This window comes from Methylobacterium guangdongense (genome assembly GCF_038442355.1).
Lineage (GTDB): Bacteria > Pseudomonadota > Alphaproteobacteria > Rhizobiales > Beijerinckiaceae > Methylobacterium > Methylobacterium guangdongense.
Genome location: NZ_JBBXMX010000006.1, coordinates 1 through 55,666, shown reverse-complemented (window position 1 = coordinate 55,666; position 55,666 = coordinate 1). Strand labels below are relative to the sequence as shown.

The 55,666-nt window shown below is 70.5% G+C and carries 50 protein-coding genes, 1 tRNA gene and 1 rRNA gene (1 of these 52 cut by a window edge); 24 read left to right on the top strand and 28 right to left on the bottom strand.

Going from position 1 to position 55,666, the window contains the following annotated elements; genetic code table 11:
• The 3 genes from AAHG09_RS13710 to AAHG09_RS13700 all read right to left on the bottom strand — a co-directional run.
• Window position 1, bottom strand: partial view of a hypothetical protein gene (locus AAHG09_RS13710; RefSeq protein ID WP_342107858.1) — a 1-nt sliver only. The gene continues 380 nt to the left of window position 1, outside the view; only 1 of the gene's 381 nt is visible here; the start codon is cut by the window's left edge — 1 of its three bases falls inside, at window position 1; its stop codon lies beyond the left edge, outside the window.
• Between the two features lie 278 nt (window positions 2–279).
• The gene (locus AAHG09_RS13705; RefSeq protein WP_342107856.1) at window positions 280–1,299 is read right to left on the bottom strand and encodes an SMP-30/gluconolactonase/LRE family protein; all 1,020 of its coding nucleotides are present in this window, start codon (window positions 1,297–1,299) and stop codon (window positions 280–282) included.
• A 127-nt stretch (window positions 1,300–1,426) separates the two neighbouring features.
• Window positions 1,427–1,558, bottom strand: a complete 132-nt coding sequence (locus AAHG09_RS13700) for a hypothetical protein (protein ID WP_342107855.1) — start codon at window positions 1,556–1,558, stop codon at window positions 1,427–1,429.
• Between AAHG09_RS13700 and AAHG09_RS13695 the strand changes: the two genes are divergently transcribed.
• Window positions 1,557–1,907 (top strand): hypothetical protein, encoded by a 351-nt coding sequence (locus AAHG09_RS13695; protein ID WP_342107853.1) that lies wholly within the window; start codon window positions 1,557–1,559, stop codon window positions 1,905–1,907. The two genes, AAHG09_RS13700 and AAHG09_RS13695, sit on opposite strands and share 2 nt — an antisense overlap.
• A 140-nt stretch (window positions 1,908–2,047) precedes the next feature.
• Here the strand turns inward: AAHG09_RS13695 and AAHG09_RS13690 are convergent, their stop codons facing one another.
• The 8 genes from AAHG09_RS13690 to AAHG09_RS13655 all read right to left on the bottom strand — a co-directional run bounded on the left by AAHG09_RS13690 (window position 2,048) and on the right by AAHG09_RS13655 (window position 8,824).
• On the bottom strand, window positions 2,048–2,329 hold the full coding sequence (locus AAHG09_RS13690) for a hypothetical protein (protein ID WP_342107850.1): 282 nt from the start codon (window positions 2,327–2,329) through the stop codon (window positions 2,048–2,050).
• Window positions 2,330–2,534: 205 nt separating this feature from the next.
• Window positions 2,535–3,344 carry a GntR family transcriptional regulator gene (locus tag AAHG09_RS13685; protein ID WP_342107848.1) on the bottom strand — a complete coding sequence of 270 codons (810 nt, stop codon included), beginning with the start codon at window positions 3,342–3,344 and terminating at the stop codon, window positions 2,535–2,537.
• Window positions 3,341–4,348, bottom strand: a complete 1,008-nt coding sequence (locus AAHG09_RS13680) for a Gfo/Idh/MocA family protein (protein WP_342107847.1) — start codon at window positions 4,346–4,348, stop codon at window positions 3,341–3,343. The genes AAHG09_RS13685 and AAHG09_RS13680 overlap by 4 nt, the downstream gene beginning before the upstream one ends.
• Entirely contained in the window at window positions 4,345–5,508 is a 1,164-nt protein-coding gene (locus AAHG09_RS13675) for an ABC transporter ATP-binding protein (RefSeq protein ID WP_342107846.1), read from the bottom strand. The genes AAHG09_RS13680 and AAHG09_RS13675 overlap by 4 nt, the downstream gene beginning before the upstream one ends.
• 9 nt (window positions 5,509–5,517) lie before the next feature.
• Complete coding sequence (locus AAHG09_RS13670; RefSeq protein ID WP_342107844.1) at window positions 5,518–6,378, bottom strand: carbohydrate ABC transporter permease; 861 nt, start codon at window positions 6,376–6,378, stop codon at window positions 5,518–5,520.
• A gap of 1 nt (window position 6,379) precedes the next feature.
• Window positions 6,380–7,336 carry a carbohydrate ABC transporter permease gene (locus AAHG09_RS13665; RefSeq protein ID WP_342107843.1) on the bottom strand — a complete coding sequence of 319 codons (957 nt, stop codon included), beginning with the start codon at window positions 7,334–7,336 and terminating at the stop codon, window positions 6,380–6,382.
• A 4-nt stretch (window positions 7,337–7,340) separates the two neighbouring features.
• Window positions 7,341–8,627, bottom strand: a complete 1,287-nt coding sequence (locus tag AAHG09_RS13660) for an ABC transporter substrate-binding protein (RefSeq protein ID WP_342107842.1) — start codon at window positions 8,625–8,627, stop codon at window positions 7,341–7,343.
• A 17-nt stretch (window positions 8,628–8,644) separates the two neighbouring features.
• Window positions 8,645–8,824, bottom strand: a complete 180-nt coding sequence (locus tag AAHG09_RS13655; protein WP_342107841.1) for a hypothetical protein — start codon at window positions 8,822–8,824, stop codon at window positions 8,645–8,647.
• Between the two features lie 303 nt (window positions 8,825–9,127).
• Between AAHG09_RS13655 and AAHG09_RS13650 the strand changes: the two genes are divergently transcribed.
• Complete coding sequence (locus AAHG09_RS13650; RefSeq protein ID WP_342107840.1) at window positions 9,128–9,877, top strand: DMT family transporter; 750 nt, start codon at window positions 9,128–9,130, stop codon at window positions 9,875–9,877.
• A gap of 109 nt (window positions 9,878–9,986) precedes the next feature.
• A complete protein-coding gene (locus tag AAHG09_RS13645) occupies window positions 9,987–10,442 on the top strand; it encodes a CBS domain-containing protein (RefSeq protein ID WP_342107838.1) in 456 nt (151 codons plus the stop codon).
• Here AAHG09_RS13645 and AAHG09_RS13640 read toward each other — a convergent pair whose 3' ends face one another.
• Window positions 10,443–10,814, bottom strand: a complete 372-nt coding sequence (locus AAHG09_RS13640) for a hypothetical protein (protein ID WP_342107837.1) — start codon at window positions 10,812–10,814, stop codon at window positions 10,443–10,445.
• 218 nt (window positions 10,815–11,032) lie between these two features.
• On the opposite strand from AAHG09_RS13640, the gene AAHG09_RS13635 reads away from it, so the two are divergent.
• On the top strand, window positions 11,033–12,796 hold the full coding sequence (locus AAHG09_RS13635; RefSeq protein WP_342107836.1) for an SLC13 family permease: 1,764 nt from the start codon (window positions 11,033–11,035) through the stop codon (window positions 12,794–12,796).
• 188 nt (window positions 12,797–12,984) lie between these two features.
• Here the strand turns inward: AAHG09_RS13635 and AAHG09_RS13630 are convergent, their stop codons facing one another.
• The 5 genes from AAHG09_RS13630 to kdgD all read right to left on the bottom strand — a co-directional run bounded on the left by AAHG09_RS13630 (window position 12,985) and on the right by kdgD (window position 20,252).
• Window positions 12,985–14,382: an L-serine ammonia-lyase gene (locus AAHG09_RS13630; protein ID WP_342107835.1), complete on the bottom strand. Its 1,398-nt coding sequence runs from the start codon at window positions 14,380–14,382 to the stop codon at window positions 12,985–12,987.
• 430 nt (window positions 14,383–14,812) lie between these two features.
• Window positions 14,813–16,378 (bottom strand): aldehyde dehydrogenase (NADP(+)), encoded by a 1,566-nt coding sequence (locus AAHG09_RS13625; RefSeq protein ID WP_342107834.1) that lies wholly within the window; start codon window positions 16,376–16,378, stop codon window positions 14,813–14,815.
• 37 nt (window positions 16,379–16,415) lie between these two features.
• A complete protein-coding gene (gene gudD / locus AAHG09_RS13620; protein ID WP_342107833.1) occupies window positions 16,416–17,765 on the bottom strand; it encodes a glucarate dehydratase in 1,350 nt (449 codons plus the stop codon).
• 107 nt (window positions 17,766–17,872) lie between these two features.
• Window positions 17,873–19,240, bottom strand: a complete 1,368-nt coding sequence (locus AAHG09_RS13615; protein WP_342107832.1) for an MFS transporter — start codon at window positions 19,238–19,240, stop codon at window positions 17,873–17,875.
• Window positions 19,241–19,337: 97 nt separating this feature from the next.
• On the bottom strand, window positions 19,338–20,252 hold the full coding sequence (kdgD, locus tag AAHG09_RS13610; RefSeq protein ID WP_342107831.1) for a 5-dehydro-4-deoxyglucarate dehydratase: 915 nt from the start codon (window positions 20,250–20,252) through the stop codon (window positions 19,338–19,340).
• 108 nt (window positions 20,253–20,360) lie between these two features.
• Between kdgD and AAHG09_RS13605 the strand changes: the two genes are divergently transcribed.
• Complete coding sequence (locus AAHG09_RS13605; RefSeq protein WP_342107830.1) at window positions 20,361–21,275, top strand: LysR family transcriptional regulator; 915 nt, start codon at window positions 20,361–20,363, stop codon at window positions 21,273–21,275.
• Between the two features lie 35 nt (window positions 21,276–21,310).
• Here AAHG09_RS13605 and AAHG09_RS13600 read toward each other — a convergent pair whose 3' ends face one another.
• Window positions 21,311–21,544: a hypothetical protein gene (locus AAHG09_RS13600; RefSeq protein WP_342107829.1), complete on the bottom strand. Its 234-nt coding sequence runs from the start codon at window positions 21,542–21,544 to the stop codon at window positions 21,311–21,313.
• Between the two features lie 108 nt (window positions 21,545–21,652).
• Between AAHG09_RS13600 and AAHG09_RS13595 the strand changes: the two genes are divergently transcribed.
• From AAHG09_RS13595 to AAHG09_RS13565, 7 genes are all read left to right on the top strand, one after another.
• Window positions 21,653–23,239, top strand: coding sequence for an ABC transporter substrate-binding protein (locus AAHG09_RS13595; RefSeq protein WP_342107828.1), 1,587 nt, complete (start codon window positions 21,653–21,655; stop codon window positions 23,237–23,239).
• A 207-nt stretch (window positions 23,240–23,446) separates the two neighbouring features.
• Window positions 23,447–24,946 carry a M81 family metallopeptidase gene (locus AAHG09_RS13590; protein WP_342107827.1) on the top strand — a complete coding sequence of 500 codons (1,500 nt, stop codon included), beginning with the start codon at window positions 23,447–23,449 and terminating at the stop codon, window positions 24,944–24,946.
• 85 nt (window positions 24,947–25,031) lie between these two features.
• Complete coding sequence (locus AAHG09_RS13585) at window positions 25,032–26,603, top strand: ABC transporter substrate-binding protein (protein ID WP_342107825.1); 1,572 nt, start codon at window positions 25,032–25,034, stop codon at window positions 26,601–26,603.
• 480 nt (window positions 26,604–27,083) lie between these two features.
• The gene (locus AAHG09_RS13580; RefSeq protein WP_342107824.1) at window positions 27,084–27,632 is read left to right on the top strand and encodes a twin-arginine translocation signal domain-containing protein; all 549 of its coding nucleotides are present in this window, start codon (window positions 27,084–27,086) and stop codon (window positions 27,630–27,632) included.
• A 10-nt stretch (window positions 27,633–27,642) separates the two neighbouring features.
• A complete protein-coding gene (locus tag AAHG09_RS13575) occupies window positions 27,643–29,211 on the top strand; it encodes a GMC family oxidoreductase (RefSeq protein WP_342107823.1) in 1,569 nt (522 codons plus the stop codon).
• A 3-nt stretch (window positions 29,212–29,214) separates the two neighbouring features.
• On the top strand, window positions 29,215–29,496 hold the full coding sequence (locus AAHG09_RS13570) for a hypothetical protein (protein WP_342107822.1): 282 nt from the start codon (window positions 29,215–29,217) through the stop codon (window positions 29,494–29,496).
• A 12-nt stretch (window positions 29,497–29,508) separates the two neighbouring features.
• A complete protein-coding gene (locus AAHG09_RS13565; RefSeq protein WP_342107820.1) occupies window positions 29,509–29,961 on the top strand; it encodes a hypothetical protein in 453 nt (150 codons plus the stop codon).
• Window positions 29,962–30,229: 268 nt separating this feature from the next.
• Here AAHG09_RS13565 and ruvB read toward each other — a convergent pair whose 3' ends face one another.
• Window positions 30,230–31,264: a Holliday junction branch migration DNA helicase RuvB gene (gene ruvB, locus AAHG09_RS13560; RefSeq protein ID WP_412760036.1), complete on the bottom strand. Its 1,035-nt coding sequence runs from the start codon at window positions 31,262–31,264 to the stop codon at window positions 30,230–30,232.
• Between the two features lie 13 nt (window positions 31,265–31,277).
• Window positions 31,278–31,523, bottom strand: a complete 246-nt coding sequence (locus AAHG09_RS13555) for a DUF6894 family protein (RefSeq protein WP_342107819.1) — start codon at window positions 31,521–31,523, stop codon at window positions 31,278–31,280.
• Between the two features lie 167 nt (window positions 31,524–31,690).
• Between AAHG09_RS13555 and AAHG09_RS13550 the strand changes: the two genes are divergently transcribed.
• From AAHG09_RS13550 to recD2, 6 genes are all read left to right on the top strand, one after another.
• Entirely contained in the window at window positions 31,691–32,794 is a 1,104-nt protein-coding gene (locus AAHG09_RS13550; RefSeq protein ID WP_412760035.1) for an SMP-30/gluconolactonase/LRE family protein, read from the top strand.
• 12 nt (window positions 32,795–32,806) lie between these two features.
• Window positions 32,807–33,160 carry a hypothetical protein gene (locus tag AAHG09_RS13545; protein WP_342107818.1) on the top strand — a complete coding sequence of 118 codons (354 nt, stop codon included), beginning with the start codon at window positions 32,807–32,809 and terminating at the stop codon, window positions 33,158–33,160.
• A 192-nt stretch (window positions 33,161–33,352) separates the two neighbouring features.
• Window positions 33,353–35,887 carry a PAS domain S-box protein gene (locus AAHG09_RS13540; RefSeq protein ID WP_342108146.1) on the top strand — a complete coding sequence of 845 codons (2,535 nt, stop codon included), beginning with the start codon at window positions 33,353–33,355 and terminating at the stop codon, window positions 35,885–35,887.
• Window positions 35,888–36,434: 547 nt separating this feature from the next.
• Window positions 36,435–36,995 carry a PAS domain-containing protein gene (locus AAHG09_RS13535; protein WP_342107817.1) on the top strand — a complete coding sequence of 187 codons (561 nt, stop codon included), beginning with the start codon at window positions 36,435–36,437 and terminating at the stop codon, window positions 36,993–36,995.
• Window positions 36,976–40,452 carry a CheR family methyltransferase gene (locus AAHG09_RS13530; RefSeq protein ID WP_342107816.1) on the top strand — a complete coding sequence of 1,159 codons (3,477 nt, stop codon included), beginning with the start codon at window positions 36,976–36,978 and terminating at the stop codon, window positions 40,450–40,452. Before AAHG09_RS13535 ends, AAHG09_RS13530 begins: the two co-directional genes overlap by 20 nt.
• Before the next feature lie 167 nt (window positions 40,453–40,619).
• Window positions 40,620–42,824: an SF1B family DNA helicase RecD2 gene (gene recD2, locus AAHG09_RS13525; RefSeq protein ID WP_342107815.1), complete on the top strand. Its 2,205-nt coding sequence runs from the start codon at window positions 40,620–40,622 to the stop codon at window positions 42,822–42,824.
• Window positions 42,825–42,941: 117 nt separating this feature from the next.
• Here the strand turns inward: recD2 and AAHG09_RS13520 are convergent, their stop codons facing one another.
• Window positions 42,942–43,502 (bottom strand): DNA-3-methyladenine glycosylase, encoded by a 561-nt coding sequence (locus tag AAHG09_RS13520; protein ID WP_342107814.1) that lies wholly within the window; start codon window positions 43,500–43,502, stop codon window positions 42,942–42,944.
• A 191-nt stretch (window positions 43,503–43,693) separates the two neighbouring features.
• On the opposite strand from AAHG09_RS13520, the gene AAHG09_RS13515 reads away from it, so the two are divergent.
• Window positions 43,694–45,421, top strand: coding sequence for an adenylate/guanylate cyclase domain-containing protein (locus tag AAHG09_RS13515; RefSeq protein ID WP_342107813.1), 1,728 nt, complete (start codon window positions 43,694–43,696; stop codon window positions 45,419–45,421).
• A gap of 14 nt (window positions 45,422–45,435) precedes the next feature.
• On the opposite strand, the gene AAHG09_RS13510 is transcribed toward AAHG09_RS13515, so the two are convergent.
• Complete coding sequence (locus AAHG09_RS13510; protein ID WP_342107812.1) at window positions 45,436–46,671, bottom strand: MFS transporter; 1,236 nt, start codon at window positions 46,669–46,671, stop codon at window positions 45,436–45,438.
• 92 nt (window positions 46,672–46,763) lie between these two features.
• On the opposite strand from AAHG09_RS13510, the gene gcvA reads away from it, so the two are divergent.
• Both gcvA and AAHG09_RS13500 read left to right on the top strand, forming a co-directional pair.
• On the top strand, window positions 46,764–47,651 hold the full coding sequence (gene gcvA, locus AAHG09_RS13505; RefSeq protein ID WP_342107811.1) for a transcriptional regulator GcvA: 888 nt from the start codon (window positions 46,764–46,766) through the stop codon (window positions 47,649–47,651).
• Window positions 47,652–48,017: 366 nt separating this feature from the next.
• Window positions 48,018–50,162 (top strand): helicase-related protein, encoded by a 2,145-nt coding sequence (locus AAHG09_RS13500; protein ID WP_342107810.1) that lies wholly within the window; start codon window positions 48,018–48,020, stop codon window positions 50,160–50,162.
• 95 nt (window positions 50,163–50,257) lie between these two features.
• Here the strand turns inward: AAHG09_RS13500 and AAHG09_RS13495 are convergent, their stop codons facing one another.
• The 3 genes from AAHG09_RS13495 to AAHG09_RS13485 all read right to left on the bottom strand — a co-directional run bounded on the left by AAHG09_RS13495 (window position 50,258) and on the right by AAHG09_RS13485 (window position 52,644).
• The gene (locus tag AAHG09_RS13495; RefSeq protein WP_342107809.1) at window positions 50,258–51,382 is read right to left on the bottom strand and encodes an acyltransferase family protein; all 1,125 of its coding nucleotides are present in this window, start codon (window positions 51,380–51,382) and stop codon (window positions 50,258–50,260) included.
• 381 nt (window positions 51,383–51,763) lie between these two features.
• Entirely contained in the window at window positions 51,764–52,213 is a 450-nt protein-coding gene (locus AAHG09_RS13490; RefSeq protein WP_342107808.1) for a response regulator, read from the bottom strand.
• On the bottom strand, window positions 52,210–52,644 hold the full coding sequence (locus AAHG09_RS13485; RefSeq protein WP_342107807.1) for a hypothetical protein: 435 nt from the start codon (window positions 52,642–52,644) through the stop codon (window positions 52,210–52,212). The genes AAHG09_RS13490 and AAHG09_RS13485 overlap by 4 nt, the downstream gene beginning before the upstream one ends.
• A gap of 621 nt (window positions 52,645–53,265) precedes the next feature.
• Between AAHG09_RS13485 and AAHG09_RS13480 the strand changes: the two genes are divergently transcribed.
• The 3 genes from AAHG09_RS13480 to AAHG09_RS13470 all read left to right on the top strand — a co-directional run bounded on the left by AAHG09_RS13480 (window position 53,266) and on the right by AAHG09_RS13470 (window position 55,026).
• Window positions 53,266–53,628: a hypothetical protein gene (locus AAHG09_RS13480; protein WP_342107806.1), complete on the top strand. Its 363-nt coding sequence runs from the start codon at window positions 53,266–53,268 to the stop codon at window positions 53,626–53,628.
• A 94-nt stretch (window positions 53,629–53,722) separates the two neighbouring features.
• Window positions 53,723–54,517: an exosortase/archaeosortase family protein gene (locus tag AAHG09_RS13475; protein WP_342107805.1), complete on the top strand. Its 795-nt coding sequence runs from the start codon at window positions 53,723–53,725 to the stop codon at window positions 54,515–54,517.
• Window positions 54,493–55,026, top strand: coding sequence for a hypothetical protein (locus AAHG09_RS13470; protein ID WP_342107804.1), 534 nt, complete (start codon window positions 54,493–54,495; stop codon window positions 55,024–55,026). Before AAHG09_RS13475 ends, AAHG09_RS13470 begins: the two co-directional genes overlap by 25 nt.
• A gap of 155 nt (window positions 55,027–55,181) precedes the next feature.
• Here AAHG09_RS13470 and AAHG09_RS13465 read toward each other — a convergent pair.
• The 3 genes from AAHG09_RS13465 to AAHG09_RS13455 all read right to left on the bottom strand — a co-directional run.
• Window positions 55,182–55,258, bottom strand: a tRNA-Met gene (locus AAHG09_RS13465).
• Window positions 55,259–55,366: 108 nt separating this feature from the next.
• Window positions 55,367–55,482: ribosomal RNA gene (gene rrf, locus AAHG09_RS13460) — 5S ribosomal RNA — on the bottom strand.
• The coding region (locus tag AAHG09_RS13455) for a hypothetical protein (RefSeq protein WP_342105432.1) at window positions 55,470–55,666 on the bottom strand (197 nt) is incomplete at its 5' end. The genes rrf and AAHG09_RS13455, both read right to left, overlap by 13 nt.

Sequence of the window (55,666 nt, the reverse complement as noted above, 5' to 3'; positions counted from 1 at the left end):
TCGCGCCCCTTATGCGCGATTCCGACGCCCGGCCACAAGCCGCCGGGGCCGGATCCCCGTCTTTCAGGCAGGCGCCGACGCCTTCGCGGTGCTGAACGTCACCCCCAGCCCCGATTCAACGCATCGGACAAGGCCGTTTCGACGACGGCCAGCGTCGTCACGACCATCACGACGACGGGCGGCCATGCGGCCGTGCCGGCCTCATCCGCTGATGGCGTCCGCCCCGCACAATGGGGCGGAGTTCGCACATGGCGAGCGCCCTGGGATGGCCGCGACCCGCTAGGGTACCATCGCCCCCTGCGTCTCGACATAGACCGCGTAGATCGAGGTGCTCGCCGCCATGAACAGCCGGTTCCGCTTCGGCCCGCCGAAACAGAGATTGGCACAGGTCTCGGGCAGGTGGATCTTGCCGATCAGGTCGCCCGATGGCGCGTAGCAGCGCACGCCGTCCTCGCTCGGGTCAGCCCATCCCATGGAGCACCAGACATTGCCGTCGACGTCGGTGCGGACCCCGTCGGTGAAGCCCGGGGCAAAGCCCTCCGCGAAGATGCGATCGCCGGTGAGCCGGTCGCCCGCGACCGTGAAGGCGCGGATATTGGATCGCCCGTCATGGGTGATGCCGGAATCGACGACGTAGAGCGTCTTCTCGTCGGGCGAGAAGGCGAGGCCGTTCGGCCGGTCGATGCCCTCCGCCGCCACCTGGGCCCGTCCGGTCGCGGGGTCGAGGCGGTAGACCCGGGTCGGCAGTTCCGCCTTGGCCTTGTGACCTTCGTAGTTCCCGTCGATGCCGTAGCCCGGATCGGTGAACCAGATCGCGTTGTCGGAGGCCACCACCACGTCGTTGGGCGCGTTGAGCGGCTTGCCGTCGAACGTGTCGATCAGGACCGTGATCGTCCCGTCCGGCTCGGTGCGGGTCACCCGGCGGGTGTCGTGCTCGCACGTGATCAGCCGGCCCTGGCGGTCGCGGGTGTTGCCGTTCGCGTAGTTCGCGTTTGCCCGGTAGACGCTGACGTGGCCGTTCTCGAGCCAGCGCATGATCCGGTTGTTCGGGATGTCGCTCCACAACAGGTAACCGCCGTCCCGGAAGTAGACGGGGCCTTCCGCCCACCGGAAGCCGGTGGCGATGCGCTCGATGGCGGCGTTGCCGACCTTGTAGCGGAAACGCTTGTCGATCGCCTCAACCCGCGGATCGGGATAGCGCGTGCCCGGCAGGTCTCCCAGGGGCAACCGGTCGGCCTGCGCCACGACCGTGGTCGCGATCAGGGCAGCGGTATCCGCCAGGATGTCACGTCGATTCATCGCTCGTCTCCCCCGTCCGGTCTTCGCGCCGGACGGGGGATTGTACGGAAGCCGGGCGCTGTGTCGCGCGGATTTCTGATCGCTGCGCGGATCGTTCCGCTCTGCGCCTGTCAGCTCTCCGACGTCCCTACGGCGTTGCGCAGAAACCGGTCTTCGACGGGGTCGGCATGCGCGCGACGCGTTCCATCGGCGCTACGGCCGTGCCTGCACCGGCCTTCGACGCTAGTTCATCGTCGAAGACATGAACGGCCAGGATCATGGCGGCTTCCTTCACCGCAGACAGCCTGCCGGCGGCCCTCGGCCTCGGATTGCAGCCGTGGATCGCCGCCATCGACACGGCGACAGCCGGCATGGGCCAGCACGCGTCGGCGGTGGCGGCGAACGCATCCACCGGGATCCGTCGACGGATCATGCCGACGCCCCTGCTTGATCACGCACTCGCGCAAGCGCGGCTGGCCACCGACGCCTTCGCGGTCGCAGTCGACGAACAGAGAGCGGATGCCGCTCGGCTACGTGCCGATGCCATCGCGGCGATCGGCGAGTTGATCATGTGGCTGCAGGATGCAAAGGCCAACGCGGTCACGGACGAGCTGGGGCTGGGGTGGTGAAACCCGCGCTTCACGGGCAGAAGACCGCCAATCGACGGTCGGCCATCGGCTTATCGATCGTGCCGCCCTGATCTCAGGCGCGTGAGAAAAGGGCGACAGATGTATCCGCGTGCTGTAGTTCGGCCGCGCCGTTGCTCAAATCAGTAGTCGTAGCCGCGCCGCTGGTTTCCAGGAGGCGGACCATAGCCAGTCCCGCGCGGCTGAACGCGCGCGCCATAATCAATCTCGCGCCGCGCCTGCCGATTGGCCAGAGCCCGCCCCGCCAAGCATCCGGCAACGGCGCCGACGACGCCGCGCTCGGCAAGATAGTGGCCAGCGATGCCCCCGATGATCGCACCCTTGATGCAACCCTTCGCTTCCGCGGCACCGACGCTCATGAGCGTTACGAGGGCGATGGCCGATGCATACCCTGCACGTCGCATGTTGTTGCTCCTGGCTGATGGCCAGAAGAACGGACTTTGCCGCGACAACGTTCCGGCTGATGCGCGCGGAGGCTTTGCCTCTGTCCCCGGCGACGCGACCATCAGGGCGAAGGCCCCTCCCTCATGGGGGAGCCTCACGCACGTGGCCCCGTGTCGTGTCGTGGGTGATCTCGCCGGTCGGGCCTTGATTGGCCGTCTATCCCCCTCATTCGTAGCAAGACGAGAACGGTTCCGAGTCGGTCATCACGGTCTCGGTCAGCGCCGATGGCTTTCGTCGCATGAGCGCACGCGACGAAGCCTTGCGTGACGAGCCCGTCGATGTCCGCGCGCCGCCACGCTCGTCCGTGGCGATGCGCGCGAGATAGTCGGCCTTGCTGGCCTGCATGTGATCGACGCAGAGTTGCGCGAGCGCCCAGTGATCGCGCCCGCGCAAGAGGTCGATCATGATCCGATGATGATCGATCGAGACCCGGAGGCCATCGGCGTCCGCCAAGTTCTTGGCGCGCATCGGCAAGGTCAGGCCCATGTAGTCGGTGAGCGTGCGCACGAGGTACGGGTTCCCGCAGGCCTCGAACAGGGCGATGTGGAAGGCATCGTTCGCCTCATGGATGCCGCGCAGGTCGCGCTTCTCCACCGTGTCGCGGTAGGCCGCCTGCAATGCCTCGAGCCGGGCGATCAGCTCGGGCTCGACCGGCAGCGCGATCATCAGCATCGCCTGGCGCGTCAGCATCTCGCGGACTTCGTAGATCTGAAGCACTTCCTCGGCAGAGTAGGACCGGACCGTCGCCCCGACGTTCCGCTCCCGCCGCACGACGCCCCGACGCTCCATCTCGACGAGGGCTTGGCGAATGAAGTGGCGGGAGGTGCTGAAGCGCGCCATCAGGGCGTCCTCGGTCAGGCGCGCCCCGGGGGCGAGCCGTCCGAAGATGATGTCCTCCTCCAGGCGCGCCACGATGGCGCCGATGCCCGCGGGCCGGAAGAGCGGGACGAGATCCGGGGCTCCGTCCCCGGTCATCGCGCCTCCGCCCGGCCCGCCAGCCGGTAGCAATCCTCCACGAGCCGCAGGGTCTCGAGATTATCGGCCGGCGCCGTCTCGAACGGGGCGCCGTCGTCCAGACGGTCGATGAAGTGGGCGATCGCGGCCGTGTAGGACTCTCCGTAGGTGGCGGCGAGGTCGAAGGTCCGGGTCCGCGTCTCCCGTCCCGTCATCGCCAGTTCGGCCCCCTGGAGCCGGATCGCGCCCTCGGGGCCGAGGATCTCCAGGCGATCGGGGGAAGCGGGTGGGGCACCGTGGGCCGCGAAGGTCGCGAACACCTGCACGGCGACCCCGCCCGGGCCGGAAAGCTGGATCAGCGCCGTATCCTCCCCCGCGAGGTCCGGGCAGGTCCGGCCGGTCGCGCAGGCGGTGACCCGCAGCGGCCCGAGCAGCATGCGCAGCGTGTCGAGGTGGTGGATCAGGACCTCGGCGACGAGCATCCGGGCCTCGTCGCGCATGAACGGCTGGCGTTCCAGGGCCGGAAACAGGCCCGCCTCATCCGGGAGCGTGCCGCTCGTCACGAGTTCCAGCCGCGCCGCGAAGGGCCGCCCGATGGCCCCCGCGCGGAGCCACGCCGCGGCCTCCCGGTAGTAGGCGCGGAACCGCCAGTTCTCGTGCACCATCAGGCGCGCCCGGCCCTCCACGGCGGCGACCAGCGCCTGCGCCTCCGCGAGGGTCGGGGCCAGGGGCTTCTGGCAGAGGATCGGCAGCTCGCGCTCGGCCGCCAGGCGGACGAGGGCGGCATGCGCCGCCCGGGGCGCCGCGATGTCGATCGCGTCGAGGCCGCCCGCATCCAGCATCGCGCCCGCGTCTGCGTAGGTGTGCGGGATCTGGAATGCCTGGGCGCGGGCCGCGCGCCGCTCGGCCGACGGGTCGGCGATCGCGACGATCTCGGCGCGGCCCCTCAGGGCGGCCCAGCCCGCCAGATGGTGCTGCGCGACCCATCCGGCCCCGATCAGGCCGATCCGCCGGACGGCGCTCACGGGATCGCTCCGGCCCGCCCCGGGGCGCCGGCCGGTCCGGTGCCGGCGGATCTGACCTGCGCGGGGATGGCCGCCGTGGTCCGCGCGTCGAACAGGAAGGCGGCGTCGGGCCGGAAGAACAGGTCGACGACCGCGCCGACCTCGGCCCGCGTGTCCCGCGGCAGGCGCGCCGTGCATTCGGCTCCGCCCTCCGTCTCGACGGCGAGGAGCGTCTCGGCGCCGAGCGGCTCGACGGCGAAGACCCGCCCGCGGATCCGGCCCGCCTCCGCGCTTCCGGTGGAGGCCGCCGCGAGGTGCAGGTCCTCCGCCCGGACGCCGAGCACCACCTCCTGGCCGGTGAGCGGGGCCAGCGCGGCGGGCGCCCAGCGCGTGAGCGCGGTGTCGATCGCGGGCGTGCGGATCCGGTCCCCGGCGGCAAGGGGCACGGTGAACAGGTTCATGGGCGGCGATCCGAGGAAGCGGGCCACGAAGGTGTCGGCCGGGTTCCAGTAGACGTCGAGCGGCCTGCCGACCTGGGCGACGCGCCCGCCGTTCATCACGCAGATCCGCGTCCCCATGGTCATCGCCTCGACCTGGTCGTGGGTCACGTAGATCATCGTGGAGGCGAGCCGGTGATGCTGCTTGATCAGCTCGTTGCGCGTGTTGACGCGCAGGGCCGCGTCGAGATTCGACAGCGGCTCGTCGAACAGGAACACCATCGGCTCGCGCACCATCGCGCGCCCCAGGGCGACGCGCTGGCGCTGCCCGCCCGACAGGGCCTGGGGCTTGCGGTCGAGGCAGGGCACGAGGCCCAGCATCGCCGCCGTCTCGCCGACACGCCGCTTGACCTCGGCGGGCGGGGTCCGGCGGCGCTTGAGGCCGAAGGCGAGGTTCTCGCCTACCGTCATGTGCGGGTAGAGCGCGTAGGACTGGAACACCATCGCGATGTCGCGGTCCTTGGCGGGCACGTCGTTCATCGTCCGCCCGTTGATCGAGAGCGTGCCGGACGAGATGGTCTCGAGGCCCGCGATCATGCGCAGGGTCGTGGACTTGCCGCACCCGGACGGGCCGAGCAGCACCATGAACTCGCCGTCCCCGATCGTGACGTCGACGTTGTCGACCACGACCGGCCCGCCGGAGCCGTAGCGCTTGCAGATCTTGGAGAGCTGAACGACGGCCATCGCGGCCCCTTACTTGACGGCGCCCGCGGTCATGCCGCGGATCAGCTTCTCGGAGAAGAAGACGTAGGCGACGATCACGGGCACGACCGAGATCATGACCCCGGCCGCGATCATGCCGATGTCCTGGAAGTGGTCGCCCATGAAGGCCCGGATGCCGATCGGCAGGGTGCGCTTGTCCGGATCGGTGATCAGCACCACCGCGAACAGGAACTCGTTCCAGAGCTGGATGAAGTTCAGGATCAGGGTGGTGGCGATCGCCGGCATGCCGATCGGCAGGACGATGCGGCGGAAGATCTCGATGTCGCCGTAGCCGTCCATCTTGGCGGCGTCGAAGAGATCCTGCGGGATCCGGGCGAAGAATCCCTCCAGCAGGTAGACCGTCAGCGGCAGCTGGAGCGAGACGTAGACCAGCGTCAGCCCGAGGAGGCTGTTGTAGAGGCCGTAATCGACCAGGATCTGATAGAGCGAGATCAGCGTGATCTGCGGCGGGAAGATGATCGACGAGAACAGGATGCCGTAGAGGATCCGGTTGCCGCGGAAGCGGTAACGGGCCAGGGCGTGGGCGGCGGCCGCGCCGACCAGCGTCACCACCGCGACCGCGGCGACGACCACCACGGTCGAGTTCCAGAAATAGGTGGCGAAGTCGGAATCGACCCAGGCGATCCGGAACTGCTCCCAGTGGAACGGGCGGGGCCACGCGTAGTGATCGGCCGAGATCTCGCCCGTGGTCCGCACCGACATGGTGGCCAGCCACAGGAACGGCCCCAGCGTGTAGGCGGTGTAGGCGGCGATGACGACCGCGAGGGCGGTCCGGCTCGCCAGGAAGCCGCCCCGCCCGGCGGCCGGAGGCAGGGTCGCGTCGACGCTCACGTCAATACTCCAGCCGATCGCGGGTCTTGAAGATCCGGTTGAGAACGATGACGGCGGCGCAGACCACGCCGAACCAGACCGTCGCGATCGCCGACGGGTAGCCGAGATCGAAGGTGTTCCAGTTGAAGGCGCGTTTGTAGACGTAGGTCGAGACCGTCTCGGTCGCCCAGAGCGGCCCCCCGCCGGTCATGATCCAGACGAGGTCGAAGACCTTCATCTTGCCAATGAAGGCGAGGACGTAGAGGTTGAGCAGCGTGGGCCGCAGCATCGGCACGATGACGTGGCGCAGCTTCGCGGCCCAGCCGCAATTGTCGAGTTCGGCCGCCTCCAGCACCTCGGACGGCAGGGCGTGGATCGCCGCCAGGCAGACCACCATGTTGAAACCCGCCCACTTCCAGGCATGCGTGACGATCAGGGCCGCCAGGGCCGTGTTCGGATCGCCGAGCCAGGAGCGGGCCAGGGTGCCGAGCCCGGCGGCCCGGAGCCCCTCGTTCACCACCCCCCAGTCGTAGTTGTAGATCCACATCCAGAGGATCGCGACCACGACGTAGGAGAGCAGGACCGGCGTGAACCACGCGACCCGGAGGAACCGGGCGAACGGGACCCCGGCATAGAGGGCGAGCGCCAGGAGGAGGCCCGTCGCCACGTCCAGAATCGGGGCGACGAAGGCCCACACGAAGGTGTTGCGGACGGCGATCCAGAACGTCTCGTCACCGAGGAGGTCGCGGTAGTTGGCGAGCCCGACATAGCTGCGCTCCGCCCCCTCGATCGTGAACAGGCTGTCGTAGATCGTCCGGACGGCCGGATAGGCCGTCAGGCCGAGATAGACGACGAGCGCGGGGGCGAGGAAGACCAGCAGGACGGGCCAGGACGCCCGCCGCGGGTCCGACACGCGACCGGAGGCCGGGACGCGCTCCGCCGGCTCCGTCTTCGCCGCGAGGGCCGACGTGCCCGCCACCGCCTCAGCTCCCCTTGCGGCAGGCTGAATCCATCTTGTCGGCGGCCTCGTTCACGCCGATCAGGCCGGCCGGGAAGGCGTTGTTCATGACCTGCGTGTAGGTCTCGGCGCACTTCGACCGGTAGTACATGAGCGGCGTGCCGAAGAAGTACGTGGCGCCCTTGTTGCGGGCGTTGAGCTCGGCAAAGTACGCGGCATGGCTCGAATTGATCTTCGCCGGATCGGATTTGAGGCCGGTCTGCAGGGAGACCTGCTCGACCCACTTGTCGCCGTTCCCGATCGTGGCCATCGAGTCGAGCAGCGCGCCCGCGCAGGCCTTGTTCTTCCCGCGCGCGTACATCACGAAGCTGCCGGCCACCGCCAGGGTCTTGCAGCTGGGGCACTGGCCCTGATCCATGGCGGGGAACTGCATGATCCCGAGAGGGAAATCCGCCGGCATGCCCCCGCTCTCGGGCGACGCGAAGGCGCGTCCCGTGAACCAGCTCGGATCCGGGAAGGTCAGCGCCCCCGGCTTCTGGTAGAAGTAGTAGTGGGACTCGCCGAGCTTCAGCGTGGCGAAGCTCTTCGGATAGGCGCCGGCCTCCACCAGCCCCTTGAACCAAGTCATCACCTCCAGGACGCGCGGGTCCTTGAAGGACAGCGTCCCGTTCAGGAGCTTCCCGTAATCCTCCGTGCCGAGCTTGCGCAGGAGAGACTCGAAGAGCAGCAGCCCACCGGGGAACGGCCGGTCGCCGACGCCCTGCGACACGGGCGTGATGCCGGCGGCGGCGCCCTTCCTGACCAGATCCGCGAAGCCGGATTGCGTGAGCTGGAACGAGGGCGGCACCTCGACCCCGACCTTCTTCACCAGATCCTTGTTGTAGTACAGCTCGACCGTGTAGGCCTCCACGGGCAGGCCGTAGACCTTGCCTTTCGAAGTCCAGGCCGGCTTGGCCCAGTCCTCGAGCTTGGCCAAGTCGACATGGCCGTCGAGCGGTTCGAGGAAGCCGCCCGCCAGGAACTCGGGCTGGTCGGGCTCCAGGTAGAAGACGTCGGGCGCCTGCCCGGTGCGGACGGCGGATTTGGCCTGCGTGTAGATGTCGGCCTTCGGGATGAAGCTCAGCTTGACCGCGCACTGCCTGTTCGCGGCCTCGAAGTCGCGGACGCGGGCGGCCACCCACTCCTTCTTGGCCGGCTCGTCGGGCCAGTTCGACCACATCGTGATCTGAACGGGCTCCGCCGCCGCGGCGGCCCCGGCCGCGATCAGGCTCCGGCCGAACAGGGCCGCGATCCCGGTGCCCGCTCTGCGCATTGCACCTTCCTCCCGTGTCATTGTTGGGCCGGATGGTCCGCGACCGATCGAACATTGTCAATAAAAATGCGGATGCCTGGGTCGCCAACACCGATGTCGCCCGCAATCCCGGACGTTTTATCGATAATCGAAGCCGGCGCCGCAGATCCGCGAACGCCGGTCGCGCGCCCGGCAGAGGTCCCGGCTGGATCGGTCATGCGGCTCCGCGGATCTGAACGACCGGGTGCGCGGGACAGCGGCAGGGCCGCTTCGAGGATGAAACCTCGCCCTGCGGATGCAGGCGACTCGGGGATGAGCCGGGGCTGCGAAGGCCACGGAAATCGGCGGGTCCGAGACTCGACAAGGGCACGGTATCGGCTACGCCGGCCGTCCATGTCATCCGCACAAACGAACCGCGCGTTGGGCGTTGCTGCGCTACTCGTCACCGCGCTCGGTTGGGGGTTCGGCTGGCTGGCGATGAGGTCGTCCTGCACAGCTGGCCCCCGCTGTTCGGGCGGGGCATGGCGGGACTGGTGGCGGCGATGTTGCTCGCCGCTCTGGCGCTCATGCGCGGCGAACGTCTCACCGTGCCCCGGGGGGCCCGCGTTCGACTGGCGGTGGCAGCTTTCACCAACGTCTTTGCGTGGATGGGTTTTTCGGGCCTGAGCCTGCGCTGGATCGACGTCGGCGAGGCAGCCCTGTTGGTCTATTCGATGCCGGTCTGGGCGACGGTGTTCGCCTGGGCGTTGCGCGGCCATCGCCCGACGCCGCGGGGCTTCTTGGCGCTCGCGCTCGGCCTCACCGGGATCGGTGTCCTGCTCGGGGCCGATGGAGGCGCCCTCGGCACGGACAAGCTCCCCGGCGTCGGCTTCGCGCTCGCCGCAGCGATCCTGTTCGCGCTCGGGGCGGTCCTCAACAGTCGCGCCCTGCCGGTATCCCCCTTTGCCTTGACCGCCTGGCAAGTCGGACTGGGCTGTCTGCCGATGGTGGTCCTGGGCGTCACGCTCGAAAGGCCGGACGTCACGTCCCTCAGCGGCGCGAGCGCATGGGCGTTCGCCTACATCGCACTGATCCCGATGGCGGCCTGCTTTCTCACGTGGTTCGAGGCGCTTCGGCGGTTGCCGCCCGTGGCGGCGTCCACCAGTATGCTGCTGGTCCCGCTCATCGGCATCCTGTCCGCGGCCCTGCTCCTCGGGGAGCCCTTGGGCCCGCGACAAATGCTGGCCTTGGCGTTGACGCTGGGCGGTGTCGTCCTGGCGTTGAGGACGTGATCATCGGGGGAGGTGATCATCGGGAGGTGATCATCGGCCGCCATCACCGACCCATCGTCGAGGCGATGACGGCTTCTATCGCACCGGTCCCAACCTTGCAGAGGGCGCAATGCCGAACCTGTCCGCCGAGCAGCTTCGCGTCGCCGACGTGATGGCACGCGACGTCGAGTTCATAGAGCCGCAAGCGAGCGCGCAGGATGCGGCCATCCTGATGGGCGAAATCGAAGTCGGGGCGCTGCCGGTCGGCTCGGCCGATCACCTCGTCGGCATCGTCACGGATCGGGATCTGCTCTATCGGGTCGTCGCCCGTGGGCGCGATCCCACCGCCGTCGCGGTGCAGGAGGTCGCCTCACGCCCGGTCCTGTCCTGCGCTCCCGGCGATTCCCTCCGCGTGGCCCTGGACATCATGGGGACGAACTACGTTCGGCGCCTTCCGGTCGTCGACGGGAATCGCAAGGTGGTGGGCTGGCTGACCCTCGCCGACATCTCGCGCCACCTGCTCGTGCATGACGATGCCCTGCAGGTTTCCCTGCAGGCGCTCACGGAAGGGTCGACGGACGTCTGATCAGACCCGATACCGACGCTCGGCAGCGCGCACGGCCGTGGTGGGCAGGCCGCGATGCAAGGCGACGTAATCCGCAAAGGCCCAGCCCGGCGGCCCGGTTTCGCGGGCGGCGATCAGGCAGAGTATGAAGCCGATCAGGCCGGTTTCAGGCCCCATCAGGTCCGCCAAGGCCCGGTCGAGCGGCGGCGGCGTCCGGAGGGTGGCCTCGAAGGTCGCCAGAATCCCGGCGTCGGCCCCCGCGGCGGCGAGCCAAGCCCGGATCGGATCGTGCACCACCGTCGGACCGCTTGACCGGGCCACCACCGCCGCGAAGCGCGCGAGGGCGGTGCCGTCCGCGCCGGTAAGCCGCGCCAGATTGACACTCAGGGGCATCAGGGTCTGGTGGCGGTTCTGCAAAAAGCCGTGAATGACCTTTTGCCCGACCACCTCAAGGATCTGCCGTCGGCCGGGGGGGATATTGCGGTGCCGGCGGTCGACCGCGTCCGCGCCACCGTCCCCGGCGGGGTGATCCTGTCGTTCCCCGGCTTGCTCCAACGCCTAACCCTCTCAGCCTGCGCCGTCGCGGCGGCGTACCGAACAGGTGTCTCTGGATGACCGTCGATCAAGTGCTTGCTTTCGGCCTGATCGGTGTGACGGTGGCCGCCTTCGTGTGGGATCGCCTGCCCTACGATCTCGTGGCCCTGACCGCCCTCGCCATCGGCATCGCGGTGGGCCTCGTGCCCGCCGACAAGGCGTTCTCGGGGTTCTCCGATGACATCGTGATCATCGTCGGATCCGCCCTCGTTCTCTCGGTCGCCATCGCGCGCTCCGGCGCGGTCGAGACCCTGATGCGTCCGCTCATGCCGCACATGACCAGCCCGGTCCGCCAAGTGCCGATCCTCGTGGCCGGGGTCCTCCTCCTGTCGATGGTGACGAAGAACGTCGGGGCGCTCGCCATCTTCATGCCGATCGCGCTGCAGGTCGCGCGCCGCAGCGGGACGGCACCATCGGCTCTGCTCATGCCGATGGCCTCGGCCTCGCTCATCGGCGGCATCGTCACGTTGGTGGGCACATCGCCGAACGTGATCGTCTCGAAAGTCCGCGCCGACCTGACCGGCAAGCCCTTCGGCATGTTCGACTATGCCCCCGTGGGTCTATGCGTGGCCGCGGCGGGCTTCGTCTTCCTGTGCCTCGGATGGCGCCTGCTGCCCCGGCGGGATGGGGGCACGCGCTCGCTGGAGGCGGCGTTCACGCTGGAGCGCTACACGACGGAGGCGCGCCTCCTGCCGGAGCATCCGGCGGTCGATCGCACGGTCGCCTTCCTGGAGGCTCAGGGCGACGGCGACGTCAGCGTCGCCACCATCCTGCGCGAGCGCTTTCGGCGCTACCCGGCCAGCCCGGACTTCCGGCTCAAGGCCGACGATGTGCTGCTGCTCAACGGCGAGCCGGACGCCCTCGAGCGCTTCGTGGCCCGCACCGGATTGGCCCTGGCCGGCGCCGCGCCGGCGGCGGAGGCCGTGGTGATGGAGGGCGTGGTGACGGCGGAGTCCGAACTCGTCGGGCGTACCGCGGCGCAGCTCGATCTGGAGCACAGCTCGGGTCTGGGCATCCTCGCCGTCAGCCGGCGCGGCCGCCGCATCGAGCAGAGCCTGTCCGCCGTCCGTTTCCGGGCCGGGGACGTGGTGGTGGTCCGCGGGCACGCCGCCGCGCTGGCTTCGGCCCTCGGGGCCTTCAAGGTGCTCCCGCTCGCCGCCCGGGAGATCGCCCTCGGCCGGAACGACCGGAGTTGGCTGCCCGCCGCGATCCTGTTCCTCGCGATGGGCCTCGTCGCCCTCCACGTCGTGCCCGTCGCCGTGGCCTTCTTCGGTGCGGTGGTCGCCGTGCTGCTTCTGCGGAGCCTGACGCCGCACGAGGCTTACCAGGCGGTCGAATGGCCGGTGCTCGTCCTCCTGGGGGCCCTGATCCCCATTTCCGAGACCGTCAGCAGCACGGGCGGCGCCGACCTCATCGCCGGCCACCTCACGGCCTTGGTGCAGGGTCTTTCGCCGATCACGGCCCTCGGCGCGGTCCTGATCCTGGCGATGGCGGTCACGCCGTTCCTCAACAACGCCGCCACCGTTCTGGTGATGGGCCCGATCGCGGCGAAACTCGCGACCAAGCTGGGGCTGAGCCTGGATCCGTTCCTGATGGCCGTAGCGCTCGGTGCCGCCTGCGACTTCCTCACGCCGATCGGCCACCAGTGCAATACCCTCGTGATGGGCCCGGGCGGCTACCGTTTCGGGGACTACGCGCGGCTCGGGCTGCCGCTCTCGCTGATCGTGATCGTGGTCGGTATTCCCCTCATCGCGTTTGTCTGGCCCCTTCACCCGGCGTGATCGGTCTCGAGTATCCTGGCGATTGAGGCCCGAGGCTTCGCGCCGATCGCGGGGTGATCGACGCACGTCCGCGTCTCCCGGGGTGACGTTGCGGGGCCAGACAAACGCGATGCGCCCTACAGCCTCCGAGACCGAAGGGCCGAACGAAGCGCCCATGGTGCACGGCGCCTGAGCGTCAGCTTCGTCTCTCAACACTCCGGGAGATTGACGGCGAGGCCGCCGGTCGAGGTCTCCTTGTAGCGGGTGCTCATGTCGCGGCCGGTCTGCTTCATGGCCTCGATGCAGTTGTCCAGCGGCATGATGTGCGTGCCGTCCCCCCGCAGCGCCAGGGAGGCCGCGGCGACCGCCTTGATCGCCCCGAGGCCGTTGCGCTCGATGCAGGGCACCTGCACGAGCCCCCGGATCGGGTCGCAGGTCAGGCCGAGATGGTGCTCCAGCGCGATCTCGGCCGCGTTCTCGACCTGGGCGTTGGTGCCGCCCAGCGCGGCGCACAGGCCCGCGGCGGCCATCGCGGCGGCCGATCCGACCTCCCCCTGGCAGCCGACTTCGGCGCCGGAGATCGACGCATTCGCCTTGATGATGCCGCCGATGGCCGCCGCCGTCAGGAGGAAGTCGCGCAGGCCCGCATGGTCGGCCCCGAGGCAATGGTCGCGGTAGTAGCGGATCACGGATGGAATGACGCCAGCCGCGCCGTTCGTCGGGGCGGTCACGACGCGCCCGCCCCCCGCATTCTCCTCGTTCACCGCCATGGCGTAGACCGAGAGCCAGTCGTTCGCCACATGCGGCTGGACGCGGTTGGCCTGGCGCTCGTCGAGCAGCATCCGGTGGATGCCCGGCGCCCGGCGGCGGACACCGAGGCCCCCGGGCATGATGCCCTCGGTGGCGAGCCCCCGGTCGATGCAGGCGTCCATCGCCGCCCAGATCCGGTCGAGGCCGGCGTCGAGGTCGTCGGCCGTCCGGTCGACCGTCTCGTTGGCGCGCTTCATGGCGGCGATGCTGAGCGCTGAGCCATGTCCCATCGCCAGCATCTCCGCGGCATTCGCGAAGGGATAGGGCCGGAGCACGGAGGCATCGACGGCGCGCATCTCGCCCTTGGCCATCTCCTCCTCGGTCAGCACGAAGCCGCCGCCGATGGAATAGTAGGTGCGGGCGAAGCAGGGGGACCCCGCCGCATCGAAGGCGCGCAGGATCAGGCCGTTGGCGTGGCCCGGGAGCGGATCGCCGTAATCGAAGACGATCCCCGCCCCGCTGTCGAAGGCGACCGGGCCGAGGTCCGGGACGTCCATCCGGCCGTCCTCGCGCAGGGCGGCCAGCCGGCGTTCGGCCTCATCCGGATCGAGGGTCTCGGGACGGAAGCCGAGGAGGCCGAGAATCACCGCGCGGTCGGTGGCGTGGCCCTTGCCGGTGAAGGCGAGGCTGCCGTGCAGGGTCACCTCGATCCGGGCGGGCGCGGCGGCCCCGGGGGCTCGCCCGGCCCGGTCGCGCAGTGCCTGGACGAAGTGGCCGGCCGCGAGCATCGGCCCCATCGTGTGCGAGCTCGACGGGCCGATCCCGATCTTGAAGACGTCGAAGATACTCAGGAACATCGCCGCTCGTGGTCCTTGCCCGCTGGTTGGCGGCGGTGCCCCGGTCGCATGGTCCATGCCGCCGATCCGGTCTTACCCCGATCCGGCCCGCCGCATCAGGGTCGCGACGCCCGAAGCGCCGTCACCGTGATGTCGACGCGCGAGCCCGGCGTGGCAAGCTTCGCCGCCACGATGGTCCGAGCCGGGGCGCTGCCCTCCGGCATCCGGGCCTCCCAGGCGGCGTTCTGCTCGGGCAGGGCAGCCTGTTCCGGCGCAGGGTCGAGATCGCCTTGGGTCCGACTGCCAGCGACCGGAGTATCGAGACGCCGCGTTCGGCTATCGCCTGCTCGCTTGTCCGGGAAGGGCGCGACCCGACGCGCACGGCCCCGTTCTCAGCCATCCCTCTTAGGGCGAACGGAAGCGGCGCGCGTCCAGCCCGATGAGACGCGCCTCAGGCGCCGTCGACGCTTCGCGGCAGGTCCGACGGATTCGCCTCGGTCAACGCGTCCGGCAGCAGGGCCTCCGGCATGTCCTGGTAGCTCACCGGGCGCAGGAAGCGGTCGATGGCGAGGCTGCCGACCGAGGTCGTGCGGCCGTCCGACGTCGCCGGGAACGGCCCGCCATGAACCATGGCGTGGCCCACCTCGACGCCCGTGCCGAAGCCGTTCACCAGGATGCGCCCGACTTTGCGCTCCAGGACCGGAAGGAGCCCGCGTGCCGCTGCGTGATCGGCGGGATCCATGTGCAGGGCGGCGGTGAGCTGGCCTTCGAGACTCTCGAGGACCACCCGGAGTTCCGCCGCATCCGCGCACCGCACGACGAGGGAGGCCGCACCGAACACCTCGTCCGCGAGGCGGTGGTCGTCGAGGAAGGCGGCACCGGTCGTGGCGAACAGGGCGGGCTGGCCCTGCTGGCCGGTGCCGCTCCGGCCCAGGGCCACCGTCTGGACGGCCGGATTGACCTCCAGGGCGGCGACGCCCGCGCAATAGGCCTCGTGGATCCCCGGCGTCAGCATGGTCGCCGCCGCGACGCCCGGCAGGGCCTCGGAGGCCGCGGCGAGGAAGACGTCGAGACCGGGACCGTCGACCGCCAGGACGAGGCCGGGATTGGTGCAGAACTGTCCGGAGCCGAGGGTCAGCGAACCGACGAAGGCTTTGCCGATCTCCGCGCCGCGGGCCGCGAGCGCCGCCGGCATCAGAACCACCGGGTTGATGCTGCTCATCTCGGCATAGACCGGGATCGGCGTGGGGCGCGCGGCGGCGATCTGCATCAGCGCGGTGCCGCCGCGGCGGGAGCCGGTGAAGCCGATCGCGGCGATGCGCGGATCGGCGGCGAGGCGCTGGCCGATCGCGATGCCCGGCTCGAACAGGAGGGCGAAAACGCCGGCCGGCAGGCCGCACGCGGCGACCGCCTCGCGGATCGCCTCGCCGACCAGGGACGCGGTGCCGGGATGGGCCGGATGCGCCTTCACCACGACCGGGCAGCCGGCGGCCAGCGCCGAGGCGGTGTCGCCGCCCGCCACCGAGAAGGCGAGCGGGAAGTTCGACGCGCCGAAGACCAGCACGGGGCCGACCGCGATGCGGCGCAGGCGCAGATCCGGACGCGGCAAGGGCTTGCGCTCGGGCTGGGCCGGATCGACGCGCAGGCCGAGGAAGGCGCCGCGGCGGACCACCTCGGCGAACATCCGCAGCTGCCCGACGGTGCGGCCGCGCTCGCCCTCGATCCGCGGGCGGGGCAGGCCGGTCTCGGCCATGCAGCGGGTGACGAGGTCGTCGCCGAGGTCGAGGATGTTGCGGGCGATGGCATCGAGGAAGTCGGCACGGGCCGGGAGCGGTGTCTCGCGGTAGGTGTCGAAGGCGGCGGCCGCGCGCGCGCAGGCCTGCTCGGCCTGCTCGGCCGTCGCGGAGGCGAAAGCCGGTTCCAGGGCGGCCCCGGTGGCGGCCTCGGTTGCGCGCCAGGGCGCCCCCGCGCCCGGCACGCGCTCGCCGCCGATCAGGTTGTCGCTGCTGAAGGTCATGCTGTCGATCCCGTTCGAATGGCCGGCAGGTCTCGCCCTAGCGGACGAGGCAGGGCTTCTTGTTGTCGAACGTCCAGTTCGGGACGAGGAACTGCATCGCCGCCGCGTCGTCGCGGGCGCCGAGGCCGTGCTCGCGGTAGAGGGCGTTCGCCGCCTCCACCGCCGGCCAGTCGAGCTCGATCCCGAGGCCGGACCGCTCCGGCACCCGCACGAGGCCGCCGCGGATCGCCAGGGGCTCCTTCGTCAGACGCTCGCCGTCCTGCCAGATCCAGTGGGTGTCGATGGCCGTGACGGTGCCGGGGGCCGCGGCCGCGACGTGGGTGAACATGGCGAGCGACACGTCGAAATGGTTGTTCGAGTGCGAGCCCCAGGTCAGCCCGTGGTCGCGGCACAGTTGGGCCACGCGCACCGAGCCGGCCAGCGTCCAGAAATGCGGATCGGCCAGCGGGATATCGACGGCGCCGAGCTGGATCGCGTGGTTCATCTGGCGCCAGTCGGTGGCGATCATGTTGGTCGCGATGGGCAGGCCGGTGGCCCGCCGGAACTCGGCCATGATCTCGCGGCCGGAGAAGCCCTGTTCCGCCCCGCACGGGTCCTCGGCATAGGCCAGCACGTGGCCCTGCCCCTTGCACAGGCGGATCGCCTCCTCCAACGACCACGCCCCGTTGGGGTCGAGGGTGACGCGGGCCTGCGGGAAGCGGTCGTGGATGGCGGTGACGGCGGCGATCTCCTCTTCGCCGCGCAGGACGCCGCCCTTCAGCTTGAAGTCGTTGAAGCCGTACTGCGCATAGGCCGCTTCCGCGAGCCGCGCGATGGCGTCTGGTGTCAGGGCCTCCTCGTCGCGGAGCCGGAACCAGCCGTCCCGGGCGGCCGGGGCGCGGTAGCCGAGGTCCGTCCTGCGGCGGTCGCCGACATAGAAGAGGTAGCCCAGCATCTCGACCGCATCGCGCTGCTGGCCCTCCCCGAGGAGCGCGGCGACCGGCACGTCGAGATATTGCCCGAGCAGGTCGAGAAACGCGGATTCCACGGCCGTGACCGCGTGGATGGTGATGCGCAGATCGAAAGTCTGCAGGCCCCGCCCCCCGACATCGCGATCGGCGAAGTGGCGGCGCATGGTCTGCAGGACCGCGTTCCAGGCACCGAGCGGCTGGCCGACGACGAGGGCGCGGGCGTCTTCCAGCGTCTTGCGGATGCCCTCGCCGCCGGGAACCTCGCCGAGGCCCGTCGCTCCGGTCGAGTCGGTCAGCACCACGAGGTTTCGGGTGAAGTAGGGGCCATGCGCCCCCGAGAGGTTCAGGAGCATGCTGTCGTGCCCGGCGACCGGCACGACCTTCATCTCCGTGACGGTCGGCGTGTTGCGGGCGGCGTGGCGGGTCTCGAGCGACATAGCGTGTCCTCCTGCGATTCTTGTGGGACGCCGGCCACGCGGCACGACGCGCGCGGCGGGATCATCGAAGGCGGGCCGGCGTCCTCGAGCCGGCCCGATCGTGGGCGTCAGGCGCTCCTGAGCTCGACGCGGCGGATCTCGCCGACCACGACGAGGTAGCAGAAGCAGGCCACCAGGGCGTTCAGGCCCACGAAGACCAGGGCGCCGTTGAACGAGCCCGTCTGCTGCACGATGTAGCCGATCGCGATCGGTGTGGTGATGCCGGCGGTGTTGCCGAAGGTGTTGAACAGGCCGCCCGAGAGGCCGCCGCTCTGCTTGGGCGAGGTGTCGGAGACGACCGCCCAACCCAGCGCCCCGATGCCCTTGCCGAAGAAGGCGAGCGCCATCAGCCCGACCACGAGGGCATCCGCCTGGACGTAGTTGCAGCCGATGATGCTCATCGAGAGCAGCATGCCGCCCACGATCGGGATCTTGCGGGCGGCGGTCAGCGAGTATCCCCGGCGCAGGAGCATGTCCGAAATGACGCCCCCGAGGATGCCGCCGATGAAGCCGCACAGCGCCGGCAGCACCGCGGCGAAACCCGCCTGCAGGATCGACAGGCCGCGCTCCTTGACGAGGTAGACCGGGAACCATGTGAGGAAGAAGTAGGTCAGGACCGTGATGCAGTACTGGCCGACATAGATCCCGAGCAGCATCCGGTTGGACAGCAGCTCGCGCAGGGTCTTGCCGGTGTTGACCTGCGTCTTCGATCCCTGTCCGTCCAGGTCGAGCAGGGCGCCGCCCGCCTCGATGTAGTCGAGCTCGGCCTTGTTGATCAGCGCGTGCTTCTTCGGGCCGTCGAGCAGCTGGAGCCACAGGACCGCGAAGGCGATGCCGAGGATGCCCATGCTGGTGAAGACATGGTGCCAGCCGAAAGTGTGGACGATCCAGGCCATCAGCGGTGTGAAGAGCACGGTGGCGAAATACTGCGCCGAGTTGAAGAAGGCCGAAGCCATGCCCCGCTCCCGGGTGGGGAACCACGCGGCGACGATGCGGGCATTGGCCGGAAAGACCGGCGCCTCGGTGAGGCCGACCGCGAGACGCAGGGCGAAGAGCATCACCACGGCGGTGAGACCTGTGAAGAAGCCCACGGCCCCCTGCAACAGGGTGAAGCCGGACCACAGGGCGATGGCCGCCGCGTAGACCCATTTCACCCCGTAGCGGTCGAGGAGCCAGCCGCCGGGGATCTGGGCGAGGACGTAGGACCACGCGAAGGCCGAGAAGACGTAGCCCATCTGGACCGGCGTGAGGCCGAGTTCCTTGGCCATGGCGGGCCCGGCGATGGAGATGGTGGCGCGGTCGGCGTAGTTGATCGTGGTGGCCGCGAACAGCATCAGCACGATGAGGATGCGGACGCGGGTGCGGCGCGCCGCGTTGGCGTCGACGAGCACGGTGCTCGTCGTGCCGCCCGCGGAGGCACTCGTGGAGGCACTCATGGACGTTCTCCCAGGGTGAGCGCCGCCCGATTGAGTCCGGGCGGTCGATCGTGCCGCCGTTGGCTCGGCGGTTGGTCGTTGGTGATGGGTTAGGAGGTCAGCGGCGGTCGCCGATCAGCGCCTTCAGCTCGGCGATCTCGGCGGCGTCGAAATCGGTCAGCGGCGGACGGACGGGGCCCGCATGGCGGCCGACCGCGGTCATGCCCGCCTTGACGATCGAGACGGCGTAGCCGCGCTTCCGGTTGCGGATCGCGATGTAGGGCAGCACGAAATCGCGCAGCTCCCGGTAGACGCCATCCCGGTCGCGGCGGCGGACCATGTCGTAGAACGACAGGGCCCATTCGGGCAGGAAATTGAAGATCGCCGACGAGTAGGTCGTCACGCCCATCTCCAGATACGGCAGGGCGAAGGTCTCGGCGGTCGGCAGGCCACCGACATAGGTCAGGCGGTCGCCGAGGCCGGCGTAGATCCGGGTCATCAGCTCGACGTCGCCGACGCCGTCCTTGAAGCCCACGAGGTTTGGGTTGCGCGCGCAGAGGCCGGCCAGCGTCTGCTCGTTCAGCTGCGCATTGGCGCGATTGTAGACGATGATCCCGAGGGAGGTCGCCTTGCACACCGCCTCGATATGCGCCGCGAGGCCCGCCTGCTCGGAGCCGACGAGGTAGGGCGGCAATAGCAGGATGCCGTCGGCGCCCGCCGCTTCGGCCGCCTGGGCGAGCTCGCAGGCCAGCGCCGTGCCCTGGCCGGCGGGGGCGATGACCGGCGTGCGGCCGCGGGTCTCCTCGACGCAGGCGCGCACGACGCGGTCGATCTCGGAGGGGGTGAGCGAGAAGAACTCGCCGGTACCGCCGGCGGCGAAGAGGCCGGAGACCTTGTGGTCGGCCAGACGGCTGAGGTTGTCGCGATAGGCGGTCTCGTTGACCGACAGATCATCGTTGAAATGCGTGACGGGGAAGGAGAGCAGTCCGGAGCCGAGCGTCCGCGCCATCTCCACGGGGGTCATCCGCGTCATTTGTCTCGCTCCCTGAATCGTACCTTTCCGGTATCGAGACACGGATAAGACGCTGGAATTTATGCGTCCAACGTTGATTTTAACTGAATTATCCCGCATTTTGCATCAATGTTCGAGGTCAGTCACGCCCGGAGCTTCATCGCCGTCGCCGAGGAGATGCATTTCGGCCGGGCTGCGGCGCGACTGAACCTGACGCAATCGCCGCTCTCGCGGCAGATCCAGATGCTGGAGCAGGCGCTGGGCGTCACGCTGCTGGAGCGGACGACGCGGGCCGTGCGTCTGACGCCAGCGGGACGGACGTTCCTGGCCGAGGCCTACCGGGTGATCGCGGCGGTGGAGAGCGCAACCCGTCTGACGCGCCGCACCGCGAGCGGCGAGAGCGGTACGATCCGACTGAGTTTCACGGCCGCCTCGGCCTACCGGACCCTCCCGCGGATCGTCGCCCACAGCCGCGCAACGCTTCCCGCCCTGGATCTCGTGCTGGAGGAAATGGTCTCCGACGAGCAGATCCTGGCCCTTGAGGAGAACCGCATCGATCTCGGCCTCCTCAGGCCCACGCCGGCGCTTTTGGATCCGCGGACACGCCTTGCGACCGCGGTCATCGCGTCCGAACAGCTGCTCCTGGCCGTCCCGCAGAGCCATCCCTTCGCGCGCGGAGACCAGCCGACGCTCGGAGATCTCGACGGTCAGGCCCTCGTGACGTGGTCACCGCGCGGCGGACGGTATTTCATCGACCTTCTCGACAATCTGTTCAACGAAGCCGGCATTCGGCCGAAGGTTGTGCAGCGGGTCAACCAGCTGCACGCGATGCTGGCGCTCGTCGGAGCCGAGATCGGTCTGGCGCTCGTCCCCGACAGCGCCGTGAACATCAGCATGGCAAACGTCGCGCTGCGCCCGATCGAGGCGCCCGGGCCAGCGCGCTCGAAGCTCCTGATCGCATGGCGACAGGACAATCCGAATCCGTGCCTCCCGATCTTCCGGGATACCATGTTGAATCTCTTGTCGCCCGCTTTACCAGCATGAAGCGCCCGAGATCTGCGCAAGGATTTTATTGATGCTCATAGTCCGTCTGCGTTCGTGATCGGCACGGCGCGGACATTCGTCCAGCCCCCGCCCGGGGCACGAAGGCGGCACGCGGCATCGACCAGCCCGTCGGCGCGCTTGTCGGAGGCCGCCACGGCGTAGAGCGCCAGGACGCCCGGCCCCCACAGCCAGGGCAGCGCGAGCCCCACACCCCAGACCTTGCTGACGACGCTGAAGATCCGGGCGACGCCGCCGACCAGGCGAGCCACTCAGGCGGGCCCCGGATTTGCCTCGCCACCGCCGGGGGGCCACTATGCGGCGCGAAACGAGGCGAAGGGCGTGCGATTTCCGATGGTGACCAGCCCGGACGAGAGCCCATGAGGCGCCGCGATGTCCTCGGGGGCCTGGCCGCCGCGTCCCTGGCTCCGGCATCCCTGGCCCGGCCCGCCTTGGCGCGGCCCGCCAAGGTCCTGCGCTTCGTCCCGGAGAGCGACGTCGCGGTCATCGATCCGGTCTGGACGACCGCGACCGTGACGCGCAACCACGGCTACCTCGTCTTCGACACCCTCTACGGCCAGACCGCGCGCTACGACTTCGAGCCGCAGATGGTGGCGGGGCACGCGGTCGAGGCGGACGGCCGCCTCTGGCGGCTCACCCTGCGGGAGGGCCTGCGCTTCCATGACGGCGAGCCGGTACTGGCCCGCGACGCGGTGGCGAGCATCCGCCGCTTCGCCGCCCGCGACGCCTTCGCCCGGGCGCTGATGGAGGCCACCGACGAACTCACCGCCGCCTCCGACCGGGACGTGGTGTTCCGCCTGAAGCGGCCCTTCCCGCTGCTGCCCGCGGCGCTCGGCAAGACCGGCACGTCGATGCCCTGCATCATGCCGGAGCGCCTGGCGAAGACCGATCCCAACGTCCAGGTGACCGAGATGGTCGGCTCCGGCCCGTTCCGTTTCAAGGCGGACGAGCGGGTCCCGGGGGCGCTCACCGTCTACGAGCGCTTCGACGGCTACGTGCCCCGGGCAGACGGCACGGCGAGCTTCACCGCCGGGCCGAAGCGCGCGCATGTCGAGCGGGTCGAGTGGCGGATCGTGCCCGACGCCTCTACGGCCGCGAGCGCGCTGGCGGCCGGCGAGGTCGACTGGTGGCAGAACCCGACACCGGACCTGCAGGGGCTGCTCCGGGCCAAGCCGGAGATCCGGCTGGAGGTGCTCGACGTGGCCGGCGGCATCGGCTGCCTGCGCTTCAACCACCTGCACCCGCCCTTCGACAATCCGGCGATCCGCCGGGCGCTGCTCGGCGCCATCGACCAGACCGAGTTCATGAGCGCGGTGGCGGGCGACGAGCGTGCCCTGTGGAAGGACCATGTCGGGGTCTTCAGCCCCGATTCGCCGATGGCCACGCAGGCGGGCACCGGGGTGCTGGTCGGCCCCCGCGACTTCGGCGCGGTGAAGCGCGCCCTCACGGAGGCCGGCTACCGGGGCGAGCGCGTCGTCATGCTCGATCCGACCGACTATCCCGCCACCCACCCGCTGGCGCTGGTCGCCGCCGAGGCGTTCCAGAAGAGCGGGCTGAACGTCGATGTCGTCGCGATGGATTGGGGCACCCTGGTGCAGCGCCGGGCGAGCCGCCAGCCCCCCGACAAGGGCGGCTGGAGCACCTTCGTCACCTACCTGAACGGCACCAACAACTTCGATCCCGCGGGCCAGCTCGGCATCCGCGGCAACGGCGATCAGGCGTGGTTCGGCTGGCCCCGGGCCCCGCGGCTGGAGGCGTTGCGCGCGCAGTGGTTCGCCGCGCCCGATCCCGCCGCCCAGAAGGCGATCTGCGCCGAGATCCAGCGGCAGTTCTTCATCGACGTGCCGTACCTGCCGCTGGGCGCCTACTACGAGGCCACGGCCTATCGCGGGCTGACCGGCCTGCGCACCGGCTTCCCGCAATTCTACGACGTCCGGCCGGCTTGAGAGGCTGCCAGACGGGAGCGCACGATGTCCCGCGTCGCACGGACGGATCACGTCATGGTTTCGAAAGGTCGAGACCTTTCGCGGGTCCAGGGCAGAGCCCTGGAAATCATCTCAGGGCCAAGGACCAGGACTTTGCCTGAACACCCGCCAAGGGGCTGAAGCCCTTTGGAAACCCCTTCCCGACAGGCGCCGAGGAGACAGCAGCCGATGCGCGTCGCCGTGCTCCAGTTCACCCACGAGACCGTGACGTTCCTGCCGAACGACACGACCCGCGAGGACTTCATCTATCCGGGCTCCCCGGCGGGCGGCGAAGCGCTGCTCGCCACCGATCCCAAGGGCTACATGGGCGGTTTCGTCCAGGTCGCCCGGGAATACGAGGGGGTCGAGCTCGTCGGCCTCACCTCGCCGCTCTGGCCGCGCACCGGCATCGGCTCGGGCTGGGTGACGCAGGACGCGTTCGAACATTTCCTCGGCGTGATGCTGGCGGAACTGAAGGCGGGGGCGCCGTTCGACGGGGTCTACCTCGCGCTGCACGGGGCGATGGCGGTGCGCGGCGTGCCGCGGCCCGAGGCCGAGATCGCCCGTCGGGTGCGGGCGGTGGTGGGGCCGGGCGTGCCGATCGCCGCGACCTTCGACCCGCACGGCAACGAGGATGCCGAGTTCCTGCACCACGCCGACATGGCGTTCGCGGTGAAGTACTTCCCGCATTACGACATGCATCTCCAGGGGCAGCGCGCGGCGCGGATGCTGGTGCGGACGATCCGCGGCAGCTTCCGCCCGGCGCACCGGACGATCCCCATCCCGATCCTCGCGCCGACGGTGGTGATGTGGACGGGCGCCGCGCCCTGGTCGGACCTCGTGCAGCGCGCCCTGGTCTGGGAGGCGCGGGAGCCCGACGTCTTCGTCAACGTGTTCTTCGGCTTCCCCTGGTCGGACGTGCCGGATGCCGGCATGGCGGTCCAGGTACTGACGAACGGCGATCCCGATCTGGCCGACCGGATCGCCCGCGACATGGCGGCCTGGACGTGGCGGCACCGGGCGGCCCTGGTGTCGAGCGTCGCGATCCATCCGGTGCGGGATGGGGTCGCCAAGGCATCCGAGGCCGTGCGTGGGGGCGCGGCGCCGGTCGTGCTCGCCGATTACAGCGACCGCTCGGGCCGGGCGACGTGGCTCCTCGCCGAGGTGCTGGCCCAGGGGCTGGCGCGCACGCTGATCGCCACGGTCGCCTCGCCCGCGGTGCTGGACCGGCTGATGGTCGGGGGCGTAAAGGTCGGCGATTCGTTCGACGCGGAGATCGGCGGCCCCGTAGATGGTGAGGCGGAGCCCTCCGCGGGCGTCCCGGTTCGCGTCAACGGGACGGTGCAGGCCGTCGTTCCGGGCACGACCGGCCGGGGCGCCGGCACGTGGCTGTGCGTCGCCTTCGGCGAGGGCAACCTCCTGGTCCTCAGCCCCTACCTCGTCCAGATCATGGAGCCCTCGGAACTCTGGGACCTCGGCCTCGAGCCGGAGGATTTCGACGTGGTGGCGATCAAGTCCCGGGTCCATTTCCGCCGCGGCTTCGACGACGGCGGCTACGCCAGGACGATCCTGCTGGTCGAGCCGCCCGAGCCGTTCGTCGGGACGGTGCATCTCGACGCCCTGCCCTACCAGCACCTCAAGCCCGGCGACTTCTATCCCTACGGCGCGCCCGCCTTCGACGCCGGTTAGCCCGCAGGCATTGCGATCGACGGCCAGCACGCGCCGCCTGGTCCGGCGGTTGCTACGCTTGCCCCTCTCGGGACCAGGAGCACGGATGAAGCGCCGCACATTCCTCGCCGCAGGGGCCGCGACCCTGGCGGCCCCCCGGATCGGACGGGCCCAGGGCAACCGGATCCTGCGCATGGTGCCCCAGGCGAACGTGACCTCGATCGACCCGATCTGGACGACGGCGATCGTGACCCGCAACCACGCCTACGTCATCTACGACACGCTGTTCGGCCTCGATGCCGGCCTCCAGCCCCGCCCGCAGATGGCCGCCGGCCACGCGGTCGAGGAGGACGGGCGCCGGGTCACCATCACCCTGCGCGAGGGCCTGCGCTTCCACGACGGCACGCCGGTCCTGGCGCGGGACTGCGTCGCCAGCATCCGGCGCTGGGCGGCGCGGAACGGCTTCGGCCAGGTGCTGATGGCGGCGACCGACGAACTGAGCGCCGACGGCGATTCCACGATCGTGTTCCGGCTCAAGCAACCGTTCCCGCTGCTGCCGAACGCCCTGGCGAGCGTCAGCCAGCCCGCCTTCATCATGCCCGAGCGGATCGCCCGCACCGATCCGTTCAAGCAGATCACCGACGCCACAGGCTCCGGACCGTTCCGCTGGAAGGCCGACGAGTTCAACTCCGGCAGCCTGATGGTCTACGAGCGGCACGCCGGCTACGTGCCGGCCCCCGGGGCACCGAGCCTGACGGCCGGCGGCAAGGTCGCGCATTTCGACCGGATCGAGTGGCAGATCATCGCGGACGGCGCCACGGCGGCGGCGGCCCTGCAGAACGGCGAGATCGACTGGTACGAGCAGCCGCCGCCCGAGCTTCAGCAGCTGCTCGCCCGCAACCGCGATATCGTGGTGGAGGGGCTCGACCGGCTGACCAACCCCGCCATCCTGCGGATGAACCACCTGCATCCGCCCTTCGACGATGTCGCGGTGCGCCGGGCGGTGCTGCCGGCCATCCTCCAGAGCGACTTCATGGCGGCGGTCGCGGGCGACGATCCGGCCAACTACAACGACCGCTGCGGGATCTTCACGCCGGGCACGCCGATGGCGACCGAGGCGGGCCTCGACGTGCTGACCGGGCCGCGCAGCCTCGACAAGGCCAAGTCCCTCCTGAAGGCGGCGGGCTACAACGGCGCGAAGGTCCGGCTGATCGGCCCGACCGACATCCTGGCGCCCTCGGCGATCACCCAGGTGGCGGCCGATCTCCTGCCGCGGATCGGCTTCAACGTGGAGACGGCGCTCAGCGACTGGGGCACCGTGATCCAGCGCCGGGTCTCGCGCGAGCCGGTCGACAAGGGCGGCTGGTCGGTGCTGCTGACCACGTTCTCATCCTTCGACAACGCCGACCCGGCCGCGCTCCAGCCATTGCGGGCCAACGGCGCCAATGCGTGGTTCGGCTGGCCGACGATCCCGAAGCTGGAGGCGTTGCGCACCGCGTGGTTCGCCGCCCCCGACGAGGCGTCGCGCAAGGCGATCTGCGCCGACATACAGCGGGTGGCGCTCGACGAGGTGGTCTACGTGCCGGTCGGCTCCTACCGGTCGATGACCTCCTACCGGCGCAACCTCACCGGCCGCGTCGTGGGGTTCCCGATCCTGTGGAACATCCGGAAGGCGTGAGACCGTCAGCAGTCCGGCACCGGGGCCCTGGGCCCCGGTATCCAAACGGGTAATCCCACCCCACCACCTCATCCTGAGGTGCCCGCGTCAGCGGGCCTCGAAGGAGGGCTCCAGGGATCGCGCGGCTGGCTGGAGGGCTCCTTCGAGGCCTCCGCTGCGCTCCGGCACCTCAGGATGAGGGGGGTTGGGCTGGATAATCATTGCCTTCGGCAAGAAACGGCTTGGTCGCCGGATCCTGTCACATGAGCCGGCAACAAGAGCGTCATGAAACCGGCGCGCTGAAATGCCGGCGGCCTCCGGTCAAGTCTTTGGAATGAACCGGAGATTGTGATCCTCGCTCCTGCAACGCTGCGCGCCCAAGCCTATCCATGCGACAATTTGAAATTTCCGTCGCCGTCATCCCGGTAGACAGATCACCAAGTCCGCGCTTTAATCGTTCAAAATACAAGTTGCTCCGCCAATCGGAGCACGGGAGGAACGATGAGGCTCGTAGACAGGCGCACGCCGGTCGACCGGCGGAGCTTTCTCAAAGGGGCGGCCAGCGCCGCGCCCGTTGCGGCCCTGGCGGCGGGCACGCCGCTGGCAGCCTCCGACGCCTGGGCGGAGGGCGCACAGGCCCTGACGCCGCATTGCCTCAAGACCCTGGTGCTGATGGCCCGGGACATCTACCCCCACGACCAGCTCTCCGACCAATACTACCGCACCGCGATCCTGCCCTGGGACGCCAAGGCCGCCGGCGACGGCGACACGCGCACGCTCCTCGAACAGGGCGTGGCCCGGCTCGACGCCGCCGCGCAGGCCAAGCACGGCCAGCCCTACCTGGGTGTCGGCTGGGAGGACGACCGGGTTCCCCTGCTCCGGGGCATCGAGACCGGAGACTTCTTCAAGAAGATCCGCGCCGATCTCGTGGTCTCGCTCTACAACCAGAAGCCGCTGTGGCGGAAGCTCGGCTACGAGGGCTCCTCGGCCGAGCACGGCGGCTACCTGGAGCGCGGCTTCAACGACATCGACTGGGTCGGCAAGGTCTGAGGGGGCACCGATGGCACGCTTCGACCTCACCGACGACTCCGTCGTCGTCATCGTCGGCTCGGGGGCCGGCGGCGGGACGCTCGGCAACGAGCTGGCCCAGCGCGGCATCAAGACCGTGATCCTGGAGGCCGGCGACCGCTACGAGATCGCCGACTTCATCAACGACGAGTGGGAAAGCTTCGCCCAGCTCGCCTGGAAGGACGCGCGCACCACCTCGGGTGACTGGCGGGTGGCCCGCGATTTCCCCAACCTGCCGGCCTGGATCGTCAAGGCGGTGGGCGGCACCACGACCCACTGGGCCGGGGCGTCCCTGCGGTTCGAGGACCACGAGTTCCGCACCCGCGACCATTACGGCGACATCCCGGGCGCCAACCTCCTCGACTGGCCGGTGACGCTGGCCGAGCTGGAGCCCTGGTACGCCCGGGCCGAGGAGAAGATGGGCGTCACCCGCACCAACGGCCTGCCGGGCCTGCCGGGCAACAACAACTTCAAGGTGCTGCAGGCCGGGGCCACCAAGATCGGCTACAAGGAGGTCCATACCGGGCGCATGGCGATCAACAGCGTGCCCCGGGACAACCGTTCCTCGTGCATGCAGATCGGCTTCTGCTTCCAGGGCTGCAAGTCGGGGGCGAAGTGGTCGACCCTCTACACCGAGATCCCGAAGGGCGAGGAGACCGGCTACCTCGAGGTCCGCCCGAAATCCATGGTGGTGAAGATCGAGCACGACGCCGCCGGCAAGGTCACGGGCGTGGTCTATGCCGATGCGACCGGGGCGATGCAGCGCCAGAAGGCGCGGATCGTGGCGGTCGCCGGCAACTCGATCGAGAGCCCGCGGCTGCTGCTCAACTCGGCCTCGTCGCTGTTCCCGGACGGGCTCGCCAACTCCTCCGGCCAGGTCGGACGCAACTACATGCGCCACACCACCGGCACGGTCTACGGGATGTTCGAGCGGCCGGTGCACATGTACCGGGGCACCACCATGGCGGGGATCGTGCGCGACGAGGCGCGCCACGACCCGTCCCGGGGCTTCGCGGGCGGCTACGAGCTGGAGACGCTCTCGCTCGGCGTGCCGTTCATGGCGGCCTTCCTCAATCCCGGCGCCTGGGGCCGCGGCTTCACCTCGGTGATGGACGGCTACGCCAACCTCGCCGGGATGTGGATCGTCGGCGAGGACCTGCCTCAGGCCCAGAACCGCATCACCCTCGACCCGACCGTGAAGGACGCGCAGGGCATGCCGGTGGCGAGCGTCCATTACGACGACCACCCCAACGACACCGCGATGCGAGCCCACGCGTTCCGCCAGGGGGCGGCGATCTACGAGGCGGTGGGGGCCACCAAGACCTTCCCGACCCCGCCCTATCCGAGCACCCATAACCTCGGCACCAACCGGATGAGCGCCAAGGCGCAGGACGGCGTAGTCAACGCCTTCGGGCAGACCCACGACGTGAAGAACCTGTTCGTCTCGGACGGCAGCCAGTTCACCACGAGCGCGGCCTGCAACCCGACCCTGACTATCGTGGCGCTGGCGATCCGGCAGGCCGACGCGATGGCCGGGATGATGTCCCGCGGCGAGATCTGAGGGATGGCGATGCACCCACACGCCCGCCGCGCCGGATGGCTGTCCGCCGCCCTCGTCGCTTTGACGCTTCCGGGCGCCGCCCTGGCCCAGCAGCCGGGTCCGAACGGCGCCCTGCCGCCGGACGCGGCGGCGACGCCCGGCCAGCCCAACAGCTCGGTCGGCAGCACCGGCAAAGCGCCGAACGTCGCCTATCCGGATGCGCCGGTCGCCACGCCCGCCGCCGAGGGGGCCGACCGGGCGCGGCCGCCGACCGAGGCCGAGAAGGCGCAGCAGCAGCTGCGTTGAGGGGAGGAGCCGATGCGTGCCGACATCCATCGGGCCGGCTGGGCCCTGCCCGACCGGGCAGCCGGCCAGAGGCACCCGGCCCGCATCGCCCTCCTGCTGCTGACGGCCGTGGCGCTCCTCGGCGCCAGTGCGGCGGCTCTGCGCGCGCCGGCCGCGACCGTCGATCCCGATCTCGTCCGGGTGATCCGCTTCATGGCGGCGATCAAGGGCGGGCTGGCGCTCGCGGCGGTCGCCGCCTGCTTCTGGCGCCTCGCCCAGCCCGCCGGCCCGTGGCGGACCGCCATCTACGTCGCCGGGCCGCCCGCCATGGCGGGGGCCTCCGTCGCGCTCGGGGCGCTGCTGAGCCCGGCGCTCGCGGCGGCGGCGTTGCATCTCGGGCTGCTGGCGGTGGTGGCGGCCGCGCTGACCGACCGCGATTTCATCCCCGACATGCTGCTGCGCAGGCGGGCTGGGCGGTCATCTTGAACCAGTTCCGGATCGGGCACTGACGCTGTCGACAGAGCGCGACCGGCCCCCTCTTTCGTGCGGGAGAGGGTTGGGGTGAGGGACCAGAACTCTCAGGATCGGGCACACCATCGAAGCGCCGACGCGGCGCGATAGGTTCTGGACGCTCTCATCCCTCACCCAGTCCCTCTCCCGCACGGGCGAGGGCACCCGCGCCTCATCCTGTCGACGCGCAGCCGTATCCGGTGCCAGTACTCAGCCAGCGACGTGCGCAGATGGGCCAGCGGCCTCACGCCGCCACCACGACCTCATCCCGATCCGGCACGGGCAAGCCTAAATGCCGGTAGGCGTGGCGGGTGAGCACCCGCCCGCGCGGGGTGCGCTGCACGAAGCCGCGCTGGATCAGGTAGGGCTCGATGATGTCCTCGATCGCGTCCCGCGGCTCCGACAGGGCCGCTCCGATCGTCTCGATCCCCACGGGACCGCCCCCGAACGAGCGTACGATCAGGCTCAGGTACTTGCGGTCCATCACGTCGAGGCCCGCCTCGTCCACGTCCAGCAGCTTCAGCGCCCGGTCGGCGATCGCCCGCGTCACCGTCTCGGCCTCGGCCACAATCGCGAAGTCCCGCACCCGCCGCAGCAGCCGCCCCGCGATCCGCGGCGTGCCCCGCGCGCGCCTTGCGATCTCGTTGGCGCCCTCCGCCGACATGCCGAGGCCCAGCACCCGCGCGCCGCGGGCCACGATCTGCTCCAGCTCGTCGATCTCGTAGAACTCCAGCCGGATCGGGATGCCGAACCGGTCGCGCAACGGCGTCGTCAGCAGGCCGGCCCGCGTGGTGGCGCCGACGAGCGTGAACTTGGGCAGGTCGATCTTGACCGAGCGCGCGGCCGGACCCTCGCCGATGATCAGGTCGAGCTGGTAGTCCTCCATGGCCGGATAGAGGATCTCCTCGACCGCCGGGTTGAGGCGGTGGATCTCGTCGATGAACAGGACGTCGCGCTCGTCGAGGTTGGTGAGCTGGGCGGCGAGATCGCCGGCCTTGGCGATGACCGGCCCGGACGTGGAGCGGAAGTTGACGCCGAGTTCGCGGGCGACGATCTGGGCCAGCGTCGTCTTGCCCAGCCCGGGGGGCCCGACGAACAGGACGTGATCGAGCGCCTGACCGGTCTTGCGCGCCGCCTCGATGAAGATCTGCATGTTGGCCCGGGCCGCCCGCTGGCCGATGAACTCGGAAAGGCTCACCGGACGGATGGTCTGATCCATCTCCCCCGGGCTCGCACCCGCCTGCAGCAGGCCCGGTTTCTGCGGCGGGGACGTCGTCATCCGCGCGACCATTCTAGGCCGCCGCCTTCACCCGCTCCCGCACGGCCTCGAAGGGCTGCACGAGGACGCGCCGGCCGGTCAGATCGTGGACGCTGACCCGCCAATCGGCCCAGTCGGTCCGGTTCGCCAGCGTGCGCCGCACGTCGGCCGCGACCCGCTCGGCCCGGGCGCTCAAACGCCCGGCGGCGCGGACCTCGGCGCCGCGGGCGTCGAACACGCATTCGAGGCCGTTGGTGCAGTGGAAACGGTAGCGTGCCATCCCGCGCTCCTCCCCGGCCGCCCGACGCGGCCCTCACTGTGTGTTCACTATATGTTCTTATATACACGGGATCCAGCCCGGGCGAAGCGTCGCATCGGGCTGCGGAACACCGAGCGCTCTGTGCGCTTTCCGCCGACAGCTTTCGCTCAAGCGACCCGGGACGCCGCATGATACGCCCCTCCTTCATCGCCCTCCTGCTCGTGGCCGCCCTGAACGGCGCCGCCCGCGCCGAGGACGCGCCGGCCGGATCCGACGCCCTGAAGCCGATGATCCAGTCGGACAGCCTCGTATTCAACGGCGTCACCCGCTCCAAGGACGGCCGGGTGTTCTCGCCGTTCCAGCGCCAGTCCAAGGATACGGGCATCGAGCTCGGCGAGTGGAAGGACGGCAAGGCCGTGCCCTATCCCGACGCGGGGTGGAACGACTGGAAGAGCGGGGACGACCCGGCCAAGGCCTTCGTGGCGGTCAACGCCATCCGGATCGGGCCGGACGGCGACCTCTGGGTGGTCGACAAGGGCGCGCCCGGGATGGGGGCGGCGCCGCTGCCGGGCGGTCCCAAGCTCGTGCAGATCGATCTGGCCACCAACACCGTGCGCAAGGTCTACCCGCTCCAGGCGGCCACCACGGACAAGAGCTTCATCGACGATTTCCGCTTCAACGGCCGCCACGTCTACCTGACCGATGCCGGACAGCCCGGGCTGCTCGTCCTCGACCTCGACACCGGGGGCCTGCGCCGGGCGCTCGACGGGCACTGGTCGACGATCGCCCAGCGCCCGCTCACCGGCCAGGGCCGGGTGCTGCGAGACGACAAGGACAAGCTGCTGTTCATCCACGCCGACCAGCTCGAAGTCTCGCCGGACGGCAAGACCTTCTACTACCAAGCCTGCACCGGCCCGCTCTACAGCATCGAGACCCGCTACCTCGACGACGCCTCCGTGAGCGACGCCGAGCGGGCCAAGCACGTCAAGCTCCACGCCGCCACCGTGGCGACGGGCGGCACGGCGATCGACGCGAGCGGCACCATCTACGCGAGCGACACGGACGGCCTGCGTATCCTCAAGATCGCGCCGGACGGCGCGATGAGCACGCTCGTCCAGGACCCGCGCCTCGTCTGGGTCGACGCCATGTGGATCGACGAGGACGGCGGCCTCTGGATCCCGGCAGCGCAGATGAACCGCACGCCCGCGATGAACGGCGGCGAGGCCTCGGCGGTGAAGTTCCCGACAACGATCTACCGGATGCAGATCGACGCCAAGCCGCTGCGCAACTGAGCGAGGGATCGGATGATCAAGGCAGGGCTGCGACTCCGGATCCTCATGGCGGCCGGTCTGCTCGTCGGGACGGCCGCGCCGGTCCGGGCTGCGGGGTCCCTGGCGATCCAGGACACCCGCCTGCACACGCCGCCGGATTCGCACGAGCCGCAGCGGGCTCAGGTCACGCTGCGCAACGCGGGATCCGATCCGGTAACGACCGTCGCGATCCTCTGCACCTTCACGGGCGCCGGCGGCGCGGTCCTCGACACGCAGACGGTGTCGGTGCCGGAAGTTGCCGGCGGCGGCGCCGTGCAGGCCGAGGCGATCTACTACGGCTATCCCCGGGCGAGCGGCGCGGCCTGCCGGCTCGCGGAGCCGCGTTAGGTCGGAGTCCGGGTCGGGACCGGGTCCCGGATGCGTGCGGCGAGGTGGCGCCCCGGGCCGGTTTCCGGCAGAAGGCGCCCACGCAACGTCCGTTTTGCCGCAGGCTGATCCCGTGCCCGCCACCCGCATCGCCCTTACCGAGACCGGCCGCACCCTGCCTGCGCGCGCTCCGGCGCGGTGCGCGGCCTGACCATGGGGGCGCCCGGGTCCGACGACCTCCTGCGACGCGCCCGAGCGCTGGAGGCGGAGGCCGCCGCGCTCCGGGCCCGGGCGGCCGGATCCCCGGCGGAGGACGGCGGATCGGCGCGCGCGCCGCACCCCTGGGCGGCCCTCGACGGCGCCACGCACATCGCCCTCATCGCCACCGACCCGGCGGGGCGCGTCACCGGCTGGAATGCCGGGGCGACCAACATCCTCGGCTGGATTACGGACGCGATGCGCGGCCGGCCGGTCGCGGAGCTGTTCACCCCGGAGGACCGGGCGGAGGGCCGCCCGGAGCGGACGCTGCGCACCGCCCTGGACCTGGGCCGCGCCGAGGAGGCCGGCTGGCGCCTGCGTGCCGACGGGGCGCACCGCTGGGTCTCCGGCGAGACGATGCCCCTGCGCGATCCGGCCGGCAGCGCCGCGGGCTTCGTCACGATTTTGCGCGACATCACGGACCTGCACGAGGCCGAGCAGGCCCTGCGCGCCAGCGAGGAACGTTACCGCACCCTGTTCGAGGCGATCGACGACGGCTTCTGCGTCATCACCTTCCTCGACGGGCCGCACGGTCCGCTGAGCGACTACGTCCACGTCGAGGCCAACCCGGGCTACGAGCGGCATACCGGCATCGCCGGCATCGTCGGGCGAACCCTGCGCGGCCTCGTCCCGCCCGACGACGCGGAGGCGTGGCTCGCCCTCTACGGCGGCGTGCTGCGCACCGGCACGCCGATCCGGTTCGAGCGCTACTTCGCGCTGGTGGACCGCACCATCGAGGTCTCGGCGGTCCGGATCGAGCCGCCGAGCCGGCGCCAGGTCTCGGTGCTGTTCCGGGACATCACGGCGCGCCGGAAGGCGGAGGATGCGCTCCGCGCCAGCGAAGCGATCGCCCGCACGAACGTGGAGCGCGTCCAGCTCGCCCTGGCGGCGGGCGCGATCATCGGCACGTGGCTGTGGGACCTGCCGAGCGACCGCTTCACCGTGGACGAGGCTTTTGCGCGGAGTTTTGGCCTGGACCCGGACCTCGGGCGCGAGGGGTTGAGCCTCGCCCAGGTGGTGGCGACCGTCCACCCCGACGACCGGGCCGGGCTCGCCGCGGCGATCGACGAAGCGATCGCCCGGGGCGGGGCCTACGCGCACCAGTACCGGGTCCGCCGCGCCGACGGGCGCTACTACTGGCTGGAGGCGAACGGCCGCGTCGACCACGGGCCCGACGGCACGCCGCTCAGCTTCCCGGGTGTCCTCCTCGACGTGGACGAGCGCCGCGCCGTCGAGGCGGAGCGCGATCGGGCCGCCGCGGCCCTGCGCAGCCTCAACGAGACCCTGGAGCAGCGCGTCGCCGAGCGGACCGCCGAGCTGATGCGGGCCGAGGAGGCCCTGCGGCAATCGCAGAAGATGGAGGCGGTCGGACAATTGACCGGCGGCCTCGCCCACGACTTCAACAACATGCTGGCCGGGGTCGTCGGCTCGCTGGAGCTGATGCAGACCCGGATGCTTCAGGGCCGGGTCGGCGACCTCGACCGCTATATCGCCGCGGCCCAGGGGGCGGCCCGGCGCGCCGCGGCCCTCACCCACCGGCTGCTCGCCTTCTCGCGCCGCCAGACCCTCGACCCGAAGCCCACCGACGTGAACCGCCTCGTCGAGGGCATGATGGAGCTGGTGCGCCGCACGGTCGGCCCCGCGGTGGCGATCGAGTCGATCGGGGCCGGCGGCCTCTGGCCCACGCTGGTCGATCCGAGCCAGCTGGAGAACGCGCTGCTCAACCTCTGCCTCAACGCCCGGGACGCCCTGCCCGACGGCGGCCGCATCGTCATCGAGACCGCCAACCGCTGGCTCGACCACAGGGCCGGACAGGAGCGCGACCTGGAGCCGGGGCAGTACGTGACGCTCTGCGTCTCGGACAACGGCACCGGCATGACCCCGGACATCGCCGCCAAGGCCTTCGACCCGTTCTTCACGACGAAGCCCATCGGCGAGGGCACCGGGCTCGGCCTGTCGATGATCTACGGCTTCGCCAAGCAGTCCGGCGGGCAGGTGCGGATCTACTCGGAGTTCGGCCAGGGCACGATGGTCTGCCTGTACCTGCCCCGCCATCTCGGCGAGGCCGACGGCGAGACGATCCTGCCCGACCTCGCCCACGCGCCGCGCGCCGAGCAGGGCGAGACCGTGCTGGTGGTGGACGACGAGCCCACCGTGCGGATGCTGGTCACCGAGGTGCTGGAGGATCTCGGCTACGCGGCGATCGAGGCGGCGGACGGCGCCTCGGGCCTGAAGGTGCTGCAATCGGATGTGCGCATCGACATGCTGATCACCGATGTCGGCCTGCCCGGCGGCATGAACGGCCGCCAGATGGCCGAGGCCGCGCGCGCGCATCGCCCGGATCTCAAGGTTCTGTTCATCACCGGCTACGCCGAGAACGCCGCCCTCAACCACGGCCATCTCGGGCCCGGCATGCAGGTGATGACGAAACCCTTCGCGCTGGAGGCGCTCGCCACCCGGATCCGGGGGATCATCGCGGGCGAGGGGTAAGGCGGGCGGCAGTCCGCCGTCGGGCTTTGCGGATCCCGCGTCCCGGTTGGGGAAGACAGGCGCGAACGGCTCTGCGTCTCCCCCTCCCCCACTGCGGGCTTGTGGACTCACACATCGGGTTTGGAATCATCGCGCGGTTGCTAAGTGGGGCCGCCGGATGGCTCGTGCGCCCGCCCTCCTCCCTCAGCGGGCTTGCGGATTCACACATCATGCGCTGCAACTCGGCCGCCAGCGTCGATGTTCGCCGGAGATGTGTGCATCCGGTAGCCTCTGCGGGGGAGGGAGAGGCGCGGAGCCACCTTCGCCTCTCCAATGGAGATAGGTGCATCCGGTAGCCGGGATGGGAGAGGGACGAGGCCCGGTGGCCGTTCCCGGTCTTTGGAACAGGTACGGGTGCGGCACAGGACCCACAGGGTCTCACGAAACGTTGCTCCACCGCCCAAATCGGGAACCGGACAGCGTGGCCGTCCTTAAGGTGGCGGGCTGCCGCGTGGGACGGCCGGACCGGCCGCGACGTGCCGAACAGAAAGGTGACAGGGGATCTGCCGTGCAGACGCAGGACATTCCGGCCGAACTCAAGAGCTATTTCGATAGCTCCCACATCGCCCTGGCGCTGGCTGCCGTCACCGCCGACAACCCGCTGCTGCTGGTCAACGAGCGGTTTCATCAGCTGACCGGGTACGACGCGGCCGATGTCGTCGGCCGCAATTGCCGCCTCCTGCAAAAGGACGCGGAGAACCGGGAGGCCCGGGCCAAGATCCACGCCTTCCTGGAGGACGACCGGATCGGCGCCGTGCGCACCACGATCCTGAATTTCCGTAAGGACGGACGTCCGTTCGTCAATCTGCTGTACATGTCAAAATTGACCGCGCTTTCGGGCGAGGTGCGCTTTCTTTTCGCATCCCAATTCGACGTCAGCCGCTCGCAACCGGAGCTGCTTTCCGCGTACGATGCCGAACTGAGCCGGACCCTGTCCCGGCTGACTCCGACGCTTGCTGAGAGCGGCATCGTCATCGAAGGCTCCCTGATGACGATCGCCAACACCGTCGCCACCGTCGCGCAGGCCAAGCTCACCCTCGCGGATCTCGATGCACCAGGATTTCCTTGACGAGCCCGGGGCGGGAGCCTCCGCGGTCCTGGACGGTGCCGGGCAGGTCGTGGCTCCTCCCTTCACCGGGCCGGTGGTGGGGATCGGCGCCTCGGCGGGCGGGCTCGAAGCCCTGCGCGAGATGCTGGCCCGCGCCCGGACGCCGACCGGCATGGCCTTCGTCATCGTCCAGCACCTTGACCCCAACCACGAGAGCATGCTGGCCCAGCTGCTCGACCGGCATACCGGGCTGGAGGTGCTCCAGTGCGAGGGCGGCGAGCGGATCGCCGGCGACAAGGTCTACATCATCCCGCCGGGCCGGGGCTTGGTCATCCAGAACGGCGTCCTCGAACTCACGCAGTTCGTGCAGCCGCGGGGCCTGCGCCGGCCGATCGACGACTTCTTCCTCTCGCTCGCGGTCGATCAGCAGGCCAACGCGGCCTGCGTGATCCTGTCGGGCACGGGGGCCGACGGGACCACCGGCCTGCGGGCCGTCAAGGAGCATGGCGGCGTCTGCGTGGTGCAGCAGCCGGACACGGCCCGCTACGACGGCATGCCGCTCTCGGCGGTCGGCACCGGCCTCGTCGACTTCGTGCAGCCGCCCGGCGAGATCGTGGATTGCCTCTCGGCCTTCTTCCGCCGCCGGGGCGCCGATGCGGGCGGCGAGGAATCGGGCCCGGTCGCCGACCATCTCGACGACCTCTGCCGGGTGCTGCGCTCGGCGGTGGGCCATGACTTTGCCGGATACAAGCGCACGACCCTGGTGCGTCGGGTCGAGCGGCGCATGCATGTGCTCGGCCTCGAATCCGGCCGGGCCTATCTGGCGCGCGTCCGGGCCGACAAGGCCGAGTGCGAGGCGCTGTTCCGCGACCTCCTGATCAACGTCACCCGCTTCTTCCGCGACGCCGAGCTGTTCGAAGTCCTGCGCGAGCGGGCGGTGGAGCCGCTGCTGCGCAACCGCGACCCGGACGAGGACATCCGGGTCTGGATCCCGGGCTGCTCCAGCGGCGAGGAGGCCTACAGCATCGCCATGCTGTTCGCCGAGACCGCCCGCGGCCTCGACCTGCCTCTGGCGGTGCAGATCTTCGCCACCGACATCGACGAGCGGATGCTCCAGATCGCCCGGGAGGCCACCTACCCGGCCGCGGCGCTGGCCGACATCCCGGCCTCCATGCGCGAGCGCTACGTCGTTCCGCACGCCGAGCGCTTCACCCTCGCGGCCGAGATCCGCGACCTGATCCGCTTCTCCAGCCACAGCCTCGTGAAGGACCCGCCCTTCTCCCGGGTCGACCTGCTCTCCTGCCGCAACCTGCTGATCTATTTCGACGAGCGCCTGCAGCAGTCGGTGGTGCCCCTGTTCCACTACGCGGTGCGGCCGGGCGGCTACCTGTTCCTCGGCCCCTCCGAGAGCGTGAGCCGGTTCGAGCACCTGTTCCCGGTCATCGACCAGCACGCCCGCCTGTTCGAGCGGCCCCCGGGCTCGCCGCAATACCCGATCGACCTGCCCGGCAGCGCCCGGCGGGGCGAGGTGCGGCGCGGCGGGCGCGAGGAGCGCCGGGGCGACCCGTCGATCTCCGACGAGTCCGCGGCCGTGCGCCGGGTGATCGAGCGCTACGCCCCGCCCAGCATGGTGCTGAACGAGGATGGCGGCATCATCAGCGCCTACGGGCGGCTCAGCCGCTACTTCGACTTCCCGGTCACGCGGACCGGCGGCACCAGCGCCATCACGCTGGCGCGGCCGGGCCTGCGCGACGTGCTCGGCCCCCTGCTGCGCCGGACCCGGGACGCGCGCAAGCGCGTGGTGGTGCGGGACGTGGAGATCCGCTCGGAATACGGCCTGCAGCAGGTCGAACTCGTCTGCGATCCGCTGCCGGACGGCTCGATGCTGCTGGTTCTGCGCGACACCGGCGCCTTCGAGCCGTCGACCGACCTCGACCTGATCGAGCTGGATGCCGGCGGCGACCATGTCGAGGCGCTGGAAGAGGAATTGCTGCGCACGCGCTACAAGCTGCGCTCGGCCGTCGAGGAGCTGGAGACGACGAACGAGGAGCTGAAGAGCTCCAACGAAGAAATGATGTCGATGAACGAGGAGCTCCAATCGACGAACGAGGAGCTGTCCACGGTCAACGACGAGCTGAAGACCAAGGTCGAGCAGCTCACCATCGCCAATGCCGACCTGCGCAACTTCTTCGAATCGACCGATCTCGCCGTCATCGTTCTCGACCGCGACCTGCGGGTGCGCAGCTTCACGGCGGCCGCCACCACGATCTTCCCGCTCCAGGCCGGCGACCGGGGGCGGCCGCTGGCCGACGTATCGAGCCGGCTCGCCGGCCACGACTACCTGCACGACGCGGAGGCGGTCTGCGCCGGCGGCACGGTGATCCAGCGGCGGCTCACCACCCGGGACGGCGCCCGGACGCTGTCGCTGCGCGTCCTGCCCTATCGCCTGCAGAACGGCAGCGTCGACGGCGCCACCCTGGTGCTCACCGACATCACCGAGGCCCTCTCGCTGGAGCGCCAGCTCACCGCAGAGCGCGAGCGGCTGGAACTGGCCGTCAAGGCCGGCGGGATCGGGGTCTGGGAATACAGCCCCGACGCGGCCACCATCGTGGTCGACAGCACCGCCGGCATGATGTTCGGCCTCGCGCCCGACATGCCGCACCCCGTCCCGGCCCTGGTCGCCAGCGTGGTGCCGGAGGATCGGATCGGCCTGGAGGCGGCGCTCGCCGAGGCCGCCCACGGCCTCGACGAGTTCGAGGCCCGCATCCGCGTCCGGGCGGCCGACCACGCGCCCCGGCACATCCGGAGCTACGGACGCCTGACCCGCAGCGGCGACCGGAAGCGGATCGTCGGTGTCTGCATCGACGTCTCGCCCGAATACGCGCTGGCCGAGACCCGCGACCTGATGCTGCGGGAGATGAACCACCGGGTGAAGAACCTGTTCGCCATCATCGGCGGCATGATCTCGGCGGGCTCGCGCACGCACCGGGACATCGGCATCTTCGCCTCCGACATGCGCGACCGCATCTCGGCCCTGGGCCGGGCCCATTCGCTCGCCGACCCCACCGACGGCCAGGGCATGAGCGACCTCGCGGGCCTGATCGGCGCGACCCTGCGCCCCTACCGCGACCATGTCCCGACGGTGATCGAGGGCCCCCTGGTGGCGATCAACTGGCGGCACGTCTCGTCGCTGGCGATGATCCTGCACGAATGGGCGACCAACTCGGTGAAGTACGGCGCGCTCGGGGCCGAGGACGGGTCCCTGTCGGTGACCTGGGAGCGGGGCCCGGACGGGCTGGTCCTGGACTGGCGCGAGCGCATGGCCCGGGTGGCCGAACCGCGGCCGGGCCGGGGCTTCGGCTCGCTGCTGGTCGAGATGTCCCTGCGCCAGCTCGAGGCGACCGTGGAGCGCAGCCACGACGCGACCGAGTACCGGATCGTGCTGCGCCTGCCGGATTCGGCGCTGATGCGGGGGTGAGCACGACGGCGGCCCCGTCCGCGTCGGCCCCTCCACCGACCCGAGCCGCGTGACGACGCGTCGCGCCGCCCTCCCCGGCCGATCCGCGGCGCCGTCGTTGCCCCGCGCCCCGCATGCCCCGATCTTCAACCCATGGGTGCGCCGCCCCGGGCGCAGCCGGTCCGGGCATGACTCAGCGCGCGACGCCACCGCCCTCCCCGCACGGCCAACCCGTCGAGGCGCTCGCCGGCACGATCGAGCGCGTCACCTTCCACAGCCCGGAGACCGGCTTCTGCGTCCTGAAGGTCCAGGCGCGGGGCAAGCGCGACCTCGTGCCGGTGATCGGCCACGCGCCGGCGATCGGCGCGGGCGAGTGGATCACCGCCACCGGCATCTGGCACACGGACCGCCAGCACGGCCTTCAGTTCAAGGCCGACACCCTCAAGGTCACGCCGCCCACGGGCGTCGCCGGCATCGAGAAGTACCTTGCCTCCGGCCACATGCGCGGCATCGGCCCCGCCATGGCCAAGCGCATCGTGGCGGCCTTCGGCGAGGGCACGTTCGAGATCATCGAGGCCGAGCCCGGCCGCCTGACCGAGGTCGGGGGCATCGGCCCCAAGCGCGCCGCCCGGATCGTCGCCGGCTGGGCCGAGCAGAAGGCCGTGCGCGAGATCATGCTGTTCCTGCACGCCCACGGCGTCGGGACCGCCCGGGCGGTGCGGATCTTCAAGACCTACGGCCACGAGGCCATCGCGGTCATGACCGAGGATCCCTACCGGCTGGCGAAGGACATCCGCGGCATCGGGTTCAAGACCGCCGACGCCATCGCGATGAAGCTCGGGCTGACCCCGGAGGCGCCGCAGCGCCTGCGCGCCGGCATCTCCTTCGCGCTGCAGACCGCCACCGATGCGGGCCATTGCGCCCTGCCGGTGGCGGATCTCGTGAGGCTGGCGGAGGATCTCCTCGGGGTGGCGGCGCCGCTGATCCGCACGGCCCTCCTCGACGTGCTGGAGACCGGCGAGGTCGTGCAGGACATCATCGGCGACAAGGCCTGCATCTTCCTGGCCGGCCTGCACGCCGCCGAGCGCGCCATCGCCGAGCGGCTGCTCCAGCGGGCGACCGGCACGCCACCCTGGCCGGCAATCGACCTCGCCCGGGCCCTGCCCTGGGTGGCGGAGAAGACCGGCAAGACGCTCTCGCCCTCGCAAGAGGCGGCCGTGCGCCGCGTGCTCGGCGCCAAGCTCGCGGTGGTGACCGGCGGCCCCGGCGTCGGCAAGACCTCGACGCTGGACACGATCCTGCGGATCCTCCGGGCCAAGGGCGTGCGGGTGCTGCTCGCCGCCCCCACCGGCCGGGCCGCCAAGCGGATGAGCGAGCAGACCGGGCTGGAGGCCAAGACCCTCCACCGGCTGCTGGAGATCGACCCCAAGCACGGCGGCTTCTCGCGCAACGCCGAGAACCCCCTCCCCTGCGACCTCCTCGTGATCGACGAGACCTCGATGGTCGACGTGCCGCTGATGAACGCCCTGACCAAGGCGGTGCCGGAGCACGCCGCCCTGCTCCTCGTGGGCGATGTCGATCAGCTGCCCTCGGTCGGGCCGGGGCAGGTGCTGGCCGACGTGATCGCCTCCGGCGCGGTGCCGGTGGCGCGGCTGACGGAGGTGTTTCGGCAGGCGGCCGAGAGCCGGATCGTGGTGAACGCCCACCGGATCAACGCCGGAAAGAGGCCGGAGCCCGCCCCGCGCGGCGAAGAGAGCGACTTCCACTGGATCGAGATCGACGAGCCGGAGCCCGCCGTCGCGACGCTGATCGAGGTGGTGACCCGGCGCATCCCGGCCCGGTTCGGCCTCGATCCCATCCGCGACGTGCAGGTGCTCACGCCGATGCAGCGTGGGGTGCTCGGCGCGCGCAACCTCAACCACGAACTCCAGTCGGTGCTGAACCCGAATCCGGCGATCTCGGTGGAACGCTTCGGCTGGCGCTTCTCCCCCGGCGACCGGGTGATGGAGAGCCAGAACGACTACGACCGGGAGGTGTTCAACGGCGATCTCGGCACCGTGGCGCGGATCGACCCGGACGAGGGCGCGGTGATCGTCGATTTCGAGGGCCGCGAGGTGGTCTATCCCTACGGCGAGCTCGACACGCTGGTGCCGGCCTACGCCACCACCATCCACAAATCGCAAGGGTCGGAATATCCGGCCGTGGTGATCCCGCTCGCCATGCAGCACTGGACGATGCTGGCGCGCAACCTCCTCTACACCGGCGTAACCCGGGGCAAGCGGCTCGTGGTGCTGCTCGGCCAGCGCAAGGCCGTGGCGGTCGCGGTCCGCGGCGGCACGATGAAGCCCCGCTGGACCAAGCTGCGGGACTGGCTGATCCGGCAGATCGCATAACCCGTCGCGGTTTCGAAAGGTTGAGACCTTTCGCGGGTCCAGGGCAGAGCCCTGGAACCTGTCAGGGCCTTGCCCTGACGACCCACCAAAGGGCGACGCCCTTTGGAAACCCAGTCCTTACCCAGAACGGACCCGCCGCACCGGCCGGCTGACGAACCGGGAGCCCGCGAGCAGGAAGCGCCACGGCGTCTCGGCGCCGCGGGTGATGCCGATCCGCCGGTCGCTCACCACCGCGGCGGGCTCCGCGCGGGGCGCGAGCCGGAACGGCGCCCGCCCGACCGGCCAGCCGTCCTGGGCGCCGGTGACGCCGAGGGCCTGGCACAGGCGGCCGGGCCCGGCGCAGAGCAGCCGCGCCACGTCCGTCCCACGACGGGCCTGCATGACGGGCAGGCCCTCGGTCGGCGCCAGTGCCCGGATCAGCACCGCGCTGCCGGGCTCGCAGACGAGGTTCAGGCACCAGTGCATCCCGTAGGAGCGGTAGACGTAGACGGTCCCGGGGGCCCCGAACATGCTGGCGTTGCGCCGGGTCGGGCCGTTGAAGCTGTGGGAGGCCGGATCGGTCCGGTCATACGCCTCCGTCTCCACGATGACGCCGCCCGCCCCGTCGACGAACAGGCCGGCGCCGATCAGGTCTTCGGCCACCGCGGCGACGGGGCGGGCGAAGTCGAAGTCCAACATCGGTTCCCGGGGTTCGATCGAAGGTTCGGCGCGGCGCGTCGAGGGAGGTAACCCGCGGCCCCCCGCCGGGTCGACCCGCCACGCAGCGGATCGAACACGCGCGCGGCGAAATAGATCGGGCGCGATACACGTCTTGCTGGTACGAGGGTCGCCGAACTGCGAGCCGCCGGCCGATCCCTCCGGACCCCAGCATGACGCGCACAGCCGCGATCGCGACGCTGCAACCCGCCGCCGAGCCCACCGGCACCCGGCGATCCGTTGCCGCGCCGCGGCGTGCGCCCCTGACCCTGCGCCGCCTCCGGCTGGGAAGCGGCCTGGTGCTGTTTGCCTACGTGCTGACCCACCTGATCAACCACGCGCTCGGCAACGTCTCCCTTGGCGCCATGGAGGACGGGCTCGACGTGGTCACGGCCCTCTGGCTCAACCCGCTCGGGCTCGCGCTCCTGTACGGCGCGCTCTTGCTCCACATCCTGCTCGGGCTCCAGGCCCTCTATGCCAGCCGGTTCTTCCGCCTGCGGGCCGGCGAGATCCTGCAGCTGGGCTCGGGCCTCCTGATCCCGCCGCTGCTCGTCAGCCACATCGTCGGGACCCGGGTCGCCTTCGCCACCGAGGGGCTCGACAAGGGCTACGCGCAGGAACTCTACACCTTCTGGATCGCGGCCCCGATGCTCGGCGTGATGCAGGTGGCCGTGCTGGTCGTCGCCTGGATCCACGGCTGTACGGGCCTGTATTTCTGGCTGCGGCTGAAGCCCGGTTTCGCGCGCGCCGCGCCGGCGCTGCTGGCGCTCGCCGTGCTGGTACCGGTGGTGGCGCTCCTGGGTTTCGCGCAGGGCGGCCGGGCGATCCGCGCCCTGGCGCAGGATCCCGCGTGGCGGGCGGTGGAACTCCTGCCCGTCCATGTCGGCCTGCCCAATCAGGTGGCGCGTCTCGCCGGGATCCGGGACCGGATGCTGCTGATCTACGCCGGGCTCGTGGCGGCGGTCATCGCGGCCCGCGGGATGCGGACGCTCGCCGAGATCCAGCGCGGGACGGTCCGGCTCAGCTATCCCGACGGGCGGGCGGTCCGGGTGCCCCGGGGCACCAGCGTGCTGGAGGCGAGCCGCCGCAACCGGATCCCGCATGCCAGCGTCTGCGGCGGCCGCGGCCGGTGCTCGACCTGCCGGATCCGGGTGACGGACGGCAGCGACGGCATCCCCGCCCCCGGCCGGGCCGAGGGCGCGGTGCTGGCGCGCATCGCCGCCGGGCCGGGGGTGCGCCTCGCCTGCCAGTTCCGACCTGAGACAGACCTGGCCGTGGTGCCGCTGCTGCCGCCGCAGCCGCGGATCCGCCCGACCGACCTCCTCGACCGGGCGGAATCCGGCGAGGAGCGCTTCATCGTGGCGATGTTCGTGGATCTGCGCGGCTCGACCCGGCTCGCCGAGGAGCGGCTGCCCTACGACACGGTGTTCATCATCAACCGCTTCCTCGGCGCGGTGGGCGAGGCCGTGCGGGCGGCGGGGGGCTCGACCAACCAGTTCCTCGGCGACGGGCTGCTCGCCCTGTTCGGCCTGGACAGCGAGCCCGAGCAGGCGGCCCGGGACGCCCTGCGGGCGGTGGAGCTCATGGCCGAGTCCGTCGCTGCGCTCAACCGGCTGCTGGCGGAGGATCTGGAGCACACCCTGCGCTACGGGGTCGGCGTCCATGCCGGCCCCGCGATCGTGGGTGAGATGGGCGACGCCACCGACACCCGCTTCACCGCGCTCGGCGATACCGTCAACGTCGCCTCCCGGCTCCAGGGGCTGACCAAGCCTCTGGGCTGCGTGGCCGTGGTGTCGGAGACGGTCTTCCGGGCCGCCGGCGTCGCCCCGGCGGCGATCCGGGACATCGCGGTGGACGGACGGTCCGACTCCGTCCGGGTCAGCGTGATCGGGACCCTCTGAGCGGATCCCGGCGATCAGGTCGGCCGCCGCGCCGTCTCGCCCCGGAGTGACGGCGCCAGCGCCAGCATGAGCGGCACCGCGGCGAGCGCCGTCGCGGCGGACGCCGCCGCCGCCCAGTGCGGGCCGGCCATGTCGCCGAGCCGCCCGTAGAGCAGCGGCGCCGCCAGCGCGCTGCCGCCGAGTGTCCAGGTGTAGAACACCGCGAAGGCCCGCTCGACCTGGCCGCCGGGCGCCAGCTCCGGCACCGTGCCGTAGAGCACCGAGGAGGTGCCGTTCAGCATCACGCCGAGCAGCGGCAGCAGGAGCAGCGCGGGGGCGAGCGGCAGCGCGATCACCGCCAGGATCATCACGGCGGTCCCGGTCTCGGTCAGGATCACCGTGCGGGTCACGCCGAGGCGCTCGCCGATCCGGCCGCATACGGCCTTGCCCAGGGCACCGCCGACGAAGACCAGGGAGAGCGCCAGCCCCACCGTGGTCAGCGCCGCGCCCTTCTCCTGCATCAGGAACGGCAGGTAGATCAGGAAGGCCGGCCGGGCGGCGTTGTCGAGCATGCCGATGGCGACGAGCAGGCGGAAGCCGCCCCGTCCCGCAGGCGCGCCGACCGCCCGCACGGGCGCCCGCGGCGCCGCGCCCGGATCGGCCGTGCGTGAGGCGCGATCACGCGGCAGCAGCCGCCCGACGGCGAGCGCGACGACGAGCCCGGCCCCCGCCACGACCCACAGGGCGTGGCGCCAGCCCGTCAGGGTCAGCAGGAAGCCGACCAGCGGCGGGACCGCCGCCTTTCCGAGATCGCCGGTGAAGTTGTATGTGCCGAGCGGACCCCGGGCTCCGGATCCGTAGGCCCGGGCGATCACCGCCGAGGCCAGGGGATGCTGGGTGCTGCTGCCGGCCCCGCCGACCAGCAGGCCGATCCCGAGCCCGATCAGCCCGCCCGAGGCGCCCGCGACGGCGTAGCCGAGGGCGCTCAGCAGCGTGCCGAGCATCAGGACGGTCCGGGCGCCGAGCGACTGGGCGAGGCGGCTCGCCGGCATCTGCAGGGCCGCCAGGGCGCCGTTGTAGAGCGAGCGCAGCAGCGCCAGGGCGACGTAGTCGAGGCCGAACTCGGCCTGCCAGACCGGCAGCAGCACGTAGATGAGATCGGTGTAGCCGTCGTGGAGGGCGTGGTTCACCCCCGTGACCGCGAGGGTGCGCCGGGCCTCCCCGGGTGAGGCGGACGCAATCGATGCAGTCGGGTTCGACGCGAGGGCCATCCTGTCACCTTCTGGCTGTGCCCCGAGGATGGCCGGCTGGTTCGCGGCTGACAAACGACTTATGCTGACGCGCGTGTGAGGAAATCTGACCCGTGCATCGCCGGCTGCCGCCCCTGAACGCCGTCAAAGCCTTCGAGGCCGCGGCCCGGCACGCGAGCTTCACCCGGGCGGCGGACGAGTTGCACGTCACCCACGGGGCGGTGAGCCGGCAGGTGCAGATGCTGGAGGCGTGGCTCGGCGCGCCGCTGTTCGAGCGCCACAACCGGCGGGTCGTCCTCACCGAGGCCGGGACCGCCTTCGCCGCCGAGATCGGCGCCGCCCTCGACCGCATCGCCCTCGCCACCGCCCGTCAGGTCGAGCGCGGCCGGCCGCGCCTGCTGCACGTCAACGCGCTCGCCACCTTCACCCTGCGCTGGCTGATCCCGCGCTTGTCCGGCTTCCAGCGGGCCAACCCGGCGATCGAGGTGCGGCTGACGACCTCCAACGTGCCCCTGGCCCACCTGACCGAGCCGTTCGACGTGGCGATCCGCGGTGGGCCGGACGCGCGCCCGGGGCACGTGGCAGAACCCTTCCTGTCCGAGCGGCGCATCCCGGTCTGCAGCCCGACACTGTTGCGGCGGCTCCCGCTCGCCTTCCCGGAAGAACTCCGGCAGCACACGCTGCTGCACGCCGCGACGCTCCCGCGGGTCTGGCCGGACTGGCTGCGCGCGGCGGGCGTTCCGGACCTGACGCCCCAGGCCTCGGTGACGCTGGAGCACTTCTACCTGACGCTCCAGGCCGCCCTCGACGGGCTCGGCGTCGCCATGGGCCCTGAGCGGCTGATCGCCGACGACGTGACGGCAGGCCGCCTCGTCCTGCCCTTCGCGGGTCCGGCCCTGCCGGCACGGAGCTACTACACCTACGTCCCGGAGGCGCGGTCGGAGGATCCGGCCATCCGCACCTTCTGCGGCTGGCTGGGCGCGGCGGCGGGGCGGCCGTGATACGCCGTCATCACCACGGGCGGTTTGGGTTGGGGGGAGGTTTTGGCGAGGCGTGAGGTGCCCCTCCCCCGGGCGGGCTCAACATTCACAGTTCTTCATCGGATAGGCGAAGATCCCGCGCGTTCCCCGCCCCCGCAGAGGCTACGAGGTTCACAAATCTCAAGGGGACATCGACACCGGCGGCAGAGCGCGACAAGCCCCCTCTCCCGCACGGGAGAGGGGACCCGCGTTCGACCCTGAACCAAGACGATATCCGCGCGTCATGTTTGAAGTGGCGCGCCGCCTCCGCCCGGCCCATGAAAGGGATCCGGAACGCGCCCGACACAGTCCGGGTTGGCGTCAGACGCTTCTGCCCGAGGTGACCGCATGGCGCGCAAGCGTCTCCGCCCGACGATCGAGAGCCTGATCGAATCCCTCGGCCGGCTCGGCCTGTCGCCGGAGGCGGTCGATCTCGACCGACTGCTCGCCCAGCTCGACCTGCCCGATTACGGCGCCGAGGTCGACGACGCGCACGTCGCCCAGGCGCTCCGCGCCATGAAGGCCGCCCGGGCCTTCGCGGAGACCGGGGTGCCGGCGATCCGACAGGCGATTCCCAACCTGCGGGCCGTGGTGACCAAGGATCACCGGATCACGTGGCTGGTCCGTACCGAGATCCCGCTCCTCGACAACGGCCGGCTGGACCTGCGCCTCGACATCGCCCCGGATCCGGAGGCGGCCGCGATCCTCGCCCGCATGGCGTCCCGGAACGATCCGGCCCACGGCCTGGAGGCCCTGCGCGCGGCCGTGGCGCGCACGGCCCTCGACGCGACCCGCGCCCTGCACAAGCCGGTCGATAGGCTGCGGGCGCAGCTCCTCGTCGACCTGCGCGAGGTCGGGGCGGATGCCGCCGCCTACATCGCCCATATGGACCGCTCGCTCCGGTCCCGGGTGTTCACCTACGGCCCGAAGCTCGCACGCGGCCTCAACGACACGCTCACCCCCGTCCGCCGCCACGCCAAGGCGGTGGCCCGGGAGGGCTCGCGCCTGCGCCGCCTGCGCGATCAGGTCGGGTTCGGCGCCTATATCGAGCGGTTCACAGCGGCGCGGCGCCTCAACCGGAAAATCCTGTTCCACATGGGGCCGACCAATTCCGGCAAGACCTACGCGGCCCTGCAGCACCTCACCGCCGCGGAGACCGGGGCCTACCTCGCGCCGCTGCGTCTCCTGGCCCTGGAGAATTACGAGACCCTGCGCGAGCGGGGCCTGCGCGCCGGCATGATCACCGGCGAGGAGGTTCTGGGCGAGGCGAACCCGACCCACACCGCCCGCACCATCGAGACCGCCGACCTGACCCGGCCGATCGACGTGGCGGTGATCGACGAGATCCAGATGCTCTCGGACCCCGATCGCGGCTGGGCCTGGACCAACGCCCTGTTCGGCGTCGCGGCGCGGACCGTGATCGTCTGCGGCTCCGACGACGCCCTGTCGTATGTCCGCCGCGCGGCGGAAGCCGCCAACGAGTCGCTGGAGGTGATCCCCTTCACCCGCAAGTCGCCGCTGCTGCTGATCGAGCAGCCGGTGCCCCTGGAGAAGGTCGAGGCGGGCGACGCGGTCGTGGCCTTCTCCCGCCGGGCCGTGCACGAGAATCGCGAGATCCTGGTGGCCCGGGGCCATCGAGTGGCGACGATCTACGGCGCCCTGTCGCCGGAAGTCCGCCGGGCCGAGGCCGCGCGCTTCCGCTCGGGCGAGGCCAACGTGCTAGTCACCACCGACGCGATCGGCATGGGGCTCAATCTCGGCCCGCTCAAGCGGATCGTGTTCTCGGCGGTGCGCAAGTGGGACGGCACCGCCGAACGGGCGCTGACCCATTCCGAGCTCCGCCAGATCGCCGGCCGCGCCGGCCGCTACGGCCACCAGGATGTCGGCTACGTGGCGGCGACCGACCCCACGGCGATCGAGCCGATCCGCACCGCCCTCTCGGGCGCCCCGACGGCGCCGGCGGCCGACACGCGCTTCTTCGTCCGGCCGGATCTCGGGGCGATCCGCTCGGTGGCCGAGGAGATGCGCACCCACAGCCTGTACGAGGTGCTGACCCACTTCGCCCGGGCGACCTTCTACGCGGGCTCGCCGTTCCAGCCCTCGGCCCTGGAGGAGGTGCTCGACGTCGCCCGCACCGTCGACCGGGCCCGGCTGCCGATCGAGGAAAAGTTCGCCTTCTCGGTCTGCCCGATCGACCGGCGCGACGAGATCGCCATGGGCCTGCTGGAGCGCTGGTGCCAGGCGCGGGCGGCGGGGCTCACCGTGCCGGCTCTGCGCGGCAACCTCGCGGGCGCCCTCGACTACCAGGAGCGGACCGTGAAGCTCGCGAGCGCCTATCTCTGGCTGTCGCGGCGCTTCCCCGAGACGTTCGACGACGTGGAAGCGATCCGCCACATGCGCGGCCGCGCCAACGATTCCATCGAGCAGCACCTGCGCGAGACCGCCACCCGCAAGGCCGAGCGACGCACCCGCCGCAGCGCCGGCGGTCGCTGACAGGCGGTACGCGAAGGTCCGGATTCAAAAGGTCCGGGACCTTTTGCGGGTGCAGGGCAGCGCCCTGCTGTCGGGCTGCGCCCGAATGTCGGCCTTCAGCGCGACGCGCGCCAGGGCTTCACCCTGGCAACCGACCAAAGGGCCTCGCCCTTTGGAATCCCGGACTCGGCGATCAGGCGCCGGCCCAGGCGGATGCAGGGCCGCTCGACGAAGCGGTGGACCGGGGCCGCGATGGCCAGCGCGACCAGCATCGCGGCGGCAATCAGCACGTGGCCGGGCGCGACGATCCCCGCGGCGTGGGCGGCGGCGATCACCACCTCCTGGGCGACCGGTCCGAACAGGTAGAGGCCGTAGCTCACCGCGCCGAGCCATGCGAGGAGCGGCGCCTCGATCCGGCAGCGCGTGGTCATCAGCGCGAACAGCAGAAGCGCCACCCAATAGGTCGTGGTGTAGCGGTACCACGTCTCGCCGAAGCCGAGGTCGCGTCCGTAGGCCAGCACCGAGATGACCGGGATCGCCAGGGCGATCAGGGCCAGGATTCTAAGGGCGGCGCGCCGCGCCTCCGCCTGTCCCTCGACATGCCAGCGGCGCCAGAGCGTCCCCCACAGCATGATCGCCAGGGCCAGCGGCAGCGCGACCGGCAGTGCCTTGCCGAGGTGGTGGCGGGCGAAAGCCATCAGGACGGCCGCCGCCAGCATCAGCAGGGCCGCGCCCACGAGGCCGCGCGTCTGCTGGAGCAGCCCGGCGCAGAACAGGAGCACGCAGAGCCCGTAGAAGATCAGCTCGATCTGCAGGGTCCAGTACAGGCCGATGATGTTCTCGATGCCGGCGAATTGCTGGAGCATCGTCAGGTTGGCCAGCACGGTCGAGACCGGCAGATCCCGGCCCAGCGCCACGTAGAAGGCGCAGATCCCCATGGGAATCGACAACCAGTAGGCGGGGTAGAGCCGGAAGAACCGGCTGATCGCGAAGTCCCGCACGGGGGTCCGGCTGCGCGCGTCGAGCGAGTACGGCACGACGAAGCCCGAGACGGCGAAGAACATCACCACCGCGACCTTCCCGAGATCGACGGACTGGGTGAGGGCCTGGAACAGCGCCCGCTCGACCCCGCTCCCCGCCTGCCCGGTCTTCACGAGGTGGTCCGCGAAATGGAAGTAGATCACCGCGAGGGCGGCGAGGCCGCGGATCGTGTCGACGTAGCCGAGCCGTGCGCCCCGCATCGCTCCACCTGTGAATACGCAAGATGACGGCGCCCGTCGGCGATGGCTACCTTGGAAACAATAGAGCCATTCCCCCTTCGCTTCACATCCGAATCGATCGCGAGCCCCAAAACTGTCCGGACAGGGTTAAGGCCGGCGCGGGCGACTGGCCCGTTACGGCGGGCCGCAGATCGGATGACCGTCGGCAACGGGCATGAAAAAGGCCCGCTCCGGCGGGCCGGGCGGGCCTAGGTGGGTCTGCTTTGGGACGAAGGACCGTTGTTTAGCCGGCGCCATGCCCCTGTTGCAGCGGGAGCGCAGCATGCCAACCCGGCGCCAGCCGCCGGTAACAACGGCGTTACGCTTGCATGCTCGGGTGACGGGAGAAGGCTCCCGGCGCCCTCACGCCGACCACACCTCCGCGAGGATCCGCCTCAGGTCGGCCGGCATGAAGGGCTTGACCAAGCAGGCGTTCACCCCGGCCCGCCGCACGGCCGTGAAGGCATGCGCGTGCTCCTTCGTGGTCATCATCACGAACAGGGTCTCCCGCAGCCGACGGTCGTCGCGCACCCGGCGGAGCAGCTCGAACCCGGACATCGGGAACATGTGCAGATCCGAGATGACGAGGCCGTAGGCGTGCTCGTTCAGCATCGCCAGTGCGGCGACGCCGTCCGGGGCCTCGTGCACGTCGCGCACGCCGATCTGCTCCAGGACGGCGCGGACCACCGAGCGGATCAGGGGCACGTCGTCGACCACGAGGACCGGCATCCGGCGCGGGTCGAGGACCGGTGCGCCGCCGGGCTTGGTCTGCGGACGCGACGCGGGCGATGGAGATCCGGACGGCGCGCTCATGCCGCGGCCTGAGCGTTCGTCTCCGGGAATTCCGACAGGATCGTCGTCCGTACGCGCGCGCGCCAAGCCTCGGCCTCGCAGGCCCGCCCCTCGGCGGCGTGCGCCTGCGCTTCCGCAGCGCCGGCCCGTGCCTCGGCGGCGGCGATCCGGATCCTGGCGCGCTGGTGCATCGCCTCGGCCAGGGTCTCGGCGTGTTGGGCCTGCTGCTCGGCGGTGACCACCGCGTCGCGGGCGCGCCGCAACGCCTGCCCGAAGGCGCGATCCTGATCCTCAGCCTGTCCCTCTGCCTGGCGCAGGCGGCGCGCAGCCGCGCGCACCAGATCGACCAGCCCGCTCCAATCGGCCAGCGCGGAGGCTGCGTATGGCACCGGCACCTGGGAGTCCGGACAATCGATACCGCGCAGGCGTGTGCCAAACCAGCCGTCGAGCACGGTGTCCTGATCCGAGGCGATCGGGCCGGCGGGTCGAGGATACGCGTCTCCTCGGAAGTTCTGTACTTCGCTCACGACGCTCCTCACCCAGCCACCTTGAGGGGCATGAAAAGAGTTTATTGGTAAAAAGACCGTTTATTCACAGTTCACCATATGTTGAGCCACCCCAACAGCGCCTGATTGCACGCCTCAGATCGTGGTTCGTCGCGCCCTGAAGCCGTGCCCGATGGCGTGGTTCTTGGCTTTGGCGGGGAGCCCTCGATCCGGTCTCTTATGGCGAACTGGTATTCGTGCCGGCGGAGGGCGCCTCGGACACGAATCTCCTGCGAGCCGTCACCGGGACGTGAGCTATTGGAATGGCTTCGCCTCCGGATTTTGCTGCCGCCATGCGAGCTGAAGCGCCGCAGCCCGTTGTCACACAGGTTTACACAGCGTCCGGCCAAGCTTCGGCGACCTGCGCAGAACCTACCGACTGGCCGTTCAGGCGCTACAGCTGGCGCTCGACACTATAGTTAACAACGCGATAAATATGTGAATTGAATTCAAATATCTCGAACCGCGCTTGCATTCAGCGAAATCCGCCCTCCTTCATGGGATGATCAATACGAAAGGGAGGCGCGGATGAAATACGTAAGTATAGTCTGCCTTGCAGGGGCCACTGTTGGCTTGTGCAGTCCTGCCAGTGCCGGCAACGGCAATGCCCTTGCCGGTGGCTGGAACGGCCAGTTGACGTCCGGGATCAAGTCCGCGGCTCCCGGTCCGGCACCGGTCACCGCGCCTGCGAACGTCTCGACGACCGTCTCCAGCGGCGGAATTTTCTCGGGACCGGCCTTCAGCTTCGGCTCCGGAGGGGGCGGCTCGGGCGGCAATACCGGGAGTGCGCCCTCGCCCGAGGTCAACGCGACCCTCAGTCTGATCCTCGTCGGCGGAACCGTAGCGATCCTGCGCCGTCGGCGGGCTCGCAAGGCCGAGACGCCCGCATGACGGGTCTGCCATGATCAATGTCGCGCGGCACGGAGGAAGCCTCGGATTGGGGGCGGGGCGTGCAGGCGTCGCAGACCGGGCCGCGATTTGGGCCGTGCTGCTGTTTTCCGCGGGCACGATCCTCTCGGCGACCGTGCAGCGTCATCTGTTCGAGCAGACGCAGACGGCACAGCACCTCGTCGAGTTCAACACCGGCGAAGCGTTTGCGCTGGCGGCGCTTCTGTTCCAGCTCCTGGCCATCCCGGATGCCGGGATGCGTCTGTCGCGGTCCGATCGGGCGGTCCTGGTGGTGTCGGCCCTCGCTTGGTTCATTCCCGAGCAGCACGGGGTCTATCTGGCGACGACGCTGGCCGGCGGCTGGCTCGTGACCCGGCCGCGCCCCGACCGGCACTGGATGGGTATCGGACAGATCTGGCTCGCCCTGTCCATCTACGAGTTGTGGGGCAAGCTCGTCTTCAAGATCCTCTATCAGAGCATCGAGGGCGCTGAGATCGGCCTGATCTACCGGATCGGCCATCTGGTCTACCCGGGCATCGGGACGGACGGCGCCAGCCTCAGCGTCCGCAGTGACTGGATGATCATCGTCCTCGAAGGCTGCTCGTCGTTCCACAATCTGTCGCTGGCCGTTCTGGTCTGGCTCTCCATCCTGAAAATCGCCGATCAGCCCGTCGGCCGCGCGGCGCTGGGTGCGCTCGCGACGAGCTTCGGCCTCGTGGTGGCGATCAACGTCGCGCGCATCCTGGCGATGCTGCCATCCCGGGAGGCCTACCACTTCTGGCACGACGACGCGGGCTCATCCCTGGTGGCGCTGGCCTCCGTCGTGGCGATGATCGTGCCGGCGCTGGTGTTGAGCAGGGAGCCCCCATGCGCGCCGCGTCGCCGACTCTGAACGTGTCAGCGTGGAACTGCCTCGTTCTGCTGGGCCTCCTCCTGGGCGCATCGCTCGCGATCCGCGCCTATGCCTACGCCCGGCCGGCGGATCCCAGCGCGATGACCGCACCGGAGACCGCCCTCCCCCCGATCGATCTCGGCGCAGGCGTGTCCTTGCCGCGTGCGCGCGTCGGACGCTATCGCGTCGCGGCCGGTTCCTGTTCGGGGGCGGCCCACGTCACCTTCGTGTCGGTCGGGCCCTATGGACCGGATCCCTCGCTGGAGGACGCGCCCCATCCCGGCGATCGGGTGTCCTACACCTATCGCGGCTGGAATCTCGGACGCCGGTACGCAACCATCGGCCTCAACGCGATCTACTTCGCCAGCAAGGCCTATGCGCGGCTCAGCACGGGCCGCAACCCGACGGTCCATGATCTCGCCGTCAAGATCGCGATCCCGGCCGGCTGCGACGCTTCGCCGGATGCTGTCTTGGCAACCTTCCGGACGCAGGTGGGCTCGGCCGATTGACTGGGGCGACGGGCGCACCCGGTCTTGCGAATCGAGCTTGGTCGCTTCGCTCGAAGACCCTGGCGCGGCCGGCATCAGGATGCAGCCTGCGCGTGGCGCCGGCACAGCAAAGCCCCCCGCTCGGAGGAACGGGGGGCTTTGCTGTGGGATCGATTTGGTTGCGGGGACAGGATTTGAACCTGTGACCTTCAGGTTATGAGCCTGACGAGCTACCGGGCTGCTCCACCCCGCGCCAAGTGTGTGCGGCTGGTCCGGGGCGCCGGCTCTGTGTGAGCGCGGGCGCTGGCTCCGGGGGCCGGATCGGTGTTCGTGTCGAGGGGATGCTGATTGCGATGGGCGGGTCTGGCGGCGACCGACTCTCCCGTGTCTTGAGACACAGTACCATGGGCGCTGGCGTGTTTAACGGCCGAGTTCGAGATGGGATCGGGTTCTGGGCACGCCGCTCAGGCCACCAGACCGGCGCATCGCAATTCTTCTGGCACGTGGCGGCGCAGGGTGCTGCGACGGCGCGTGCTGTGTTCGGCAAGCAGGCAGCGGATACGCTGCGGGTCTTTTTGTTTGCGTGTGTCTCTGGCTGCGCCAGCCTTGCGGCTGCCGAACCAGTCCGGACACGGATCACGAGAGCGATCAAGCCAATCGG

What these genes read in the sequence shown, in the direction of transcription:
- AAHG09_RS13705 (WP_342107856.1), bottom strand. Translation starts at nt 1,299, where the DNA reads ATGAATCGACGTGACATCCTGGCGGATACCGCTGCCCTGATCGCGACC.
- AAHG09_RS13695 (WP_342107853.1), top strand. Translation starts at nt 1,557, where the DNA reads ATGGCGGCTTCCTTCACCGCAGACAGCCTGCCGGCGGCCCTCGGCCTC.
- AAHG09_RS13700 (WP_342107855.1), bottom strand. Translation starts at nt 1,558, where the DNA reads ATGATCCTGGCCGTTCATGTCTTCGACGATGAACTAGCGTCGAAGGCC.
- AAHG09_RS13690 (WP_342107850.1), bottom strand. Translation starts at nt 2,329, where the DNA reads ATGCGACGTGCAGGGTATGCATCGGCCATCGCCCTCGTAACGCTCATG.
- AAHG09_RS13685 (WP_342107848.1), bottom strand. Translation starts at nt 3,344, where the DNA reads ATGACCGGGGACGGAGCCCCGGATCTCGTCCCGCTCTTCCGGCCCGCG.
- AAHG09_RS13675 (WP_342107846.1), bottom strand. Translation starts at nt 5,508, where the DNA reads ATGGCCGTCGTTCAGCTCTCCAAGATCTGCAAGCGCTACGGCTCCGGC.
- AAHG09_RS13660 (WP_342107842.1), bottom strand. Translation starts at nt 8,627, where the DNA reads ATGCGCAGAGCGGGCACCGGGATCGCGGCCCTGTTCGGCCGGAGCCTG.
- AAHG09_RS13655 (WP_342107841.1), bottom strand. Translation starts at nt 8,824, where the DNA reads ATGACCGATCCAGCCGGGACCTCTGCCGGGCGCGCGACCGGCGTTCGC.
- AAHG09_RS13650 (WP_342107840.1), top strand. Translation starts at nt 9,128, where the DNA reads ATGGCGGGACTGGTGGCGGCGATGTTGCTCGCCGCTCTGGCGCTCATG.
- AAHG09_RS13645 (WP_342107838.1), top strand. Translation starts at nt 9,987, where the DNA reads ATGCCGAACCTGTCCGCCGAGCAGCTTCGCGTCGCCGACGTGATGGCA.
- AAHG09_RS13640 (WP_342107837.1), bottom strand. Translation starts at nt 10,814, where the DNA reads ATGCCCCTGAGTGTCAATCTGGCGCGGCTTACCGGCGCGGACGGCACC.
- AAHG09_RS13635 (WP_342107836.1), top strand. Translation starts at nt 11,033, where the DNA reads ATGACCGTCGATCAAGTGCTTGCTTTCGGCCTGATCGGTGTGACGGTG.
- AAHG09_RS13630 (WP_342107835.1), bottom strand. Translation starts at nt 14,382, where the DNA reads ATGTTCCTGAGTATCTTCGACGTCTTCAAGATCGGGATCGGCCCGTCG.
- AAHG09_RS13625 (WP_342107834.1), bottom strand. Translation starts at nt 16,378, where the DNA reads ATGACCTTCAGCAGCGACAACCTGATCGGCGGCGAGCGCGTGCCGGGC.
- gudD (WP_342107833.1), bottom strand. Translation starts at nt 17,765, where the DNA reads ATGTCGCTCGAGACCCGCCACGCCGCCCGCAACACGCCGACCGTCACG.
- AAHG09_RS13615 (WP_342107832.1), bottom strand. Translation starts at nt 19,240, where the DNA reads ATGAGTGCCTCCACGAGTGCCTCCGCGGGCGGCACGACGAGCACCGTG.
- kdgD (WP_342107831.1), bottom strand. Translation starts at nt 20,252, where the DNA reads ATGACGCGGATGACCCCCGTGGAGATGGCGCGGACGCTCGGCTCCGGA.
- AAHG09_RS13605 (WP_342107830.1), top strand. Translation starts at nt 20,361, where the DNA reads ATGTTCGAGGTCAGTCACGCCCGGAGCTTCATCGCCGTCGCCGAGGAG.
- AAHG09_RS13595 (WP_342107828.1), top strand. Translation starts at nt 21,653, where the DNA reads ATGAGGCGCCGCGATGTCCTCGGGGGCCTGGCCGCCGCGTCCCTGGCT.
- AAHG09_RS13590 (WP_342107827.1), top strand. Translation starts at nt 23,447, where the DNA reads ATGCGCGTCGCCGTGCTCCAGTTCACCCACGAGACCGTGACGTTCCTG.
- AAHG09_RS13585 (WP_342107825.1), top strand. Translation starts at nt 25,032, where the DNA reads ATGAAGCGCCGCACATTCCTCGCCGCAGGGGCCGCGACCCTGGCGGCC.
- AAHG09_RS13580 (WP_342107824.1), top strand. Translation starts at nt 27,084, where the DNA reads ATGAGGCTCGTAGACAGGCGCACGCCGGTCGACCGGCGGAGCTTTCTC.
- AAHG09_RS13575 (WP_342107823.1), top strand. Translation starts at nt 27,643, where the DNA reads ATGGCACGCTTCGACCTCACCGACGACTCCGTCGTCGTCATCGTCGGC.
- AAHG09_RS13570 (WP_342107822.1), top strand. Translation starts at nt 29,215, where the DNA reads ATGGCGATGCACCCACACGCCCGCCGCGCCGGATGGCTGTCCGCCGCC.
- AAHG09_RS13565 (WP_342107820.1), top strand. Translation starts at nt 29,509, where the DNA reads ATGCGTGCCGACATCCATCGGGCCGGCTGGGCCCTGCCCGACCGGGCA.
- ruvB (WP_412760036.1), bottom strand. Translation starts at nt 31,264, where the DNA reads ATGACGACGTCCCCGCCGCAGAAACCGGGCCTGCTGCAGGCGGGTGCG.
- AAHG09_RS13555 (WP_342107819.1), bottom strand. Translation starts at nt 31,523, where the DNA reads ATGGCACGCTACCGTTTCCACTGCACCAACGGCCTCGAATGCGTGTTC.
- AAHG09_RS13550 (WP_412760035.1), top strand. Translation starts at nt 31,691, where the DNA reads ATGATACGCCCCTCCTTCATCGCCCTCCTGCTCGTGGCCGCCCTGAAC.
- AAHG09_RS13545 (WP_342107818.1), top strand. Translation starts at nt 32,807, where the DNA reads ATGATCAAGGCAGGGCTGCGACTCCGGATCCTCATGGCGGCCGGTCTG.
- AAHG09_RS13540 (WP_342108146.1), top strand. Translation starts at nt 33,353, where the DNA reads ATGGGGGCGCCCGGGTCCGACGACCTCCTGCGACGCGCCCGAGCGCTG.
- AAHG09_RS13530 (WP_342107816.1), top strand. Translation starts at nt 36,976, where the DNA reads ATGCACCAGGATTTCCTTGACGAGCCCGGGGCGGGAGCCTCCGCGGTC.
- recD2 (WP_342107815.1), top strand. Translation starts at nt 40,620, where the DNA reads ATGACTCAGCGCGCGACGCCACCGCCCTCCCCGCACGGCCAACCCGTC.
- AAHG09_RS13520 (WP_342107814.1), bottom strand. Translation starts at nt 43,502, where the DNA reads ATGTTGGACTTCGACTTCGCCCGCCCCGTCGCCGCGGTGGCCGAAGAC.
- AAHG09_RS13515 (WP_342107813.1), top strand. Translation starts at nt 43,694, where the DNA reads ATGACGCGCACAGCCGCGATCGCGACGCTGCAACCCGCCGCCGAGCCC.
- AAHG09_RS13510 (WP_342107812.1), bottom strand. Translation starts at nt 46,671, where the DNA reads ATGGCCCTCGCGTCGAACCCGACTGCATCGATTGCGTCCGCCTCACCC.
- AAHG09_RS13500 (WP_342107810.1), top strand. Translation starts at nt 48,018, where the DNA reads ATGGCGCGCAAGCGTCTCCGCCCGACGATCGAGAGCCTGATCGAATCC.
- AAHG09_RS13495 (WP_342107809.1), bottom strand. Translation starts at nt 51,382, where the DNA reads ATGCGGGGCGCACGGCTCGGCTACGTCGACACGATCCGCGGCCTCGCC.
- AAHG09_RS13490 (WP_342107808.1), bottom strand. Translation starts at nt 52,213, where the DNA reads ATGAGCGCGCCGTCCGGATCTCCATCGCCCGCGTCGCGTCCGCAGACC.
- AAHG09_RS13480 (WP_342107806.1), top strand. Translation starts at nt 53,266, where the DNA reads ATGAAATACGTAAGTATAGTCTGCCTTGCAGGGGCCACTGTTGGCTTG.
- AAHG09_RS13470 (WP_342107804.1), top strand. Translation starts at nt 54,493, where the DNA reads ATGCGCGCCGCGTCGCCGACTCTGAACGTGTCAGCGTGGAACTGCCTC.